We start from the raw sequence: 57,671 nt of genomic DNA, 5'->3' as shown, positions 1-57,671 counted from the left end.
CCTCTTTCTACAATGTCATTGATGTCAAATTCGATGGCGATGGCCCTGCTCTGCCAGATTGGCAACAAGGTGGCCAGATCATTCCAACCATGAACCTCAATGTCGGTGACACCGTCTTTACACGCGTATTTGATCTTGCGGGCGAGAATCCAGCCTACACGACAGAACTGGCGATCGACAGCGACGCGTTGACGGTAGCAAACAATTGGTCACACGCTCTCGCGGTGAAAATTAACCAAACCCAAAGCGAGATCGCAGCAGGCCAGCTCAACGAACAAAATCAGTTCGTTCCGGTTTATGGTACTAACCCAATTTTCCTTAAGTCTGGCAGCAACCTGCAGCGTGTCGAGATCGGCTATAAAATTGAAACGCCTGCACCTGAGTACGACGTCACCCTATCGGGTTTGGCCTCTGAGTATCAAATCAGCGATGTGCCTGTAACGCTCGATTTAGGCTTACAAGCAACTGGCGATATTACAACGGAACTGACCGTCTATAACCACCACAAAGAGCCACTTGCTTTTGAAAGCGTTGCAATGAAAGACGGTGAGAACAAAGCGGTCAGCATGACATTAAGCAAATCAGAAGCAGGCCACCATATGTTGGTAACCAAAGTCCTAGACAAAGACGGCACGCTGCAAAAGCAGCAAACATCTGACTTCATGCTGACGGAAACGCAAACACCACCGCCAAGTGATGATTACGACTTTGTCTTCCCAGATGGCTTGAGCTCGTACACGGCGGGCACCAAAGTGCTCGCCAGCGACGGTGCGATCTACCAATGCAAGCCATTCCCATACTCAGGTTACTGTGTTCAATGGGCACCAACCGCAACTCAATACCAGCCGGGTACTGGTTCACACTGGCAAATGGCGTGGGACAAACTGTAAACCTTTCCCCTATATGTGATTTATCACATGCATAACGACCAAAGCGATGCCAATTGGCATCGCTTTTTTTATCTCGCGTAAACCTGTTATTTCCCCGCCCTAAGTGGCATTCAAATTGGCCACAAACAGCTCAATGCTTCGCCGCTGTGTGTTGGGGTTAAGGAACACCGCTTTTTCGCCGGGTAGAAAAAGGCAATGCCCTGCTTCGTTGTAATCGGTTCTGGCAATCGAATCGACCCAATTGGTTTTCAAATAACGACCTTTTCTTGCTAAGAAGTTGTTGCGATGGTAGGTCGCGCTACTAACGAGACTTTCCATATACGCCTTTTGCCTGATAAGCCGCCGCTCTCGGTAAAACAGCGCTTGCGCACTCTCTTCCATCTCTGGCGGATAGAGACGAAAAGTGACACAAGGGCCTTGATTACTGCCGGAGACCACTTTGCAATTGCGTAATTTAGAGAGCAAACAACGCAGATAATTGGCGTTCTGCAAGCCGTGTGCGATCAGCATTTGATAGCCTTCAATTCCAATACTTTCTAACGCAGAATAAGCGGAAAATACCCCCACTGCACTGCGGGAACATTCGATGGTGGATTGAAGATGCGTTTGATTCCGTTGTTGCGCTTCGAAATAGGAGAAATAGTCTGCATCGTGTTGTAACGCCTGCATATCCTGACGATCTTTCACCAAAATCAAACTGGAGGTATAAGGTACATAGCCCCACTTCTGAAAATCAATGGTAATGGAATCGGCGTAGCGCAGGCCCTTGACTAAAGAGTTGGTGACCTCTAACCCTTCTAAGGTCGCGGTATTGATCGCCAATTCATTCCGCTCAAAAGCATATTCTTTAAAAAAGAGCAGCGTCCAACCGACGGCAGCATCGACATGAATGTGTGGCCGATAGTTCAAACCATACTGGCGACATAAGCGCTCTCGTAGCAGGTAAACGGCAGCCACGTCGTCTATGGCAAAAGTATCGGTGGTACCAAAGGTCAACAAAATCGTCGGGACGATGATGTCATGGCGGATGCAATACTCAAATTGCTTGGTCAGATCATTGAGGTCAATTTGGTTGTTTTCATTCACCTTGATGCGAAGCAGTTGTTTACCCATATCTACACCAAGTAGTGAAAGATTTGTGACGTTGGAGTAATGCCCCGCTTGGGAATTAATAAATGCCAGTTTCTTATCCCCAATACCCGTTGTGGCTGAATTAGGGAAACACTTGCGTAACCCAAGTAGATAACCGTAGAGATTGCAAAACGTCCCACCTTGCGTGAAAAGTCCTGTGGCTTTTTGGTCATCGTATCCCACTAGGTTTGCAATTTGCCGCACCACGACACTTTCTAATTCGGTGGCCCGCCCAGCGTACTCGCTGTAAACCAAATTGGGATTTGCGATGGTGGCCAACAGCGCACCATGAATGGCGGGATCGCTCGGTGTTGAAATGACGTTTTCCACTGCGCTTGGATCATCCCAGTTTTTACTGTGTCCAGCCGCAAAAAGTGCTAACGGCTCGAACGGCTTTATCACTTGGCTGGAAGCGTGTGGAATGTAACTGTCTGCCGCCAGCCGTTTGGACAAAATCGGATTGGTTGGCATGGTGAGATTACGTTTATGCCCAACCAGTTCAGCCACTTGCTTGATTTTGTAAATCGGCCACAAATTGGGATCGCGGGAAAAGAACTGCTTGACCAGTTTTTGGTGACAATAGGCAAAATGCTGCGATATCTGGTTATTTTGTTTCTCTAGCCAAGCATGAACCATTAATTTCGTCATAAACTCGCTCCTAACAAAGAAACGATAGCGGGCCTATACAGCCCGCTACAAAGTGACAACCGTTATTGCAGTTTGAAATTGGACACGAGTTTATCGAGTTCGTGGTTGGAATCGGCCAGAGACTCCGTCGCAGCAACCGTTTGACGGCCACTTGCCACCAGATTGGTAACAATGTCTCGAATGGCCAGCATGTTGCGGCTTAGCTCGGCTGCTACGGTACTTTGCTCTTCCGTCGCAGCAGCAATTTGCGTACTGACATCATCAATATCTCGTACAGAACCGCTCATTAAGTTGAGACTGTTGGAGACTTCCGACGTCTTGCTGGCGGTTGATTGGCATTGCTGTTTAGTGCGTTCCATTGATGCTACCACGCTAGAGGTACCATCGAGCAGTTTTGACAACATTTCTGAAATTTCTGTCGTACTATTCTGCGTTCTCGCAGCCAAAGCACGCACCTCATCGGCGACAACGGCAAATCCGCGGCCCTGTTCACCAGCGCGTGCCGCTTCAATCGCGGCGTTCAATGCCAGCAAATTGGTTTGCTCAGAAATCTCACCAATCACGTTCAACACTTCACTGATTTTGTTGGCGTCTTGGTTCATGCTGACAATGCGATTGGACATCTCCTCCACATCGTTCACCAAGGCACTGACGGTAGTCACCGCGTTATTGACAATCTCTAGAGATTGCTTGGCTTCTTTACTCGCACCTTCAGTAATTCTATTCGACTGAGTGACGTTTTCCGCCACCGAGCGCGCACTTTCACTCATCTCGGTAATTGCCGTTACCACCTGATCGGTTTCTGCTGAGTGGGTGATCAACACTTTTTCGTTTTCCACCGCCGTTTGATTGAGCTGCACAATGTTAGAGGAAATATTTTGGCTTGCTTCAGACACTTGCAACATCATGCCCTGTAAGCTCTGCACAAAGCGATTGAACCCTTCACTGATCTGCGCAAGGTCATCTCCCCCTTCAACCGTCAGTCTCGCGGTTAAATCGCCTGAACCTTTTGATAATCCTAGTACCGCTTTTTTCAGTTTGAGTAGCGGACGATAAGCGTGCTCAAGAGTCAGCACCATCACCACAGCACTGACCAGCAACAAAATCACCCCAGTGACGATCGCCTCATTTTGCGCCTCTCGAACCCCCGCCAACGCAGTATCCTGATCGACAAACACCATCAAGGTCCAGTATTGATCCGATGTTAAATTGACGCGTTGGAAGTAGCCATCAAACTCAATGCCCAGATAGGGAAATTGCAAATGCCCCTGCTGCTGATTAAAAAACGCGCGCTCCATATCGCTGAACACAGGGCTCACTTGCGACGGGGTTTTACCGATGTCATTGGGATCGTCACTGGCAAAAAAGACCGCATTTTTGTCGGTTAAGGTGGCGGCCCCACCAGCAAAGCGCATATTGCTGACCATTTTGATGATTGCCGCTAGCGGAATATCGCCCAGCAATACTCCTTGGAACTCACTGCCGTTATAAACAGGCATGATGGCGCTAACCACCTTTTCCCCAGTGATTTTGTCAATGTAAATATCGGTGAGCTTGACTCCTTGGCTGCCTTTCGCCATTCGATACCAATCACGCTGAGAGAAATTTTGCTCCTCAGTAGTGATACCACTGGCATGGAGAGACATATAAGAGCGTCCGTCCTCATACGCCATAATAATATTGGAGATGCCTGCACTTTCTGCCAATAAGCGCACCAAATTGACATTCTGCTCGTCGCTTAATGAGGCGTTAAAATGTTTGGACCCGACCTCTACCGCTTTGAGCTGAATAGCAATCGCATGTTGCAGTTCATCAACGTGATAATTGAGCTTGTTTTGTGTTTCAGAGACCAACGACGCCACCATCTTTTCTTTGAGCGAAATGATGTTTAGCGTGCCTAATATTCCTAATGACAGCGCCACCAATAAAGCAACGCTCGTGTAGATACGAGATTTGAAGCCTAAAGTCATAACTCCCCCTAACTATCCTATAGTCAGATATCGATTATTTAGGGAGTGCCTAGTTTTTAATTATGCTCAGCAAACACTGATATGGAACCAAAAGCACACCCAGCCAACTTTATAAACATAGCTAGGGAATGCAAAATAGAAAACAAATTTAATAAGAAACTAGTTTCTTATTTTTGTAATAAATGATAAGTCCTTAAAAAGCTTGCCAAACTGCCCCAATGCCACTAATGCAACACAAAGATAAGGCACCGATTCGGATCTTCTCCTTGGGTAAACTGCGCGTTGTTAATAGAGCCAGTTTGTAACCCAACCAAGCTGCAGGAATTAAAGGTAACGTGATTTTTAGGTGATACAGGGTGAAGAAACCAGCTGGGATCTGGATGAGAAGTGATATCAGCGAGCTAAAAACAAAAAACGCTGAAAGATTACCGCGTAGCTGATTCGCTTCTTGGTGCTGAAGCAACAATGCCATTGGCGGCCCACCGATACCTGAACTTGTACCAAATAGGCCAGAAAAGAAACCCGCTATCGTCATACGCATGGGAGTGGGTTCGATGCGAAATGGCAGCAAACTTACCGCCACAGCAAACAATACCAGTATGCCGATCCACAAGGCCAATACATTGGTGCTGACCAATACCAATAAAGCCCCGCCTGCAATCGAGCCCGGCACTCGACCAATCAGCGCCATTTTGAGGCCGCCAATTTCTACACTGCTTTTGTGCTTCAACGCATTGAGAATGGAAATAAACAGTGCCACTAGACAGATAGGCGCAGGCACGTATTCTGGAGCAACCATAATCAGCAAGGGTGCCGACACAATAGCCAAACCAAAGCCAATTGCTGTTTGCACAAACGAGCCAAGAAAAATCAAAAAAACCGCTAACAATACAGATGTTTCAGGCATCTTGGTCTCTTCCTCTACCACTCAATACAACGGAAAAATAGTTCGCTGGCACTAATGTACCTGCATCGTGTTCGGTTCTCAATCACTGATAACCGTTAAACGAGTGCGCTCTGTTTTACCCCAACAAAAACCTCTCCTGTACGCAGTTCATAAAGGCTGAATGCGCCCTGATAGTCGTCATTGGAGGCGGTATCAATAAAAAGACTATTGGCCACTCTTTTCACCCCTTCACTGCGAGTGTGGCCGTGTAGTGTTAAATCAACATTAGCAATCGCTTGTGGCTGATCTTCCGCAATGCGCGTTCTTCCCCAAATCCAGCGAGGGTTGTCCCACATATCCCCTTGCCAATCGATCATTTCGTTCCAATCTAGTGAGTGGGGCTGAGCATGTGAAATGCCAAAGCGGCGGCCATCTTCCAACTCCACCGTAATCACGCTTGGCAGTTGGGCAACCGCATCCCGCAACCTCTGTTTTTCAGCATCGGTTAGATTTTGTGACCATTCACAGCCATTTCGATGCCATATTTTAATGAAGTACGCTTCCTTCTCTGAACGCTCCAATTTGTTTTGTGCATCCAACGCGTTGACCATCATCCATTCATGGTTTCCCATCACCGCTTCAAACCAATGATGCGTTTGATAGTAATCCAAGACGCCAACCGAGTCGGGGCCGCGATCAATCAGATCACCGACAGAGATCAACAGATCACGTTCACCGTGAAAATCCACTCGTTTTAGTATGTCCTGCAACAAAGCCAATTTGCCGTGGATATCACCAATCACAAAAATCCGTTGATATCGGCTTCCATCGATAAACCGATGCTTAAATTCCATCTTCAAATCCTTTTGATGTATTCATTCGCGAGCGTAAAAATGGCAGTGTAACGGAATCTCCATCGTCACACCTTAAGCAAGAAGAGGCATAACAAACAGGCCACTTTCCATCAAAAATGATGTGTTTTTCACCACTTCGAACACAACACCTACATCCAGAAAATAACAAAAATTCAGAACAATAAACCACATATAAAAACCAAATTAGCTCATATAACCAATTTGATGAAAAAGTGACGGCGAGATAATTTACATAATGTGACAAATCACAGCACATATCGCTACAACATCGATGTGATATATATCTCTAAAGTCGATAACATTTGCAAAATTATAATTCTTATACATGCGAGTATTAAGTGAAAGAATCTCGAGAAACGTTAAATTTTAGTGACACGCTGCCCACTAAAACTTGGACAAAACACGACACTCATTGGGTATTGAGTTTATTCGGCACCGCCGTGGGGGCTGGCATTCTCTTTCTGCCTATCAACCTAGGAATCGGCGGCTTTTGGCCTTTGGTACTGTTAGCGCTTTTGGCGTTTCCCATGACATTTTGGGGCCATCGCGCACTTGCGCGGTTTGTGCTCTCGTCAAAACAAGCCGATGCAGACTTTACCGATGTTGTCGAGGAGCACTTTGGAGCGAAAGCAGGTCGTCTGATTTCACTGCTCTATTTCTTGTCGATATTCCCTATTCTGCTCATTTATGGTGTGGGCATCACCAACACGGTTGACAGCTTTATGGTCAATCAAGCGGGAATGGAATCATTACCTCGAGTGCTGCTGTCTGGTGTATTGGTTTTCAGCCTGATCGCCATCATGCTCGGCGGTGAAAAGCTGATGCTGCGTGCGTTTGCAACCATGGTTTACCCACTCGCCACCATACTGGCGTTCTTGTCGCTTTATCTCATCCCAAGTTGGCAACTGCCTTCCTTGGCTCTGCCTTCTGCCGGCGATTTTCTACAAACGGTTTGGTTAGCCGTGCCTGTGGTGATCTTCTCATTTAGCCATGCCGCTGCCATTTCCAGCTTCGTTGGCGTGCAAAAACGCCATTACGGCGAGCAGGCAAATGGTAAATCAGAACAGATTCTTCAGCGTACCAGCATCATGTTGATTGCTTTTGTACTGCTGTTTGTTTTTTCCTGCGTGCTCTCTTTAAGCCCAGAGCAATTGGCGCAAGCAAAAGCGCAAAATGTGTCGGTACTTTCTTATTTAGCCAACGCAACGGAGAACCCATTTATTGCGACTTTTGGTCCTCTGGTTGCCTTTATCGCCATTACGTCGTCATTCCTTGGCCATTTTTTAGGTGCACGAGAAAGCCTTAACGGATTGCTAACCAAGCACACATCAATGCCTATTCAACGCGCCGATAAAATGACCATCGTCAGCTTGTTTATCTCAATTTGGATTGCGGCGGTGATCAACCCGAGCATTCTCGGCATGATGGAAACCTTATCTGGCCCAGTCATCGCTATGATCCTGTTTATCATGCCGGTTTACGCCATTTACCGAGTTGATTCATTAAAAATCTATCATGGTAAAGCCACGACTGTGTTTGTTTTGCTGACAGGGCTACTGGCCGTTTCTGCGTTGCTGTTCGCGATTGTCTAACCGAAAACAACAAGGGCTCCCATGGTGGGGAGCCCTTGTTCATTTTGTTCGCGGCAACTTAGCGCATTCAAATCAGAAATAGGAAACTTGCAACAATACCGAGAGATAAAATGCAAGTTCGGCCAATTACGCCAAGATGGGTTGGTTGAATCATTTCTTGATGCTGCATATCCACTCTCCTCATATTATTGTTTTTTCAGTTTGTGTTGACAGTATTATTATTTCCCGTTCGGAACACAACGCATAACAAGATTAAATTTTTATGACAGTTGAGTGAAATTATCAAAACACCCCAACATCGCAACAGCCTTGAATCCAACAGAGATAGCGAAAGTCTGAATCGGCTCCCACTTTAGGGTTTGAATCTCCTCTAAGCTCTTGCAAACAAAGCATAGAGTGAGGAGACACGAGGTGAATAATCAACGTCACGGCATCACGTTTGGCATTGAGCGTATTGGCTCGCAAACCATATTGGTTTTTAAAGCAACAGGCACACTCACCCATCAAGATTATCAAGCGATCGTTCCAGTTCTGGAAGCAGCCCTTGCGGGCATCAATCGACAACAGATGAATATGCTCGCAGACATTAGCGAGTTTTCAGGCTGGGAGCCTAGAGCAGCATGGGATGACTTCCAACTGGGTCTCAAAATCGGCTTCAACGTCAATAAAGTTGCTGTTTATGGCGACAAAAATTGGCAAGAACTCGCAGCCAAAGTTGGCAGCTGGTTTATTTCTGGCGAGATGAAATCATTTAGCGATTATGACTCGGCAATCACATGGTTGGCGGATTAACGGATCAGACTCGATCCAAATTACTCTATCGGCATTATTGCCCTATCGGTACTGAAGTGAACGACAAAACAAAGCGAAGCGTGTTAATCCGCTTCGCGTTTGTTTTAATGACCTTGAGAAATGTCGTTGGGAAGTGTATTTGGGAAAATCCGATCACGCGACTTGATTGGCCGCGGCTCGGCGCAGCATATGTATATGAGTCGGAAAATGCTGCAAGAGATAACGTTGCTCTGCAGCCATATGCTTGAAACTCGGGCCTTTAGAGAGCTTTAACACCACTTCATCTTGATCGAAACGCAAAATACGCCCTTCGATAGCCAACACACAGTTGAGCAGCTGCAACGTTCCCCGAATCATCAGCCCCTGATGAAATTGGTGGATGCTAGAGAGTGTGACCCGTAAGCCCCCTTCGGAAACTTCATTCACGTGGTACACATTACCGTTGATACGGACACGTGGTAGTGCCTTCACAGGATATTTTAAGCGGTAATACTTTCGCTTTTGATCGTCATGATTTTGCATCGTCATTGCCTCCCTGTATCGCTTCTGCCTATCAAAGCGCCCTTTTCTTTCCTAAAACCATTCTCAATTTGAGAATTTATCAAGGCAAGGCACCGTTTTTAATCGCAGATAACGCTCACGAGTGTATTGAAGCAAGAGTCATACCACAGAGGAATAGGAAAGATAAAAAAGCCAACTCGAATAACAAGTTGGCTTTATCAGAGTCAGGAGAATTATTGACCAGTGACGTGACTAAGCATTTCCGTGCCTTTTGACCAGTTGACGATCATCGCCTCACTGACGTCGCTCTCAGTCATATGCGCGATATGGAACTCAAATAATCTCAACTCATCAGATGGCTGCACATAAACGCGATTATAGCGGATTGCTTGTGCAATACCATCGGCTTGTTGCGAAGGTGAAACCTTAAGATGGCGCTTAAACAAGTCGTGTCTCAATTGAACTTGTGTCGCAAACTCATCCGCCGTCACATTGCCATTTTTTGCCCCTTCCAGCACCTTGGCAACAATGGTTTTTGCACTATCTAACTCTTCTTCGTTACTCAGTGCCACTGTAATCGTGCTGACCAATTGCTGGCGAGACCAACTCTCTTCCATCTCAACCGCTACTAGACCGATGTTGGCTTCTAACAGTTGCTTTTCCAATCGTGCCATCAAAACATCATCGGCTAACTGACTTGCTGTCAGCTCTTTACGACGCATTTTGCTGTCTTCTTGGTCATCAGTCAGGCGTGTTTTCAAATAGATGTTGGCGGCCACACGCTGAGCTGACGTCTCAGCATCCACTGGTTGCTCAAGACTTGGACTTAGCTTTTCAGCAAACAAACGACCTGGAATCGAGTTGCCAATCTTGGCTCCACCAAAAACGATGTCGATTTGATCGATCGCATCACGAACCTGAATATCCCCCACCAAAATCACCGTCAGCTTACTTTGAGGAGCCGCTGGGACTTTGTCGTTCACCAAGACTTTGTCGCGCAGTTCAACAAGGGCCTCTTTGAGAGAGCGCGAGTTCAGGTCTGCTTCGTTGGCCACAAGCCAAGTCTGATTGGATGCCGTTTGCAATTCGAAGCGAAGTGACACCGTCTTTTGGCTATAGCGTGATGGCATGACAACATAACGAATGCCGTTTTCGAGCGCACCTATTTTCATTTGTCGTGGCAAGCTCAAATCCGTGGTTGGGATCCAATCTTGATCGGGTGTTAATACCGTTGTTTCAGGGGCGGCGGCCAATGGAAAGCTCATCGCAGCAAGGAGTAATCCCCCCAAAGCGTTTCGCTTCAAAGAGGAAATAAAAGAGTTTGATACAGAAAACAAAACGTGAAACCTCAATCAGTCCAAATACACAATACAAGCCAACTTGTTATTTCGGTTGATTAAGACGTCTAAAAATGACTTCCTTGTTTTAACTCTACATTAAGCAAGCAATTCTTCGCCAAGGCGATTTGTAGAGCAAACTGATTTATGGGACATCTTATTAAAATTTGCCATGATTATAGTGCTTTTATTAATCACATCAATCCTTGTCATCTATCCGTCTCATAAATAACACATTTAACAATATATCCATTTCATTATTCAGATAAATTATTATCAATTCCGTGATGTGGTTTGATGGCAGCCCTTTTCCTGCCTACACTTATCTTTAGTGACAAACTCATAAATAGCAAGTTCTCACACAGTCATGAAGTGCGCAGTTTTGCAATCCTATGGTGGGAACAAAATGGACTTCACTTTGGAGGCGTTCATGACTTTCAAAACCACCATCATTGCCACTTGCCTGCTCGCAGCCGCTCCTTTAAGTATGGCAGCAAATGGTCCCAACGCGCATCCAAGTCCTAGCTTGAAAGGTCTTCAAGCGAAAAACTTTGTCCTTCCAGACAACGCCACCTTGGTGAAACGCTTTGCGCTTGGTCATTCCGGAATGGAAACACAGCGCTTTCAGCAGCACTTTCAAAATGCCATTGTATTTGGCGGAGAAATCAGTCTCATCACGGCGGCCAGTGGCGATGTCGTCGCGGTGATTGGTCGTCGCTATGACCGTTTACTCTCAAGTAATTCCGTCAAACTGAAAGCCGAGGCGGCCAAAGGCATCGTGATGATGAAAATTGGTGGCCATGGACGGTGGACGACTAACCTGTTTATTAACCCATCCAATGGACTGTTCTTTTATATCGTAGAAAATCAACGTGCGGACAGCCGTTGGCACTATTGGATTGACGCCGAAGCCGGCGAAGTGCTCAATGCTTATGACGGATTAACCACTGGCAGCGGAACGGGTGTTCATGGGGATAGCAAAGACCTTTCCGGGCTGACCACATTTAATCGCGGCAATTTCGAAATGGTCTCTGCAAATGGTCGCCTTTCTACCTACGATGCGGGCGGCCGCAGTCGATTACCCGGAGATCTGGCCACGGATAGTGATGATCAGTGGGTGGAACCTGGCCGCACTTCCCCTGGCCAAGCGGCTATGGTCGATGCCCATTTCTTTGCCAATGTGACTGACAGTTACTTTTTGAGCGTGCTGCAATTCAACTGGCTAAATCACTATTCGCAGGGGATGGTGTCAACCGCTCATGTTAAACGCAACTATAACAACGCCTATTGGAATGGCTATCAAATGGCTTACGGAGATGGAGACGGCATCTCCTTCATTAATTTATCCGGTGATTTAGACGTGGTGGGACACGAACTTTCACACGGGTTGACCGACGCAACCAGCGATCTGATTTACCAAAATGAATCTGGTGCACTCAATGAAGCATTTTCCGACATCATGGGTACCAACATTGAGTTTTATTATGGCAGTGGCAACTGGACCATCGGTGAAGACATCACGCCAAACTCAAACGGCATCCGCAATATGGCTGATCCAGGAGAAGATGGCGATCCCTCTCATTACAATGAACGATACACAGGCACTGGTGACAATGGTGGTGTGCACATCAACAGTGGCATCATCAACCACTGGTATTACTTATTAGTCAATGGCGGGCAAAATTCTGATGGACAATTTGCCTCAGGTACCGATGTGGCGGGTATCGGTTTGGATGCCGCAACGCAAATCGTATATAACGGTTTTACCTCCCTGCCGCCCAATGCGGATTTCTGTTTAGCGCGCGCCGCCACTGACGCCGTTGCTGGTACCCACTCGGCCAACGTCCTTGACGCTTGGGATGAAGTGGGCGTCAGTAGTGATCTCTGCGCCGGAGGAGGTGATGGAGGGGGCTCTGGCACGGGGGGCGATATCACCATTTCCAATGTCAGCAGCCGTGTCATCAAAGGGGTGAAATTCCAAATCAGCTGGGATACGGATGTCGCCTCATCGACGGAAGTGACCTTTTCTTGCTGCGGCACGTATGTAAAAAATGAGCAAGTGACGTCACATTCGTATAATTTCAACGGTTCCAAAGGGGTGGCTTACGAGTATTACGTCACCTCGAAAGTCTATGATTCTGCTGGCAATGTGGCATCTAGCGCCACTGCGGGGCCTTTTGTTCACCAAAACTAGCAGAGTCATATTGTCGACCTTCCATAATGTCCTAGGCCCAGTGAATGCTGGGCCTCTGTTTGACTAGAGGGCCCAAAATGTCACGCCGCCAATCGCTACGCTGGCGAGCATCACCGGCGCCACGCGTTTCCACAACTTGCGATCACCAATCGCCACCACCATGCCCATTTTGACTAACGTATTGACGGAAGCGGCGATAAACACCCCAAGCGCAGCGGTGGTTACGCTCAACCCTTGAGTACTTTGACGACCAAGCGCAAGAGAAATGGCATCCACATCGGTAATACCCGACAACGCAGCAAGGATGAGTGTACCCGCGCTGCCAAACCACTCAGATAACGCGTGAGAAAGCAGCATAATCACCGCCAAAATGACCCCAAAAAACAGCGCCGATTGCAGAGCGAGAGGGTTGGTTTGTTTGCCCGCTTGCTCGTTAAACTCTACATCGCTATAGCGCCAGATCCACCAAGCTGGAAGATACAAGGCTGCCATCATCAATAGCACGATCGGCCACAACTGTGTCACCAAGGCCGGGTTTAGCACCGAAAGCACCACCAGCAAACGTGGGAACATGGTGCCACAGCTGAGCAGTATGCCACTGGCAAGCAAGGGGCTAATCGTTGGTTGTTCTCGAGAAAGATTGGAAAATTGCAGTGTCAGTGCCGTTGACGAACTCAATCCGGCAAATACGGAGGTAAATAGCACTCCACGTTTGGCACCGCCGATTTTGATCGCAAAGTACCCCACAAAGGAAATGCTGGCGATCAGCACCACCATCCACCAAATCTCATACGGGTTCAAGGCATTCCACGGGCCATAGGTTTGATTTGGCAGCAGAGGCAGCAACACCACAGAGATCATCATCAAGCGTAAGGCGGCATCCAGTTCATATTCTTGCAGACGCTGCAATCCTTGATGAAGCTCTTTTTTGTTATCTAATACGACGGCAGTAATTACTGCTGCCGATGCCGCCAATACGGCCTCTCCCACCACGGCTAAGCTGCCAATCACAAACGTCACCAGCAAACTGACAACGCCAGTAATGCTGATATCTTGGCTGTTTTTCTGCTGAATAATGAAGGCAATAGAAGCCAGCGCCACCAAGGCGAGTAAAGCAAAACCAAGCACGAAAGGCGATGTGTGACTGGCGAGCAATGCCGTTAACCCACCCAGTAAGCCAACTAAAGAGAAGGTGCGAATCCCCGCCACACGACTGCCTTCAGCACTGTTTCGCATCACCCAGCCACGCTGTGTGCCAATGATAGCCCCGAGCAGCAACGCGATAATGACATTCCACACGGGATGTTGACCACTAACCAGTTGATTGAAATCCATAAAAAGACTCCTGTGGCGAAGGGTTAATGTTAGTTTAGCGCGTTATGTGAAAGGTTCTGTGAAGTGGCGTCAGTTGCATAAAGAATTGTGCAAAAATCGCAGAAAACGCCTCACCAAAAAAAACGCTACTCAACTGAGTAGCGTTCGTTCGTCACGTTACATTTGCTCCACTTTTATGCGAAACAACATGGCATAGAAAAGCGGGATCACCACCAGTGTCAACAAGGTCGCAAACAGCAGACCGAACATGATGGTGACCGCCATACTTTTAAAGAAGGGATCAACCAACAGTGGTGCGACACCTAATATCGTGGTCAATGCGCCAAGAAGCACAGGACGAGCGCGACTCATCGCCGCATCGATGATGGCTTGGAATGGCCACTTGCCTTGTCGAATTTCCACGTCAGCTTGATCCACCAAGACGATGGCGTTTTTCACCATCATGCCGATCAAGCTAAGAAAGCCGAGAATCGCCATGAATTCGAAGGGCGTTTGGAAGACAATCAGGCCGACCGTGACACCAATCACCGCTAAAGGCGCCGTTAGCCAGATCACCAACGGCTGTCTTAACGCGTTAAACATGAAAATGACCGACAAAATCATTGCGGAAAACCCGTAAGGTGCCGAAATGACCAGACCTTCATTGGCATCCTTAGATGCTTTGTACTCACCATACCAAGTCAACTCGTAACCCGCAGGCAAAGGAATAGCTTCGATTTTACTGCGTATTTGATTGAACGCGTCCGCCGTGAGCACACCTGGTGCAGGATCTGCTTGAACTAAAATCGTCGGGACACGATCAATGCGGCGTAATATGGCGTCTTGCCAAACCACATCCACCGATTCAATCAGTTGACTTACTGGCACTGACTGCCCAACCGCGTGACTATAAACCAAGGTGTTTTCGATCGCCCTAGCATGCTGACGCTCTTCTTTGGGCGCTCGCAGCACAATCGGGATTAAGTCATCACCTTCACGATAAACACCAACATTTTTGCCTGACAGCGTCTGACTGATCGCTTGGTTGATCTCTTGATTGGTAAGGCCATAACGCTGCGCTTTTTCTGAAGAGTAGACAGGTTTCACCACTGGCATTTGCTGGCGCCAGTCATCTTGCACCGCAATCAAATTGTCATCCGCCAGCATCAGCGCTTTGGCCTGTTCAGCTAAGCCACGTAACACAGCACTGTCTGGGCCTTGGAAGCCCGCTTCGATCTTCTTACCACCACCGCGGCCCAGCATAAATTTCCAGACTTTAATCGATGCATCTGGGTATTTGGCATCCAGTTCATTTTGCAGTTCAGGCAACAACGCAGCGATTTTCTGATAGTCATCAATATCAATCAGCAATTGGCCGTAACTGGTGTTTCGTGCTTCTGGTGAGTAAGTCAACATAAAGCGCAAGCCACCGCCACCAATAAAACTGGTGATATTGGTCACTCCTTGTTTACTTTTCACCTCATTTTCAATCTGCGCGACCACTTGTTCGGTGCGACGAATATCCGACCCTTGCGGTAGGTAGACGTCGACCACAAACTGCGCACGCTGAGAGTCAGGCATGAAACCCGGTGGAATAAACTTCGCTCCCCACACGGCGGTCAACAGCATCGCCAAAATGGCCACCACGCTGATTAGGCGATGACGCAATACCCAGCTAAGCAAGCCGCGATAGCTTCGCATCATAACGCCAACTGAGTTATCTCCTTGATTCGGTTTTACTTTTAGAAAATCGTGACACAACATTGGTGTGATGGTCACAGCAAACACCCAGCTTAACAGCATGGAATAGAGGATCACCCAGAACAGCGAGCCAGCGTACTCGCCCATGTCCGATGGCGACAAACCAATAGCACTGAAGGCACAAATACCCACCACCGTGCCACCGAGCAGCGGCCATTTGGTCGCCTCGACGACCTCATTGACGATGGTCAGCTTGTCACTGTCCGGCTCTTGTTGCATGCGCACCAAAATGCCATCGGTCACCACAATGGCGTTGTCCACCAGCATGCCTAGCGCAATGATCAACGCGCCCAAGGAAATGCGTTGCATCGCGATATCATCAATTAGCATGATGCACAGTGTTCCCGCCACCGTCAGCAACAGCACAAAGCCGATGATGATGCCCGATCTCACCCCCATAAACAGCAGCAACACAACAAACACAATCGCTACCGCTGCGATCAAGTTGTCGATAAAGTTCGCAACCGATGCTCTCACGGAATCCGACTGCATCGAAATAACATGCAGCTCCATACCAAGCGGACGTTGGTTTTCCAACTCAGCCAATCGCGCTTTAACGGCATCCCCCATCTCGACCACGTTGCCGCCCATCACGTTGGAAATACCAAAGCCAACGGCGCGTTGTCCGTTGTAACGCATCAGCATTGATGCCGGTTCTTGGTACCCACGAACAACGTTGGCGATATCGCCTAAGCGGATCACTTTGTTGTCGGCCCCAAGGCCAACTTGCAGATTGCGGACGTCTTGCAGTGAACGAATAGAACTATCGGGGATCACCGGTAGCCGCATCGCCTCGGTTTCAATGCTGCCAGCAACAGTAATCAGGTTTTGCTTCTGCAACACTTGCGTCACTTTCTCCATCGACATGCCAAGCTGTTTCAATCGCTCTGAAGAGATCTCCACAAATATGGTCTCTTGCTGTTCCGCTAACGTCGCCGTTTTGGCCACACCAGGCACCAACACCAAATCTCGGCGAAGTGTATCCACGTAGTCTTGCAGTTGCTTGTCGCTAAAGCCTTCTCCGGTCACCGCAAAGAACAGTGCATACACATCAGAGAAATCATCGTTAACAATGGAAGGGCCTGCGCCCGGCGGTAACTGCCTTTGTACATCGCTGATCTTGCGTCTTAACTTGTCCCAAACTTGCTGCAACTCGGCAGAGCTTTTAGCGAACTCGAGTTTGATCTCCACCGTCACTTCCGACATGCCCTGTTTGGAAACTGACTTGACCTCTTTCAACTCTTGCAGAGATTGAACCGCCCCTTCGATGAGATCCGTCACTTCGTCTGACACTTCTTGTGCGGTCGCGCCATAATAGGGGGTGTTGATCACCGCTTGGCGGATGACAAATTCAGGGTCTTCAAATCGGCCAAGTTTTAGATAGCTGATGTACCCACCTAGTAAGGTCAGCGCAATCAATACCCAAACACTGGTACGCTTTGCAATGGTATAGCCAGCAAGGTTCATTACTGAGCTCCTTGGGTCGATTCTGTGTAAGGGCGAACCGTCATGCCCTCAACAAGCGAGCCTGTTCCTGCAATCACCACGTTTTCGCCCAAGGCAAGATTGTCATCAATCGCGATGCGATTTTGGCGAAGCTCACCGACTTTGACCTCGCGTTTTGCGACGCGATTATCTCCGTTGACCACCCACACATATTGGCCACCTTGGTTATCTGAGATCACCGCCGTTAAAGGCAGCGTGATGCGTTGAGTTTCCGTTTGTTGGCGCTCCGTTGTGTCCGGTACTACTTTCACCGTCATTCCCGGAAGCACGCGATAACCATTCACATCGGTAAACGCCAGCGTCACGGCGTAAGTTTGCGTTGCCGCGTCCGCTTGGGTGGAGTAATGCTTCAAGGTCAAAGGGAAACGATGCTCTGGGATCACCGCGATTGCAGCAAACGCGCGCGTGTTGTGCTGGCTGGTCAACATCACGGTATCGGGAATGTTAACCAACACTTCCAACTGCTGCAGGTTGTGCAAAGTTACAATCGGCTGGTTAGCCTGAACCTGGGTATGGTTGTCGACTTGCGTCAGCCCAACAACCCCAGCAAAAGGAGAATAGAGACTGGTGTATTCAAGTTGGCGTTGCGCTTCTTCCACTCGATTTTTCGACAAATTCAACCGTGTTGCGAGCGCATCCAAATCGCTTTTAGTGATCGCTCGGCTTTTCTCAAAAATGGCTTTTGCGCGCGCGTATTCCGCCTGCACGTTATCGAGCTCTGATTGAGCAGAGGCTAACGCTGTCTTGGCATCACGCGCATCTAATTGGGCGAGTAGCTGGCCTTTTTTCACCGTATCGCCATCGTTCACGAGCAGTTGTGTCAATCGCCCAGAAACACGAAACGACAACTCCGCTCTTTCTGCCGCTTGCACGACCCCGTTAAAACTCAGCGCTTTATCCTGCTCGGTAGAGACACGCTCCACCAATGCTGGGCGAACCACTGGCGCTGCCACATGCTGAGCAACAGGCTCACTGCATCCCACCACCAGCAAACTGGCCACCGCAGCGCTTAGGCATCGCCTTCTAAACTGACGACCAAATCGACTTCCCATTAGAGGATCAACCAACGACATTTTCCACCTTCAAAAAGAAAAAAGTAAACTGTGGAGTTTATTTTATTGCAAATCACAAAAAGGTAAACTCAAAAGTTTACTGAAAGGTGATATTTGTCCGTTATTTGAGATCCTGAATGCGCTATTTCTGTTTCTCCAGATACAAAAAAAGCCGCAAAAGCGGCTTTAAATGAACATTTCGCTGGGTGGTTACCTGTTTTTTTCATCCACGGATGCGATCGCCTCTTCTTCCTTGGCGAGCAATATTTGACACAACCAAACACCACAAGCAGAAAGAAAATACCCAGTATTGGAATAGCAGAGAGTACGTGAAGAGAGTGACGCTTGACTTAACAAAGCATCAAACTGATGCACACTAAAGGCGATAATCTCTTGCTCGTGCTGATCTCGTCCTTTAGGAACTGGCTGCGTTTTTACCTCGTCAAATAGCGATTTCACCAATTCGAGCTTCTTCGGCATTGGCGTTTTTCTCAGGCTTATTTGCTCAAATAAATCGGCATACCTCATTTCGATAACCCCCTGCGGTTTCACTTGATCGAGCGAAGTCATTAAAGAGCGAACACTCTGCTTTAACTCAATGGGCAAGCGTAAATCGTAAGCAAACGGGCGTAACCAAAGCCACACTTGCGTTGCTACCAGCAGCACAAACAGAACCAGCAGGATGATCAACATGGTTTCGATAGCAAAGTTATTCATGACTCACTCCGTTTGACTAACATCACTTCCGTTAGCAACTCTTTTGGCTCCACGCCCATTTTTCCATTGAGGTATTTCTCTATGCCTAACGGCTTATGGCGTGTTTTGATTTTTTTCGCTCTAGTTAATGACGAAGCAAACGACCAAGCATTACCGAGAAACTGGTATTCGCCTTGGTGTTCAACCGCGTAAACGGGCATGGAGGGCAACGTCCCTGCCACGAATTTGCCTTTGGCTTCAATCGGGTAGGAAACAGGTATGCAGGTGGTAAACTCAAACAAACCCGTTTTCAGTGACATGGAATGATAGAGATTAAAAATATCACCACACACTGGAACTCGGTATTCCTCTACATAGTCTTCTAAGTTATCGAAATGACGCTGCATTAAGTGACCTACGTCGTCGGTAGTGGCACTGCCTTTTACGCCAATGTAATGCACTTGCGGCACCACCTTTTCACCGAGATCTTTCAGCTTCGAGTACACGTGCCCAGTTTCGATGGCGCTTTTTAACATTCTCAAACCGCGTGCGTAATCCATACCGAGCACCGCCCCAAACATTTGACGGAAGAAAAACATGTACCAAGGTAACTTACCCTGAAATTGCCACTCAACGCGGCAGCCTTGCTGCTCAGGAGAAACATTGAAATAGACTTCTGCCTCACCTTTGAACGGTTTGAGATAGCTCAAGCGGAAAACGAGTTGATGATCATACAGGTGCGCTAACTCCATTTTTCCTGCACCAATACGCTCACCTTTCCATGCGTATTGAGCCCCCGGCTGCTGCTGGAAAGTACTAAAGGTAACCTCGCTTTTCGGCTCCAAAATCAACCATGGCGACCACTTAGCCCAAGTCCCAAAATCGCTGATATAGTCGATGACCTTTTCAGGTTTTCTATCAATATAGATACTTCGACTAACACAAGTCCCTGTCATATCAATACGCATTGCACTACCTCTCGGCTAGAGGATCATTGGCTGGTGGCTTCGTCGAGGTTTTCACCAATGTCTTTCGCGGTATCACGGAAAAAATGGCCGGTTTTCTTTGCCGCATCTTTGGTGGCATGGCCCACTTCCGTAAAGCCTTCTTTAATCTCTTTCTTCTGATGAGCACTACAACCCGCCAGTAAAGTAACTAAGCATAATGCCGCAAGAGTGGGTAATTTCATTTGCATCGACGACTCCTAATATCCATTTAAGCAAATCTTTGAACTTCCGGATATTAACCAACTCCCAGGAATAAAGAAAGGGAGCAAAATGCTCCCTGAAAACCTGTCGCTACGCGGCTGCGGTGTCGCCCAACCAGTGATAATGATTATTGGCTTTCTTACCAACCACACCCGCGTTGATCAATTCGTTAAACAGCCGATCCACTTCCTCTGTACCGAGTTTAAAGTGCTTGGCAACCGCCTTCTTACTGCAAGAGAGCTCGTTGCTTGCCAATGCTTGAGCCACATCGAGATAAAGCGGAGATGGCGTGGGCTGAGCTTCCTTAGTCTCGGCAATCGGATAATCTTGTTGAGCATTCAAATGTGGCAAATACCCAACCGGAGCGACGGATTCAACTGGCTCTGCTGCACTGTCACCAAAACGGCGATACCAATGACGAAAACGTTGCTCTTCACCAATCACTCCAACAAAAAATGCGGCGAAGAAATCCAACAATACTGAGAGAAACACCACCAAACCCAGTTGCGCCTGACCCGATGGAATTGAAAATGCCGCCGCTAGGCTATCGATGAGTCCCACCACTGAGCCTTGCGCGACAGGCGGCAAGCTGTCTCGTTGCATGGCCAATTTTTGCTGCTCTTTACGCAACGTATCGTTTTGCTGTTGGATTCGATTCACCCCTGTGGCGATCCGTTCCATCTCTATGTATTTTTGCGCAGCAAGATTATTGAGTTCGATCTGCTTCTCTATCGCATCAATTTGACGGTTGAAGGCGGTGACTTTAGCCTGCTCCAGTGCAATGTGATTCTGCGCGGTATTGGTCGCGCTGTTAATGCCGCCGATACTGCCGCCGATAGAAATGGCAGCTAGCACCAAATAAAAAACAAACGCCGTGATGGCCCCAGAATAATTGCGGTGTGCACGTCGCTCACCAAACTCGTACCAAGCGTAAAACTTTCCCGCCTCGAAAATGATGGCCAAACCACCAAATAAGGCCTGCATCAAGGGGTTGTCATCTATCGACAAAAACAGCAGCAATGAAAAAATGGTGGACGCCAAAATGGCAGCGCCAGTAAAAGAATACACACTAATAAGTGCAAATCGCCCTTTGGGATAGCGATACCCTAGTTGTTGCTCGTAATGCATAGTGATTTATTTTTTATTTGTGAGTCAGTGACTAAGGCGGCGAGAATACATGATTCACTTCACAATTTCCGTTCAAAAACGAGACTTCTCCTGTCGTTCGAAGAATGATTAGACACATTGTTTGCATCCTCTCCAATTTGTTGAGAATACAGACAGGTTCGCGGTGTCATTAGGAGTCTTCATGCGACAAAAAAACCAACAACAAACTCAGTGGTATACACATTGGCGCGCATTTTTAAGCCTGCTGTTGCTAAGTTGTGTTTCCTCCTTCGCTCATGCGTCAAATCGTGCAATAGAAGCGTGGGAATGGATCGAACAAGGTGCGCTCGTTGTGGATGTGCGTACACCGGCGGAGTTTCAGCAAAAACACATTGAAGGGGCAGAAAACATCCCTTTAAATGAACTGGCGAAAGGCTTTAGTAAGATTGACAAGGGCCAACCGATCGTTCTGTACTGCCGCAGTGGTAATCGTTCCGGCCAAGCGTACGATTTCCTCACGCAATCTGGATACTCGCTGCTGTTAAATGGCGGGGGCATTGAAGAAATGCTGGCCGTCAAACCAGAAGAATAATCCATCAAGCAGAAATGAAGAAGGCGCTCAAACCAGAGCGCCTTTTGTGCTTTTTAGCCAGCGAAAAAAGCTAATGCAAACACCACGACCATCATCACCGTAATGTTAATGAACAGTGTGGATGGTTTTCCACTACCGCCTTTCGGCGCTTGATTACAACATCCCATAAGTCACCTTACTTTTGGATTAACAACCACAATAGGTATAAACCTTTGCCTTGGGGTAAGGTCAAACGGTAATGCATTAACGTAATCAGCGGAAACAAACCTCAGCCCAACGCGCGAGACCTGCGGTGACTGAGCCGAAGTAGTTGCCGCTGACAACGGGGACATTCGGTAACTCGCTCTCTACAGCTTGGCGTAAAATCGGTGAGCGAGCGGAACCACCCGTCATAAAGATCACATCCGGCTTCACGCCACCTTGTTCCACCGCTTCTTTCACTAGCTCCACCATTTTGCTCTTTGGTGACTCAATTGCTTCAATCATTTCGCTCTGGCTCACATCCACATGTAAGTGTTCCGAAAACAGATTGAGGGCAACTTGGTATTGTTCGCTATCCGACAAGGCAATTTTTGCCTCTTCAGCCCGTCTGACGATCTGATAACCGAGCGTTTCATGGTAAACCTTGAGCAAGCGCGCCAGTTTCTCTGGCTCTTGGGCTTCTTTGTGCAGCAGCTTCAGCGCCGCTAGATTGGATCTTCCATAGAAGTCGTTTTGCGCTTGAACGTTGTTAATAGCTATCGGGTTCCAAAACTGTGTTCTGGGCATATCAATACCACTTAGTGCTTTGCTGCCAAACCCAAATGGCGTCATCAGTTGACGAAACGCGAGATAAATATCGAGGTCGTTACCGCCAATTCGCTGGCCGGAATGGGCAAGCAAGCTGCCTGTACGCTCGGTTTTTCCACGCCAGCTTGGCCCCATTTCAATCAGAGAGCAGTCAGTCGTGCCCCCGCCAATATCGACCACCAGCACGGTTTTGTCTTGCTGAAGGCTTGCTTCGTACTCTAGACCTGCCGCTACCGGCTCAAATTGAAACTCGATGTTTTTAAAACCAGCACGTGTCGCAGCGCGACGCAAAATGCCTTCGGCCTGGCGGTTTGCCTCTTCACCGCCTCGCCCATGGAAGTTGACCGGACGGCCAATCACCGCATCACGAATCACTGCTTGTGCCGAATGTTCTGCGTTGGTTTTGATGTTAGCCATCATGGCGCAAACCAGATCTTCGAAGAAGCTCAGCTGCACATCATGCAGGCCGGAGGCGCCAAGAAACGATTTAGGTGACTTAACGTAATAGAGATCCGTTGGGTCTGCCAAATAGCGATCAAGCGCCGCTTGACCAAACACCACATCTTCAGGGTGCAGCTCAATGCTCTCTTCTCGATTGACGTTGATGGCTCGGCGCAATACCTGTTCACCCACTTTATCTAGTGGCTTGATATCTCGATGACGAAATAAATGCTCAGAAACCGATTCACGCGTCGGGGCGGAAAGTGTTGAAGGAATATAGTGACTTGACCCTTCAATAGCGAGCAGCTCTGGCTCGCCATCTTGCATTTTCGCCACTGAACAATTCGCTGTTCCATAATCGAAACCAATGTACATAACACCTCCTGCCGAAAAAAGGTCGGCAATGCTAACGCAGCGGCCATCAAATAGCCAGTAAAAGCCCCCTCTGCCATTTGCCGTGGCAATCAATAAACACCGTTTTTCGGCTAACAACCGAAAATGAGTGGAAAATCGATTGCGTTATCACTCTGTATTTTAAAGAAATTTATCAATAAGATAACGAAATTTATGTGCAACAAGATCCTGTTCACACTTCCTATCTTTAGAGAGGGATTTCCCTCTTTCGAATTGTCTGAGATCAAATTTTCAGAGCACATTCATATGACAAAGTAATAACCAGAAGAGGAATTATTAATAACTAACAACGATGGAGCAATCCAAATGGCAAGTGCATTTTTTATCCCAACTGTGAACCTAATGGGCGCAGGCTGTCTTAAAGACGCAGCAGACAGCATTAAAGCTCAAGGCTTTACCAAAGGGCTTATTGTTACCGACAAAATTCTTAATCAAATCGGCGTTGTAAAACAAGTTCAAGACCTACTAAGCGAGCGTCATATAGAAGCGGTTGTCTTCGATGGTACTCAGCCCAACCCAACCATCGGCAACGTCAATGCAGGTTTGGCACTACTGAAGCAAAATGAGTGTGATTTTGTGATTTCACTAGGTGGTGGTTCTCCGCACGACTGTGCAAAAGGCATTGCGCTTGTCGCAGCAAACGGCGGCGAGATTGCGGATTACGAAGGCGTGGACAAATCAGCGAAACCAATGCTACCGCTGATCGCAATTAACACCACCGCAGGCACCGCATCTGAAATGACCCGTTTCTGCATCATTACCGATGAAGAACGTCATATTAAAATGGCGATCGTCGATAAACACACCACGCCACTAATCTCTGTGAACGATCCGGAACTGATGCTGGCAAAACCTGCATCACTCACCGCGGCAACAGGAATGGACGCCTTGACTCACGCGGTAGAAGCGTACGTTTCTATTGCAGCGACACCGATTACCGATGCAGTTGCAATCAAAGCGATTGAGCTTATCCAAGCCCACCTTCGTACTGCGGTTGCGCACGGTGACGATATTGAAGCGCGTGAGCAAATGGCGTACGCACAGTTCATGGCAGGCATGGCGTTTAACAACGCATCACTAGGTTACGTACACGCAATGGCGCACCAATTGGGTGGCTTCTACGATCTACCACACGGTGTTTGTAACGCGATCTTGTTGCCACACGTACAACGCTACAATGCGCAGGTTTGTCCAGAGCGTCTACGTGATGTGGCAAAAGCAATGGGGGTCAATGTCGAAGGCATGAGTGCAGAGCAAGGCGCAGAAGCCGCCATTGATGCGATTGTGGCACTGGCGAAAGACGTGGGTATTCCAGCAGGTATTCGCGAGCTTGGTGCAAAATCTGAAGATATCCCAACCTTGGCTGACAATGCACTCAAAGACGCTTGTGGTTTCACTAACCCGAAACAAGCCACGCACGAAGAAATCTCTGCGATTTTTGAAGCGGCAATGTAAGCCCTTTCTCTAACATCAGAATCGACAAAGCGCTCATTTGAGCGCTTTGTTTTGATCATTAGAAAACCATCAAATTAAGCAAAACCCGGAATCAAGTGCAGCGGTAACCGATCTAGGATTAGGTAAAGATAGCTTTTGCCATAATCGGTTAGCGTCCAGGCAAAGCCTGCCATATTGACCAAAGCCATCAACCAACTCATCACCATAAACGGCGTGTTGCCGACTTTATGACTCAAAACAACATGGGCAAAAAATGCTCCCGGCCAACCACCAATTAATGCCAAGATATAGAGCACCATTTCTGGCACTCTCGGGTTGCCCTCTTTGGCGGCAGAAACGTCAAATGCACAAATCACAAACGTCACTGCACTGATAAAAAAGTAATGTAAAACCGCTAATGCGGGGTAACGGAATAACCAAATACCAGCAAAAACTGCGGTGAGAAAGATAATGGCCACGGCAATTGCAAATGAGAAAACAAAGGCTTTTTGTACGGCCACCGCGACGACCTGTCCGTGTTTGTTTCGCTCCACTTCGAACGTCACCACATCGTCTAAGGTTGCACTGCCAATCACTTCTGCTTTATTGAAATAAACCATCTCCCCAGAACCATCAATTTTGATAAAACCATTACCTTTGTCATGGCTCCATTGAGCGATTCTTCCTTTATACGCCATAGTTATGCCCCAAAGTTATTGATTTAACAGAACACAGCTCTCCTAGTGGATAAGTATAGGTCAGAATTCGACGGGCATTAGGTATATACTCAAACTAATCAAGTCAAAGGGATTCAGCCAAAAGGATCGTTGCAATGAAATGGACAGGTCAGTGTTTAGGAACCGTACTGCTGGGGTTGGTGTCGTTTTCCACTCTAAGTGAGGAATTAAAACTAAAGCAAATCGCTTCGGGTTATCAAATTCCTTGGGGAATGGAATTTATCGACAGCGCTAACGCCGTCATTACCGAGAAAAATGGCCGTATCTCGTTGCTCGATGTCACTCAAGGTCAGAAAACCCCACTCTATCAAGTCACCAATGTCGACGACTCAGGACAAGGCGGTTTACTTGATGTTGCCCTTTCCCCCATCACACGTCAGCAGCTTTATTTTACCTTTTCAAAAGAAGTCGACACTGGCACAACCGTGGTACTGGCCACTGCCCGTTTGCAAAACAAAGAGCTCTCCGACTGGCAAGAGCTGTTTGTCGCGGATGCGGTGTCAACAACCGGTCGCCACTTCGGCAGTCGTATCGCCTTTGACGACAGCAATCACCTTTATGTCTCCATCGGTGACCGTGGCGTTCGAGACAACGGCCAAGATCCGAGCAACCATGCTGCCACCATTTTGCGCCTAACACTGGACGGAAAAATACCCAACGACAATCCATTCATCGACAATAGTGAGGTGAAAAAGGAGATATGGAGCTTTGGCCATCGCAACCCACAAGGACTGTTTTTCGACGGCAAAACGCAGCGACTCTGGTCAGTCGAACATGGCCCAAGAGGGGGCGATGAGATCAATCTCATCCAAGCAGGCAAAAATTATGGCTGGGCGAAAACTTCCCATGGCAAAGAATATTGGGGACCGATTCGCGTCGGAGAAGCCGATACGCTGCCCGGCATCGAAGCGCCCAAATGGGTCTATATACCTTCTATTGCGCCAAGTAGCCTCACGCTCTATCGCGGTGAGCGTTACCCGAGCCTCAACGGCAAGCTGCTGATCGGCGCGTTAAAGCTCACGCACATCAATGTGGTCAGCATCGAAAACGGCCAGCTCAAAGAGACTGACCGTTTATTTGAAAAACTCAACGAGCGAGTTCGAGACATCACCTTAAGCCCAGATGATTATCTCTATTTCACCACCGACAATGGCAACATTTACCAAGTGCTCCCGTAAACCTCACTCAAGGGAGACTCTGACCGTTTGTTGATCAAAATCGATGGTCATGGTGGCACCAAGAGGCACAGTGAGCATAGGATGGGTATGGCAACTGTCGAAGTCCCATAAAATTGGCACCGATTGACCATTGAGCACTTCGTTCAAGACGTCGATCGGTTGCCTTCCTGTACCTTTGTGGTTAAACAGCTCATGCTTACCCAACACAATAGCCCCGACCTTGTCGAACACGCCATTGAGTTTCAACATCGCAAAAGCGCGTTCCACCACTTCAATGCCTTGCAAGCAATCTTCCAACAGCAAGATATCGCCTTGCTGGATTTTCGGCATGTACGACGAGGCCCAAATCCCAGACATGGTATTGAGGTTGCCACCAATGATTCTGCCTGTCACCACGCCCTGTCCTGCAAAAAACCATTGGTTAGGGTTAGTGTGTTTACTGGTCGATTGCAAATGCCAAGGCACATACTCATCACTCCAGCCTTGCGGCATTACATAGGTGTGATGCAAATTTTCCAGTGATTGGACAATGTTGGTAAAAGATTGGAACGTTTCATCCACTAATGGAGGAAACTCCCCCAGTGACGCGACCAAAGCTGGGCCATAGAAGGTCACGATGCCCGTTTGCGCATAAATGCCCATCAGGAGTGCGGTCACATCCGAATAACCGACGATGATTTTCGGATCGTCACGAAGCGCTTGATAATCCAGATAAGGGAGCAATGAGTTGCTGTTGTAGCCGCCAATGGTCGACATAATGCATCGCACTTCTGGGTCACGAATCAGTGCATTAAGTTCTTCAACACGCTCGGCGATCGAGCCCGAGCGATAAGTATCACTCTTTCCCGTTAAGCTCCCCGCTTTCAGTTGGTAGCCCCGTTTCTCAACGTATTGTTTCGCTCGTGCAAAACGCTCTGGTGCAAAGTGCGTCGCCGGAGAAGATGGTGAGAAAAAGCCTATCGTATCGCCAGGCCTAAGCGATTTAGGGATGATCATGACGTCACGACTCCTTTTACTGACGTTGTCTAGCTGATGTTTCTTATTATCAACACTCTGCGTTTGCTAAGTAAGCCAACACTTCACGCAACTGATCATCAGCGATGTTGAGCAACCTATCGCCCACATACCACTCGAAGATCGATTGTTCAGGGTGTTGCGTGGTTTGTGGATGCCCTAACCAAATACCTTTTTGCTCAGCCACTCGGTCACGCAACTCGATGGCGTTTTCAACGCTCAGCGGCACAATCAAATGCAGCATGTTGGCGTGCGGCTCATACGGGCTCACTGCCAACTGTGGGAACTCACGGAGGATTTGGTAGATCTGCTGAGTGCGCGCAAACAGCGCTGGCATTTTCGCCAATTGCTGATCAAACTGCATTGCAGCCGACACCACGTAAGGCGTGCGATGATACACATTGCCACCTTGGCGCTTCATCCAAATCGATGCCTGCTCGATGAATTGCTTGTCCCCGAGTAGCAATGATCCCCCTAAGCCATTGATGCCCTTATAGAGAGAGACATAAGCCGACTGAAAACCCGTGGCAATCTCTTTGTACGACTTTTGATAATAGGCGGCGCACTCCCATAAACGTGCACCATCCATATGGAGGTGAATGTCGCGGTGTTCACACTCAGCTTTGATGTCATTGAGTTCGTCCCAACTTGGCAATTGCCCACCTAACTCACGCATTGGCAGCTCATACAGGACCGCTGAAATTTCATCCGGCCAGGCGTTGAGATCTTTTGCTGTCCAAGGTCGGAACATATCGCCCAAAGGCAAGATGGAAAAACGATTCTGCAGTTGATAACCCTGACGTTCAAAACGATAAATATGACTGGATTCATGCATAGCGACCACAGGATTGCGTTTTTTACGGCACACCAACTCAAGGGCCGTGGCCTGCGTCATGGTGCCCGTGATAACAAACAAACCCGCTTCAAAGCCTAAAAGGTCGGCCACTTTTTGTTGAAATGAGTTGATGAATTCCCCATCACCATACACATCGTGCTTCACTTGGTGTTCTTCACACCATTTCGCCATCGCGTAGAAATGTTCTGCCGGGCTTTGCTCGTGATTGCCCACAATAATGGTGTGGCAATGCGCACGTAAATCCTTTTTCATCAAAGATTTCCTTCTGATTTTCGAGACATGTTCAACTTATCGTCGTATAAAACTCAAGTAAAGGGATAAACTCTTTTTAATGCCACAAACATAAGGGCGCTCATGAAACCAATCACATTAGAAATCAATGAAATACGAGCCATTATTTTTGATTTGGACAACACCCTTGTCAGCTGCGAACTCAATTTTTCACAGCTTCGTCAACAGCTCGGTTGCCCGCAGGAGATCGACCTACTTTGCTTTGTGGAGGCAATGACCGATAAGCAAGCACAACGGCATGCAGAGCAAACTATTTTGGATCACGAACTGTCCGATGCCAAACACGCGCAGCCTTTGCCTGGCTGCCACGCCTTGCTTCACTATCTGAAACAGCAGCAGATCAAATCAGCAATCGTGACTCGTAATTGCTTGCAAGCCAGTCAGCTCAAGCTCGAACAGACACAAATAGACATCGAGCATTTGATCACACGAGAACACTGCGCGCCAAAACCCGACCCAGAAGCCTTAATTCAATTGGCTACACAATGGCAACTAGAACCCCATCAAATACTGTACGTGGGAGATTATCTCTACGATCTTGAAGCGGCCTACAACGCAGACATGCCCTCTTGCCTTGTGACCAATGGGGAAGATAAAGGGTTTGCCAGTCTAGCGTCCATCACGGTCACTAAGCTGGATGAGTTACAAGAAAAACTGCAACAAAGAGATGTTTAACTAAAGAGATTTTTCGCCAAAAGAAACATTTAATTAAGCATTACAGCCCCTAACCGCTGGCGTTGCTGCGCCAACGGTTAGGGGGTATTCCGATGAGCGATTGCTGTTTATTCCAGCGCCATCGCTAATAAGCTGATGGGATGAATGGTCTCCAATTGGGTATTTTCTTCGATTTGCCATTTGCAGGTTTCGCAATCAGTAATGGCGAAATCCGCTTGGGATGTTTTTATCGTCTCAAATAAGTGGGAACCAATTTTCATCGACGTTTGGTAGTTTTCCTCTTTAAAGCCATAAGTGCCCGCTAAGCCACAACACTCACTGTCTAACACCACCAGCTCAAGTCCGGGGATCATGCGTAGCAACTCTAAAGTGAACATCACATTGCCGCTGCGCTCAAGGTGACAAGGCGTGTGATACACCACTTTTTTGTTAATGGGTTTCATGGATGGCGCATAGCCATTCATAAAGGCTTTCAGTAAAAAGCGAGTCACGTACTCGATCCGATTCACCACATGCTGATTTTCAACGCCCAACACGTGTGGGTATTCTTGTTGCAACGTAAAAGAACAGGTCGAAGAAGTGGAGATCACCGTTCTGTCTTGCTCCACCGATTGCTCAATCATGCTGATGTTGAGATTGGCATTCTTACGTGCTTTCTCATGAAAACCGTTGGCAATTAAAGGCACGCCACAGCATTTCTCTTTTTTCAGCAACTGCACTCCATACCCCATCGCATTGAGCACTTTTACCAAATCTTTGCCAAGCTGTGGATGGTTATAGTTCACATAGCAGCCGTGGAAGTAACTCACTTGACGAGCAAACTGTGCTTGGGTTTGCGCTTGTTTCTTGTACCAACGGCGAAACGTTCCGTGCGAATACTTCGGCAGATCTTTGTGCTTATCGACGCCAATGGTTTTGTGCATCAAACTTTTCACCGGTTTCAAACTGGTGATTTTATTGACGATAGGCGCAACTGGCGTGGCCAACGAGCCAAACAAATCCGTATGGCTTAAGACAAAATCGCGCATTAACTTAGGATTGAGCGTTTTCTTGCCGTATTTTCCTCGCGCAACCGCAATGATGTCCCCGATTTTTACCCCTGAAGGACAAGCGGTTTCACAGCGTTTACAGTTGGTGCATAACTTGAGTAAGTCGTCGTAGTATTCCGGATTTTTTAAACGCAGACGCTCGCCATCTGGCCCAGACTGTTTTGGCCCTGGGTATTGTGGGTTGGCTTTTGCTACTGGGCAATAAACCGTACAAACAGTGCACTTAATGCATTGATCAAACGTGGTATTGGTTGGCGCATGTTTGGCAAAGGCATTCATCATAGTACGCACTCCTCTTCAACGCTCATTGCTTGCTTAAGTCCCATTGCCCTTTGAACGGCGGCCAGCGCAGTGGATACTGCTACGCCTCCACCCGAGCCTTCAAACACCGGGTCATAACCCGACAACACGGAGCCGCAGCAGTAAAGGTTTTGGCATACTTGCCCATTTAATGAAGGACGAAACATCGCATCCGTTTCCACGCCAAACGCCATGAATGGATGCGCTGATGCGCTAAAGAATTGATCGTTTCGCCACTGACGGCGATGGGGCTTGGCCACCATATCCAAACCAAAAATAGGTTCCACAATCTTGTCCAAACTGGCTTTGAGCCCTTGGCTGAAGTAACTGCCTGACGCCAAAATGTAGGCGTTGGCGTGCAGTGGAATGTCCCCGAGATTACGCGTGGAAATCGACACCAAGTGACCTTGTGCATCCCACTCACCCGAGAGCACTTGGTCTCCTTTTAACAACACGCCCCCCTGTTTTAAGAAGCGCTTTTGCAATGCCTCTTCAATGCGAATACCCAGTAAAGACGGCGGCATGGTAGGCACTTCATGCAAAGTGAGATTGGTCTGACGACGCAACTGCTGCAACAGAACCAGTCCGTCACCGTTGCCCATGATCGCAGGCATGATGACCAGATCCTCTTGAGTGGCGTGTTTCATCAGTTGGTGACATAAACTGTTGAATGCTTGAGGCTGCTTGAGCAAACGCGCAATATCAATCGAGCGCAGCTCATTGGGGTTGCGACGCAAGGCTTCACAACCTGGAATCGTTACCTGAATTTCACCAATTTCGCAGTGCTGAAAATCAGGGTGTTTTTTGAGATTGTCTTTGGCCAACAGTGGCTGGAAATCTCGATAGCCATCCACCGCAACAAACAACAGCCGTTTAAAAGCTACGTTTTGACGGTGTTGATAAACAAACGGTTGAGAAAGCCATGTCGCTTTGAGTGTACCGAGTGGCGTAATTCGATAATGGTTTGATTCATCCTGCTGGCAATGCAGTGGTAAGCCTTGCTCTTTGAGTTGATCCACTAACCAGTAAAGCGATTGACGAACAAAGTTTGGCGACATTTTACTGTAGGGATGTTCGGGATGCTGCTGTGGCAGCGAAGCCATGGCAGAAAATGGTGCCTCGACCCGCTCACCCGACGGCGTTTTTGCCATCACATCAATCGAGCCTGATGAAAAATGCAACGCGCTTTGGCCTTGGCTAATGAGTACGGTTTTCTTGCCCGCCTCTATTGCATTTAGCGCCGCACAGTAACCCGCGATGCCACCGCCAATGACAGCAATATCGTAATTTAACATGATGCGTTCTCCTCATCTGCTACGGTCGGTAGTTCACTGGCACCAAATAGCCCTTCGTAAATCCAATAGCTAAATTCAGATTCTCGTAATGCATCCCCCCAGAAGATGGGCTTCACCCCTTTCCAACGTTCTTCCAAAAACTCCGTCAGCAAATGGGCGCTAACCGTGCCGTCAAGATGCCCATACTGACTAAACAAACTCGCAGCGCGGTAACTACACAGTTCCCCCTGACAAGGTCCCATTCCCAACCGAGTGCGACGTCTCAAATCAACCAAATTGCTGACGTCCAGTTGCTTGATTGCGTATTCAATTTCGCCTTTGGTGACCATCTCACATTCGCAAATCACGGTTTGGCTTTCGTCATCGTCTTTCAAAAACTGCTCGGCGCGTTCGCCATGGCGGTAAACCGCCGACTCATACACAGGCTTAACGATACTGGCGGTTTTTTTGTGCGCTTTAGGCATTTCGTTCGAGCCCGGAAGTGGCTTGATATGCGTTTCACATGCCTTGTTGTTACCGATCTTTTTCGCCACCACATCGGTCGCCCATTCCGCCATCAGACGATAGGTCATCAACTTACCACCTGTGATGGTCGTCAGGCCTTTCAAACCGTCTCGTTCAGCGTGATCCAGCAGCACAATGCCACGACTAATGTTTCGACCGGAACCATCGTCATCCACCGCGACTAATGGACGCACACCCGCGTAAGCGCGCAATACTCGCGTATTGGCCATAATGGGCGCCAGCTTTGCCCCTTCCCTTAACAGCACATCCACTTCGTTTTCAGTCACATGAAGGTCGTCAATTTGATCGTACTCGATGTGTTCTGAGGTTGTACCAATTAAAGAGATGGTGTCGCCGGGCACTAAGATGTCGGCATCGGATGGTTTGCGGCAACGGTTAATGACCAAATTGTTGATGCGATAATCCAAGATCAACAGTGATCCCTTAGCAGGGAACATCTTGATGTTGAGATCGGCGTACTCACAAATATTCTGCCCCCAAATACCGGCGGCGTTGATCACTTCACGCGCATAGATATCAAAGGCTTGGCCAGTAAGCGTGTGAAGACATTTCACTCCGCGAACCTGATCACCCTGACGAATCAAACCGACCACTTGCGTGTGGTTAAAGATACGCCCGCCATGCTCTTTCGCATCAAGCACATTGGACGCACAAAGACGAAATGGATCGAGTGTGCCGTCTGGCACTTGCACTGCGCCCACCAAAGCCGGATTCACATTAGGCTCTAGCGCCAAGGCTTGAGTCGGCGTCAGCCTTTTTGTTTCAATCCCTGCGAGCGTACATTGTTGAATAAAAGTGTCTTGGAACGCTAAATCGTCTTCCGGCAGAGTAATAAATAAGCCACTGGTTTGCTCGACACAATGACGAGCAATGTTTTTGAGAATCTTGTTTTCCTGGATGCACTCCTTCGCCGACTCTGAGTCGGTGACAGCGTAACGAGCGCCTGAATGCAATAAACCATGATTACGCCCTGAGGTACCAGAAGCGATATCGTCCTTTTCCAGTAAAATGCAGCTAATGCCACGCAACGAACAGTCGCGCATAATGCCAGTTCCCGTCGCACCACCGCCAATGATCACCACTTCCGTTTCAAAATGACTGGAACTCACCATAGGTATCTTCCTATTCACTAATAAGCATACTGATAGTGTGTCATTTTTTTTCCTTCGTGTTCGATAACTCACTCACAAAATGAGCGTTCGAACATTTTACCTCATTGAATTGAGCAAAATTTGGCGCTTTACGCTCAAAAAGCACATTCACGGCATCAGTGCATTACTGACAAAAGACACGCTTGAGTAAAAACTCTACTGAGAACAACTCTCACACCTTTTATGTCAGAGAAAAAACAATTATTCGACATTTAAATTTAAAGTTAGGCACATATTCACATGACAATAATAAACTGAATTTCTGCAGAAAAGTTTTTGAACCAAGATCACGCTCATTTTATTTATTTTTTATAAAACAAATTATATTGACCCAATAACTAGTTAACTCAGGAATATATAAGTGAATTTTAAATTAGCATTATTATCTGTTATGACCGTTGCTGTTTTTTCAGCCGTATTATTTTTTAACAGTGACATTGAATTAAATAAAAACGTTATTACTGAAGAAAAATCAAACAACCAAAATGAAGTGATAAGAGAGAATAAAATCTCTTCTTCAGATAATTTAGCTGTTGATATTCAGCCTATCGAAACGACTATTGAGACGTCCCAAAAACCAGAAGAAAGCATCAAAGAAGAAGTCGTCATCACAGAAGAGAAGATAAAACAACCGCAAAAATTCGATTCAGTCTGGTCAGACACTAACCCTCAACAAGAGATCGAGCGTTTTAAACCGACCAGCCCATACATAGAGAATATTAAAGCCGTTGAAATTACAGATATTAATCAGTTTAAAGCACTCAATGAGGGCGATGTCATCACGATGAGTTTACCAAGTAATGACAACATTGATATCCAAATTGATAACAACGAATTTCAGAATGAAGGTATTCGTATGTGGTCGGGAAATTTTGAACTAGAGGGTCAAAGTTATCCCGTTACGTTTACTTTTGGAAAAACTTCAATTTTAGGTTTTATTGGCCATCCTGAAGGACAAATTAAAATTGAAGGAAAAGGGAGCAGTGCATGGGTTTACGAATTACCTGCCAATCATGGATTTGATCACTAACACCTCTATCAATTAGTTTTACAAACACAACCAAGTAGGAAATAAATATGAAAAGAACGTTATTGGCGTTTGCCATAGCGTCAGGCATTGCTGTGCCTGCAGTGGCTGAAACAACGCAAATTGATGTGCTAGGCGTGTATACAAAAGCGACATCTGAATGGTTTGAACAAGATCAACTTGCTGCGATTCAACATCGTTTCAACGTGGGAAACCTTATATTAAAAAACAGTGGCCTTGATATTAAGGTGAATCTTGTAGCAACAAAAGAATACAACTTTGACTCGCAAGCGGGTATGAAGAAATCGCAAGAACAAGCGCTCGATGCCATGACGCCAAGCCGTGCTCAAGATCCTATTTTTAGCGATATCGAAAGTGAGCGAAAGAAAGCGGGTGCAGATATGGTCGCGATGTTCCGTAACCTCGATCTCAAGAACACACCAGATTACGATGCCAAAGAAGGCCTCATCAGCTGTGGTCTAGCATGGGTGATCCCAGCGTCTAATTGGCGCTCTAACCCCCGCTATGCCAAAAGTCGCATGTACAGCCATTCCTACATGAACCAGTGTGGCGATGACACCTTTATCCACGAACTCGGCCACAACTGGGGCTTAAACCACGCGCACGAGCAATATTCCAATACGCCGCATTTCAGAAACGGCACGGAAAAAGATGCGTATGGTTATGGTGTAAAAAACAAGTTTGCCACCACCATGGCTTACGGCTTCTTGTTTGGCGTTCGTGGTCGCTCGTACACTTTCTCTACACCAGACAAGCAGTGTGAAGGCACACCTTGCGGCAAGAAAGATTACGCGAACGCCGTACGTGCTATTGGCTTGAGTGCACCGCACGTCGCGAATATTTACGCTTCAAAAACAGCGACTCCAGATGACGGCACAACAGACACCGTAACACCGCCAACCGCTACAACAGGTAAAAATCAATACTTGCTTGAATCGCCACGCGCCTTGCCCGATGCAACGCAACTCGAACTACCTTTTGATGTGAATTATCAAGGTGAGTTAACGAAAGCCACCATTCGCGTCAACATCGAGCATCAGTTTATTGGCGATGTTTCGGTGTCTTTGGTTGCTCCTTCTGGCAAACAATGGTCACTAAAAGAGAGCAATGGTCGTGATCGTGGTAATCGCTACCATGTTCTTTTCACGCTCAATGATGTTGAAAAGAGTGATGTGCTGGGCCAATGGAAAGTACTTGTCTCAGACGACTACGAAAAAGACACTGGCATCATCAAAGAAGTAGAGCTGCTGTTTAAGTAGACCCCGACTTCGTTATATCTCCACCCGCCACACCACTGTGGCGGGTTTTACTGCCTCTTAAGCCTCTCACCAGCAGGCAAAGTGATCTTCGGTTAAACCCAGTACGTTTTCCAATCGGTGCTCGGCACCATCATCGCCTTTGAGCACACCGTCGAAATGGCCAACAAATTGGCGAAAGTTACTTTTGAGCACCAGCAAGTTGAGCTTTTCTTTTCGGCAGTTCATGGGGGTAAACGTCAGATCAATGCGTTTGTCTGCACTGTATATACGCCAAGCGTCGTTTGGCTTCAAACGATCAAAATCGAAATAGACCGCAGGAAGAAAATGCCGCTCTCCCTCAACCCAAAGTACGTTTTCACAACCTCCGGTCTCGTTCACCCCTGCCGCGAGATTCAAGCCTAGGCGAATGCCTTGCTGCTGAGTGTTAATGCTCGCCCAACGCCAACTGGTTTCTCTGCGCATATACCCCGCAGAAAAGTCATACCCTGCCAAGGCGGTTTTAAGCTCAACGGCTTTGCCGAACACGCTTAACTCACCACCCACCTTGAGCGCGTTGTGCTTTTGTGTGTAAGTCCAACCTTGATAGCCGGTAGGCGTACACATAGCTAATGGCTGTTCGCTGTTTTCTGCCAGCAATACCATATTGGCCTTCACCCATTTTGTATTGAGCACGACTCGCCACTGGCCTTGTTTGATGTCAAACATCAGCGCTTGATTGGCAATATGCGCTTTCCCCTCATAGGGCGAAGCCTGCATGCTACTATCGAAAAACAGCGGCCGTAGCCAGTTTTGCTCAACCAACTGACCCGTTTCAAGGTCAACCACATAGCAAAATGCCGAACAGAGATAGCGAATGTCTGCGATCGCAATACCAATGAGATAACGTTCGCTCACAACACTGACAAACTGAAATTGTTTGTAGTGGAAATAACGCGCCAATTTACTGGCCGATTTATCCATCACATTGCGGTAATCAAACCGCTCCGGCGCTAATTCACGGACCATCTGTTCAAAATGACCATAGCGTGGCTGGCCTTGGCTATCTATTAGCGTCTCTGGGGCGGTTATCGCTTGGTTCATCCTGTTTTTTGTTCCTTTTGGGTTGTACGTTCCTAGGTCTGCTTAGAACAAGCGGCGCTTTAAGCCTGTTTTTTCGAGAACTCTGGTCGAAATCTCTTCAACAGACAGCGATGTCGTATTGATATACGGAATGGCTTCACGCCTGAACAAGGCTTCAACATTGGCCAGTTCATGCTGACACTGCTCAGTGCTTGCGTAATCGCTGCCGGCCAAACGGTTTTCGCGAATCTCGGTCAACCGCTCGGGATCAATCGTCAAACCAAACAATTTATGACGATGAATTTCAAACTCCGGTAACAGTTTCAGCCCCTTGATGTCGTCATCAATGTAAGGGTAATTCACCACCCGCAAACCAAACTGCATCGCCATGTATAAACTGGTGGGTGTTTTGCCACTGCGTGAAACGCCCAGCAAAATAATGTCCGCCAGCTCTAAACCTTTTAGCGAAATGCCGTCATCATGCGCCAAGGTGTACTCAATCGCCGCAATACGATCAAAATAGGTATCGGTGTCTTTTCCGACACTGCGCGAGCGTTGTAGCTTTGGCGTTGGTTCCATTTGGATATCATCTTTCACCCGCTGCACAATGCTTTCCAAGACATCGTAGCAATACGCTGGAGACTCCATTAGACGCGCTTTGAGATCAGGCAATACCAGAGAAAAAAACACAAGAGGTTTTATCCCATTGGTTTGGAATGAAATTTCAATGTGTTTGATTAATTCAGTGAGTTTCTCTTCACTTTCGACGAATGGAAAGGTTTTCTCATTGGCCACAAAGGGGAACTGCCCCAAAACGACGTGCCCTAACGTTTCACAGGTAATTGCCGTTCCGTCAGAAACGTAGAACACATCACGACTTTGCTTTTCTGTTTGCATTTTTGTTTAAAACTTAAAAATATTTTGAGTAGGATGTTAACCATAATACAAATAATAAACCCAGGCATGCCATTACGTGCCCCACAGCTTTGAAAATTGATTTCTCTTTTTTTGAGCCTTCGCGTAATCGTTTGCCTGTCCCTACGAAAGCTGCAATGTTTCTGGAGAAAGACATGCAAAAGAACACCCTCTGGTTCAATAGCCTATCCATGGAAGATGTCGATAAGGTCGGCGGTAAGAACGCATCTCTTGGCGAAATGGTGTCTAACCTCGCCAATGCTGGTGTGTCGGTACCTAACGGTTTTGCGACAACCTCATACGCTTTTAACCAGTTCCTTGACTACGAAGGACTGGATGAGCGTATCCACCAACTGCTGGATGAACTGGATGTCGATGATGTGGACGCTCTGCGTAAGACAGGCGCAACGATTCGTCAATGGGTTTTAGAAGCCCCATTCCCTGCTGACCTCGAGCAGGACATCCGTGAAAATTACTCAACACTGACCGATGGAAACGATGAAATTTCTGTCGCGGTCCGCTCTTCTGCGACCGCGGAAGATCTCCCCGACGCGTCGTTTGCTGGTCAACAAGAAACCTTCCTTAACGTACGTGGTATCGATGCGGTATTAGAAGCAACGAAACACGTTTATGCATCCTTATTTAACGATCGCGCGATTTCGTATCGCGTCCATCAAGGATTTGACCACCGAGGCATTGCGCTTTCGGCGGGCATTCAGCGCATGGTACGTTCAGACAAAGCGGCTTCGGGCGTGATGTTTACGCTGGATACCGAATCTGGCTTCGACAAAGTGGTGTTTATCACTTCTGCTTGGGGCTTAGGTGAAATGGTCGTGCAAGGTGCGGTGAACCCTGATGAGTTCTACGTGCACAAACCGCTGCTTGAAGCGGGCCAAGCCCCCATTGTGAAGAAAACCTTTGGTTCTAAACTGAGTAAGATGATCTACGCCAACAGCCAAGTGATTGGTAAGCAAGTTGAGATTGTCGATACCTCAGAGGCTGAGCGTAACCAGTTTTCCCTCACCGACGCTGAAATCATTGAACTGGCCAAGCAAGCGATGATCATTGAGAAGCACTACCAACGCCCAATGGACATTGAGTGGGCCAAAGATGGCATTGATGGTCAGCTTTACATTGTGCAGGCTCGTCCTGAGACGGTCTGCTCTCAGTCTGACGCTAACGTCATCGAGCGCTATGAATTGAGCCACAAAGCGGAAGTACTGATTGAAGGCCGAGCCATTGGTCAACGCATTGGTTCTGGTGTGGTGCGTTTGGTGGATTCATTGGATCAAATGTCTTTGGTTCAAACTGGCGATGTTCTTGTCACGGACATGACAGACCCAGATTGGGAGCCTGTGATGAAGAAAGCCTCAGCGATTGTCACTAACCGTGGTGGCCGTACTTGCCACGCAGCTATCATTGCGCGTGAGCTCGGTATTCCGGCCATCGTGGGTTGTGGCAATGCAACCAGCCAACTGACGGATGGTGATTTGGTCACCGTCTCCTGCGCAGAAGGCGAAACCGGTTATGTCTACCAAGGTCAACTCGATTTTGAAGTACGCCGCTCATCGGTTGATGAACTGCCAATGCTGCCAACCAAAGTGATGATGAACGTGGGCAACCCAGATCGCGCATTCGATTTCGCGCAAATCCCGAACGAAGGTGTCGGCCTTGCTCGCCTTGAATTCATCATCAACAAGATGATTGGTATTCACCCGAAAGCGCTGCTCAACTTCGACCAACAATCGGAAAGCTTGAAGGCCGAAATCACCCAACGCATTCGTGGTTACCAAGACCCTATCGACTTCTACGTCAGCAAGTTGACGGAAGGGATTGCCACCATCGCCTCAGCTTTCTGGCCAAAACGTGTGATCGTGCGTATGTCCGACTTTAAGTCTAACGAGTACAGTAACTTGGTCGGCGGTAAAGCCTACGAGCCGCATGAAGAGAACCCGATGCTCGGTTTCCGTGGTGCTTCACGCTATATCTCTCCAGTGTTTGAAGATTGCTTCGAGCTTGAAACTCAAGCGATCAAGCGCGTTCGCAATGAGATGGGCTTGAAGAACGTCGAAATCATGATTCCATTTGTTCGCACGCCAAGTGAAGCGGCTCAGGTGGTTGACCTACTTGCGAAGTTCGATCTTCGCCGTGGCGAGCAAGGGTTAAAAGTGATCATGATGTGCGAACTGCCTTCCAATGCCGTGTTGGCCGATGAGTTCCTCAAATACTTTGATGGTTTCTCGATCGGTTCAAACGACATGACCCAACTGACCTTGGGCCTCGATCGTGACTCTGGTGACGTCGCGCATCTGTTTGATGAGCGTAACCCAGCCGTGAAAGCGATGCTGAAAATGGCGATTGATGCCGCAACCAAAGCGGGCAAATACGTCGGTATTTGTGGACAAGGCCCATCAGACCATGAAGATTTCGCTGAGTGGTTGATGGAACAAGGCATCAGCTCCGTCTCGCTCAATCCAGATACGGTGATCGATACTTGGATTCAATTGGGCAAAGCGAACCAAAAGTAAACGCTCCCTCTACCTAATGAAAAAGCGCCATTGTGGCGCTTTTTTGTTCGCTTTGTTTCACAAATAGATCGAAGAGCTCTGATAGAGCATTATTGAGCGACGGCCTTATCAACATTGTCTGTCGGTCTTGCAAGTATCTCAGTGGCGCTTTGATCATTGCGCTCTGCCAACGGCACATTGATTTTAATGCCCATAAACCAAGCTTTGTCCGTAATACTGCTAAACTCTTCGTTGGCAGAAAATCCCCAAGCATGCCCAACTTCAAACGCAAGTGAAGTCTTACTTTCCGTCTTATATTCCAACATCATCCCCGTTGAAACTAGCCCCATCGCCCCGGCACCGTCTCCGGTATCCGAACTACTACTGGAAATACCAGCAGAGATCATCGGCCCCCAGCTATAGCGGTCATAGAAATGGCCAGCGCCAAAACGCCAAGGGAAATACATTGAGATAAAATCAAGACTGACATCTAAGCCACCATCTTTGAACAGATCGGCTTTACCTGCTTTGTCTTTTTCACGCTCAAAATAGACACGCGTGCTTGGGTCAAAAAATCGCAGTTCAAAACAGCCGTGGATAATACGAAAGTCCACAAGCGAACACTTCCACTCTGAGGCCACAGCTTGTGACAATCGATATCCATCAGAAACGCTCACTTCACCATTAATAATCAGATCATTGAGTTTGGCGAAGTCAAATTCGCCTTCTGGGTTATTCACTTTGTATAGACGGTCTATTTTGTCAACGCTATAGGGGATCGGCTTGTTGCTTCGCTTATAAAACTCCAACTCCTCGCTGACTTGATGATATCGCTTCATTGCTTGCTGCTTTTGCTTCGTTTGTTCTTCGGTGAGATTGGTTGCAAACCTTACACTCTCTATCGATTGCTTTAGCCTGCTCTGCTCTAGTTTTAAGTCATCCACCCAATAGGGGGCACTTTCTGGTTTTGTATAGGTTTTCGAACTGCTGCAACCAGCAACCATGATCAATAGTGCGATAGATAAAACAAATCGGATACTAGCCATAATATGTCCTTATTTTTATTAATGACTTTACAAGCCTAGACATAGGTAGCCGTTCACTTTTGAGAATTTATAAAACTTAGCCTTAAGTCCAAGTTCGTCACGGGCGTAGCATCGCCGATTTCATATCAGTAATGTCGATATAACCGCATGAAGAAAATCAGAATCATTTCCTTTGGCGTGAGAAATTTTTTTCCTCCACCCTCGGTCATCTTGATGCTATTTATTGTGGAGAAAAAGCAAAATGAAAAAACAAAACACTGACTTAGGCACACAAGGCCTAGGCTATCTTCTTGGTGTATTTGGGGTGGTATTGGTTTTATTATGGATTGGTGTTTATAAGTTTACCCCAACAGAAGCCAAGCTTATTGAACCCTTGGTCGTGAACCATCCATTAATGAGTTGGTTGTATAACCTCTTCTCTGTACAAATGGTCTCTAACTTTATCGGCGCAACGGAAATTATTGTTGCGATTGGTTTGGTTATCGGTCTGAAGAAACCGCAGATTGGTTACTGGTCTGGCATTGCAGCTAGCGTTATTTTCGTTGCAACACTGAGCTTTTTGCTCACCACACCCAATGCGTGGAAAGTCTCAGATGGGATTTTGGTCACGAACTTCTTCCTAGTGAAAGATATTCTGTTTCTTGCGGTAGCAATCAGTGTAATTGAGCGCAGTAAGGCATTGATGTTGAAGGAACAACAATCTTAGTCCCCTTCAAAACAACCAAGATGGTTTGCATGACAAACCATCTTGGTTTCTTACTCCGCTATTGATTGAGTATCATTAAAAACTACGCCAAGCCATTCGCCGATGCGCTGCTTTGGTAATTGCCAAGCAATGCCTGATAGATATGTTCCGTATCGAGCACGCCAACAAATTGATCATCTTCTGCCAACAAAATCGGCTGCCTGTTTTTCTTTTTCAACGCGATCATCTCGCGCATATCCAGATCGGGTGAAGCGACAAGAAGCACATTGTCATCAACCACTGGATCTTGCTGCTCACAAGGCCAAGCCAGCAGACGCTTGTCTGAATTGCGTAAGGTCATCTGCTTGTCCGACTGCTCCAACCACAAATCCTGCCTACCACACACTTGCCATGCGCCATCAGTCTGCGTCAATGATTCTTTGCTGAGCATCAAAGTACGACCTTTCAGAACATTGAGAGGATTGGTGTGGGCCACGAAATCCTTCACATAATCGGTTTCTGGAGACAACACAATCTCTTCTGGCGCGCCATGCTGTATCAAGCAACCGGATTCCATGATCGCAATATTGTTGCCAATTTTTAGCGCTTCGTCTAAATCATGGCTGACAAAGAGAATGGTTTTGTTCATTTTTTTCTGCAGTTGAATCAGCTCATCTTGTAACTGAGCGCGAATCAACGGATCTAGGGCGGAAAAAGGTTCGTCCATCAAGAGAATATCGGTGTCCATCGCGAACGCTCTCGCTAGGCCAACGCGTTGCTGCATGCCTCCCGACAGTTCATGTGGATACTTATCCTGCCATTCCGAAAGCCCCACCATTTCAAGCTGTTCTTTGGCTTTTTTACGGCGTTGCTTTTTCGCCATACCTTGCATTTCTAGGCCAAACGCAACATTGTCGAGAACCGTGAGCCAAGGCATCAGCGCAAACTTTTGGAAAACCATGGAAACACGATGCGTTCGTAAATGCCTTAACGTTGCGTCGTCACATTGCGCTAGGTCGACCTGTTGGTCCCCATCTTTTATACGCAACGACCCACGAGAAATGCTGTTCAAGCCGTTCACCGCTCGCAATAAGCTCGACTTACCTGAACCGGACAAACCCATCAATACACAGATTTCGCCTTCTTTGATGGATAGAGAAACCTTGTTCACCCCCACCACTTGGCCTGCTTCATCAATGATTTCTTGGCGCGTTTTACCTTGATCGAGCAGCGCCAAAGCGTGCTCTGGCTTATCGCCAAAAACCACATCAACATTCTCAATTGTAATGGCATCCATGATTAGGCCTCCTTCTGCTGAGGTGTTTTACAAAGGCGATCCAAAATTATCGCCACCAGAACGATCGCCAAACCGGCTTCAAAACCTTGAGCGATGTTCACTGTGTTGAGCGCGCGAACCACAGGTTTGCCTAATCCATCCGCACCAACGAGCGCAGCAATCACCACCATAGAAAGCGACAACATAATGCACTGAGTAATACCGGCCATTATGCTAGGCAAAGCGGCAGGCAGTTCTACTTTAAGCAGTAACTTCAGCCGGTTAGCGCCAAAAGCTTTGCCCGCTTCAACCAACTCTTCCGGCACTTTGGTAATGCCGAGGTAGGTCAAACGTATCGGCGCGGCGATAGCAAAAATAATGGTTGAGATAAGCCCTGGTACAATACCTAAGCCAAATAACACCAAGGTAGGAATCAAGTAAACAAAAGTCGGCACGGTTTGCATCAGGTCAAGTATTGGCCTTAGCAAGGTGTATATCCAACGACGATGCGCAGCCATGATCCCAATCGGCACACCAATTAATACGGAAATCGTTGTCGCGGCGAAGACCAAAACAAAGGTTTCCAGCATTTCTTGCCAGTAGCCAAGATTTAAAATGGTCAGCAGAGCCAAGACCACAAAGAGGACTAACCCAATACTGCGATGCAGAAACCAAGCGATCAGTGCTGTAGCGATAATTGGCATCGCTGGCGGCATCCATTTAAACAGGTCCACGACGAATAAAATGATGCTTTCCAAAAAGAAAGCGACAGCATCAAAGAAACCGGCTGCGTTGAGTGTTAACCAATCGACGCCCATTTCCATCCACTCACCGAACGGGAGTTTGTTTTCAGTTATAAAGTTCACTGTATTGCCTTTGTTTTGTTGGGCGGGCTGTCGATTGCCCGCCTGTCTTTATCTCTTAAGCTTGTGTGTTTACGTAGTCAATCACGGCTTGAGCTGCCGGTTTGCCCTCGAGCGTTTTTACGCCTTCAAGCCACGTTTTTATCTGCTCAGGATGTTGTTTTAGCCAGTTCAACGCTGCTTTGGCAGGTTTCTCTTTTTGGTTGAGAATCGCTTCCATGAGCTGGTTTTCCATCTCTAAGCTGAACGTTAGGTTTTGCAGTAACTGACCCACATTCGGACACGCAGAGAGATAACCCTCTCGCACATTGGTGTAGACATTGGCGCCGCCGTAGTTTGGCCCAAAGAAGTCATCCCCTCCCGACAGGTACACCATCTCTACATTGCTATTCATTGGATGCGGAGCCCAACCCAGATAGACGATCCATTGGTTTCGGCGCACTGCTCTCGCCACTTGCGACACCATGCCTGCTTCACTGGATTCCACCAAGCTGAATCCTTTTAAATCAAAGGCGTTTTGGTCAATCATGCTTTGAATTAGGCGGTTGCCATCGTTACCGGGTTCAATACCGTAGATACGATTTTTGAACTTATCTGCATACTTGCTGATATCGGCAAAGCTCTGCACGCCTTGCTCATAGACATATTTAGGTACCGCTAAGGTGTACTTAGCGCCTTCAAGATTGGCTTTGACAGTCTCCACTTCCCCTGAATCTCGGTATTTCGCGATATCCCCTTCCATGGTTGGCATCCAGTTTCCGAGAAAGACATCCACATCACCGTTGGCCATTGACGAGTAGGTCACAGGAACAGAAAGCAGATCCGTTTTGGTTTGATACCCCATTCCTTTGAGCAGCTGACTAGTCACTGCGGTTGTTGCGGTGATATCGGTCCAGCCGACATCCGCAAAACGGACTGTTTGGCATTGATTGGCAGCGGCGGTAAACGAAAAGGCACTCAGGGCCATGATTGAAAGTGTTTTTGTCGTCATAGACATTGTTTTTTCCTTGTAATGATTACTGACTTTTATGAGGGCACGCTGTTTGGCGTGGCTTATCTCATCGGCTCTCCAGTCCGCTGCTGAGTTTCCCAACTCGGGGCTAGCCAAACCTTCGAGCGCTGCGGAGGCAACGGCTGTTTATGCAAAATTAAATCAGCGGCTCTTTCCGCCACCATGATGGTAGGCGCATTAAGATTGCCGTTAGGAATAGTGGGAAAAACGGATGAATCCACTACGCGCAGGTTGGTGATTCCTCGTACACGACACTCTTCATCGAGCACCGCCATTGGGTCATCATCTGCGCCCATTTTGCATGAGCACGAAGGGTGATACGCGCTCTCAACGTTCTCTTTCACCCACTGATCGATTTCCGCATCGGTCGCGACATTGATGCCGGGCTGTATCTCTTCACCACGGAACTCATCCATTGCTGGCTGCGCCAAAATTTCGCGAGTAAGGCGGATACAATCTCGCCAATCTTGACGATCGCGCTCGGTCGATAAGTAGTTAAACTGAATTTTGGGTTTGTCCAATGGATTGGCTGAGACGATCTCAACACGGCCTCGGCTCTCAGGCTTGTTTGGCCCAACATGAACTTGGAAGCCATGACCATCAAAGGCGGCTTGTCCATCGTAACGCATTGCCGCGGGCAAAAAGTGGTACTGAATATTCGGCCATTTCAAACCTGCACGTGAGCGAATAAAGGCGCAAGACTCGAAGTGATTGGTCGCCCCAAGCCCTTTACGCGTTAAAATCCACTCGGCTCCAATCAACCCTTTGCTGAACCAGTCCAATTTTCCATTCAAGGTGATGGGTTTTTGACAATGGTATTGGAAATAGACTTCGAGATGGTCTTGTAAGTTTTGTCCAACGCCTGGCAGATGGTGAACGGGCGTCACCCCCGCCTTCTCAAGTACCGTTTTAGGGCCAATGCCAGAGAGCTGTAACAGTTGCACCGAACCAATCGAACCCGCACTGGAAATCACTTCATTTTTGGCAAAACAAGTACGCAGTTCGCCTGCCAGTTCAAACTCGACCCCTACGGCACGCTTTTCTTCCAGTAAGATACGTTGAACCACAACGCCTTTGATCAGTTTGAAATTGCTTCTTTTTTTGGCACGGCTTAAGTATGCGTTTGAGGTTGAAGCTCGCACACCATTTTTAACCGTCATATGCATCGGACCAAAGCCTTCTTGTTGGTAGCCATTGTAGTCCGATGTTTCTGGATATCCGGCCTCCTTACCTGCGTCAATGAACGCGCGATAGAGTGGATTCAGCGTCATCTTATTGCCAGCACAGGTACTTAATGGCCCATCGCCACCGCGATACTCATCTTCCCCGTCAATCCAGTTTTCTGCTCGGCGAAAATACGGTAGACACGCTTGGTAATTCCAACCTTTTGCACCCTGCTCTTCCCATTCATCAAAATCACAGGCGTGACCACGAACATAAACCATGCCGTTGATGGAGGAACTGCCCCCGAGCACTTTCCCTCTTGGGCAATGTAAACGGCGGCCATCTAAGTCCGCTTCTGCATCGGTTTCAAATTGCCAAGCGTACTTCTCTGAGTTCATAGGGTAAGAGAGCGCCGTTGGCATTTGAATGAAAATACTCTTGTCGGAACCGCCCGCTTCGAGTAATAAAACACTGTGATCACCACTCTCTGATAGTCGATCCGCTAGCACACAGCCAGCGGAACCCGCACCGACGATAATGTAATCGTAGTGTTGCTGCATCTTTTTCTCCTAACTATTGATTGATTAAGCGTAAGGGGAGTCGAACGCACCCAGTTCGACAAACACGCTTTTGGTCTGCGTATAGTGCAGTAACGTCTCTTGACCATTTTCGCGGCCAATGCCCGACAACTTGTAGCCCCCCACCGGCATCTCTGCGGGTGAATTTCCCCAAGTGTTTATCCAGCAAATGCCCGCTTGCAGTTGGTGAATGACTCTATGGGCTTTGGATAGATTCTGCGTAAATACCCCAGCGGCCAAGCCGTATTGGGTGTTGTTCGCGCGAGCAATGACTTCATCTTCGTCATCAAACACCAGCACCGACATGACAGGTCCAAAGATTTCATTTTGCACATGAGGCATCTCATCGCGGCAATCGACAAAGACGGTAGGCGCAACAAAACACCCTTTCTCTAGCCCTCTTTCCGTCACTTGGAAACCACCAGTGAGCAACGTTGCACCGCTCTCTTTCGCACTCGAAATAGCACTGAGTACTTTTTCTAGATGCGATTTAGAAATCAGTGAGCCAATTTGCGTTTCCATGTTCATTGGATCGCCGACAATGAGCTTTTCCGTGCGCTCTTTTAGCTGTTCAACAAACGCGTCGTACATCGCTCGTTGAACATAAACTCGCGTGCCATGGGTACACACCTCACCTTGAGTGTAAAAATTTGCCACCATTGCTGCCGAGACAGCATCATCAAGATCGGCATCATCGAAAATAATCAAGGGCGATTTCCCCCCCAATTCCATGGTGACGGGTTTGAGTGTCGCTGCACTATCGGCCATCACTTTCTTGCCCGTGCCTGACTCACCGGTAAATGAGACTTTGTCGATTTCAGGATGCGCGGTGAGCATTTGCCCAACACGATAGTCCCCTTGAACAACGTTAAACACGCCATCAGGCACGCCCGCTTGCGTAAAGAGTTCAGCCAGTTTGAGTGCCGAAAGTGGCGTTTCTTCTGAGGGTTTAAAGATCATCGCGTTACCAGCTGCTAATGCAGGCGCGGCTTTCCACATTGCAATTTGAATCGGGTAATTCCAAGCGCCGATGCCGGCACAAATGCCCAGAGGTTCTCTTCTGGTGTAAAAAAACTGATTGGAACCAAGGGATTGTTGCTCGCCACCTAAGCCATTCACTAATCCAGCAAAATACTCGATAACATCTGCGCCTGTGGCAATGTCAACCACACTCGCTTCTTGAATTGGTTTGCCCGTATCGCGCACTTCCAACTCTGCTAGTTCATCATTGTGATCGCGAATCAGCTGCGCCGCTTTGAGTAAGCATCGGCTGCGCTCGGCAGCGCTCATAGATGACCACACAGAAAAGCCAAGCTTCGCGCTCTCGATGGCGTGAGCTAACACCCTTTCGTCGGCTTGCTCAATGTGCGCTAACACTTCTCCGCTTGCTGGATTTAAGGTCGCAAAAGATTCGCCAGTGTCACCAACGAAAGGCTTCCCTCCAATGTAATGTGCTGTAACTTCCATCTGAAATTTGACTCTAGGTTATTGTTGTGAATAAAACGTGAGCTGTTTTTCTAAATAATCGTTAATAATGATGCGCGCTTTGTTCGCATTAATACCTTCAGGATTAAGCGCTCCACGCAGCCAGATCCCGTCGATAAGCGCGGCAATGCCTTGGGCGACAATGTCGGCTTGCTCTTTGCTCATCAACGCTTTGAGTTCTCGCTTTAAATGTGAAAGCAAGCGCTTTTCATTAACGCGCTGTAAACGCTTTAACGCTTCGTCATGCATGGAATAAGACCAAAACGCCAACCATGTTTTGATCACCTTGCTTTCAGATTGAAAGCCAACGAAATTAGCATCCAATATCGCGTTGATTCTCTGCATATGCGCCTGCTTCGGTAGTGAATTCAAGCGTTTTGTTGCATCACAAGATAACTGCCTCAAAATATCGCGCATCGTTTCTTCAAGCAGTCCATGCTTACCACCAAAGTAGTGGTTGATGATGCCACTAGAGACACCCGCCTCTTGGCTAATCAAAGAAACACTGGCTCCCTGCAAGCCCACACGGTCAATGACCGTCATGGTCGCACTCACTAATTGTGGCCTGCGAATCTTTGGCATTCCCACCTTGGGCATCCGTGTTCCTTTTTTTATTTGAACGATTAGTTAAATTAAAATGGCACAAAAATAATTAGATCTCAAACCATAAAGCCACTTTTACCGTCGATCATAAAGCTCAATCACCCAACAAAACTCATACACAACTCAACACATCCAACGCCACTCGCGCACAAAAACCAAACAAAAACGAAATTTTTAACGTGTTGTTTTTAAAGAAAAGTAGCCAAGCCTAGTAACAAAACACGACAATTAACACCCAATTCACCAATTAACCTTCATTTGTTAACAAATAAAAAATTAAAAGAAATTTACTTAGACATCGAATCATTTAACGTTTTAGAATTGCCCTCTCTTAACTGAGTGAGAGATGGAGTATTGGATGGTGGGCGAAAGCAGTTCTGTGCATTCTGCTTTTCGTTATTCACACTCCGAACCGCTATTCGCACAACATACCTAAAGGTGGAGCCGTCCTTCTATGCGAGTTTTATTCATGTTTATGATGCTAATCAGCATCAACTTGCCCGCACAGGCCGAGCAGCAAACGTATTCCGACAGCGAGTTGCTCGATAGGCCATTAATGGAGAGATACATCCTTGATGAGCTCAAATCGCTAAGACAAGATCAACAAGACTTAGAAAAGCGATTAACCGTTCAGTTTACCGAGCGCGAACTCTCAGTAGCCGATAAGTCACTGAACTATGCCAATGTGACAGTGACTTACTTCTTCTACATCATTGCCGGTGTTGCTTCTCTTGTCGCCTTTGTTGGCTGGCAATCATTAAGGGAGTTAAAAAACAACACCAAAGCAATGGCCGATAAAAGGCTGGAAACCATTGCAGAAAAGTATGAGAAGAAGTTCATTGCGTTAGAAAGAGATTTGAAACGCAAAACACGCATCATCAGTGAAAACAACCGAGAGATCGAAATCATCAATGAGATTCATAACCTCTGGTTGAGAGCGCAAAGTATGCCAACCGCTGAGCAGCGTATTGATGTGTACGATGAGATTCTGGCGATAAGGCCGGGCGACTTAGAGGCCGTCACCTACAAAGCCGATGCTGCAATGGAAATCAAAGAGTACAACTGGGCACTCAGTCTTTGTAACCGCGTACTGGATATGGACAGTTCTAATGCCCCCGCGCTCTATCAAAGAGCCTGTGCATATTCTCGTCTGGGTTTGGAAGAGCAGTCGATCGAAGATCTCGAAAGAGCAATCGAAGCAAGCCCATCGATACGTGACCTCATCGCCAATGAGCCCGATTTAGAACCATTACACGGTAACCCAAGCTTTGATCGCATGCTGACAAAAGGGCAAGAGAGTTAATTTAGAAGGCTAGAAAGGTCGAATCTAGTCGTAACTCATGGAGATACAACTCGAGGCAAGGAATGCCTCGAGTTGCTGTTCACTACAAGCCAAAAAAGCGTGTGAACCATGTGATTTCACCAAACGCAATTAAGTCGTAAATAGTGAAGAAGATTGCGCAGATTACCGCAAGTTTAATGAGCTTAATGGCAATTAACATCCTACTTTCTTCCATCATTTTCGTTGCGCACAGTGTAGCGGAAAGGTGAATAGAAACAATCAAAACAACCTGTGGTTAGCTTTGATTCCATCTTACCGTTTGAAGAATAAACCGCTCGGGATCGATAAAACCGCTGAAAATGGGATGTCGCTCCGTGTACCCAGCCATCCAACGCTCATCACCACGGCTTGAATAATCCGCTTTTTCTCCCAAACGTAACGCAAAATGCAAATGAGAGACCGTACCTATCCCATAGCTCTCTGAAGGCTCGGCAATATAGCCGACAATATCCCCTCGTTTGACTGGCCCTAGATCCACCATGTCACTTTTGAGAGATAAATGGCCATAAAGCGAATATAACGACTCCTTGCTATGGTCAATAACCACGAGGCCTGCGTAGCCATCCATTTCACCTGAAAAGCTCACAACACCATCCGCCACTGCGTACACTGGCGAACCTGGTTCTACCCGATAATCTATTGCTGCATGATAGAGGTTTGGAAATCGAGGGGAGGTATTAAAAGACGCATAGTTTTGCAATAAAGAACGATTATCGAGTGGGAACAAATACGGTTGATTCATCACATCGACCACAACCTGCAACTCGCCATGTACATCGTCTAACTCTTTCTCCGCTTTAACACGGTAGTTCTCTGAGTATGTTTTTGCGCCCCAAAACAAAAAAAACATAACTAAAAGCGTGACAAACGTCCATGTCAGCTTCTTACTTCGTTGATTCATCTAGCCATCCATTTCTTATAGATTTAATAATGTAACCTGAACTCAGGTTAATGAGCCTAAATCGTCTAAAGATGACATTGCCAGAGCGAGCGTGGATTTGTTGCGTGTAATAACCGGCGACAACAGCAATTTTCTATTCGACCCTCTGGAATGGAAATCATAGACCCCTAATAAAACACGCTGCACCGCTTTGCCAACACATCAAGAAGTGATTTAGGAATAAACACACCTTTCACCGTCCGATCATTGTCAAAAAACAACCTAACACAACCATAGTGACTGCAATTTTCGAGCTGATTCACTCATCCAGCGCACCGTTAACCGATTGCTGCGACTGATGTTCATCCTCATCAAACATCAAACGGCGAATAAATCACCAACACTTTTACGACTCACTTCACAATTAAAGCCAAATGCAATCGATTACACATTCACGATAACAATGCTCAGATGGTTTTATATGCAACAGAATAATTTATAAAATAACCAGAGAGAAAGTGATGATTAGAACCTTTGTAATATCCGGAATTTTGTTGCTCATAACCGCATGCGGCGGTGGGTCTTCTGGCGATAACACCTCAACAGCGCCCCCTTCCAGCCGAGATTTATCCGTCGAACTGGGTCAAGACCTTTTCCACAATGCCAATGACACCATAGAACTCGTTCCTCAATACCAGCATGACAGCGCATTTCCCCCCACGTTTCAGTGGCGACAAACCGAAGGTCCTAGCTTAGATGCCTCCCCTTTTGACCAGAAAAGCCTTAAGTTCACCCTTCCATCTGTCGCGGTAGAAACCACCATCGCGTTTGAACTGACGTTAACCGACGCTCAAGGCAACCAAGCGCAAGATACGATTCGCATTACCATCAAACCCACTCCTCAGCCACACAACCTCCCTCCTACCGTGCAAGCAGGTTCGCCCTTTAGTGTAGAAGAAGGCGCCTTTGCCGACGGACTGAGTGTCACCGCCCGAGATGAAGACGGACAGATAGAAAAAATCGAATGGCGACAAACGGGTGGCCCGACGGTGTCCCTCTCGAATGTCAATTCAGCTTATCCAAAGTTCAAAGCACCTTTGGTAAATAACGATACGGATCTGGTGTTCAGCGTCACCGTGACTGACAACTTAGGGGCAACCGCGCAAGACCAACAGATCGTCACCGTACAGGACAGCGCGCTCAATCAGCGTCCGCAAGTTTCAGTTGGAGAAGATAAAGCCGTCGTAGAAGGCACCGACGTGACGCTCACGGCACACGCCACTGATGCAGATGGCAACATTGTCGCTTATCGCTGGAGACAGTTATCGGGACCAAGCGTCACGCTCAATGACGCCACTCAAGCCAATGTGACCTTTTCTGTACCGACGCAATGGACGCAAGGCGATAGCATCGGCTTAATGGTTACAGTGACAGACAATCAAGGCGGCATTGGCAACGCCAGAATAACGCTTGCCATCACTGCCGCAGAGCACAGCTTTAACGCCATTGAATACCTCGATCCAGAGCTCAAACGTTGTGTGGATCAGCACCGTACACTGAAAGGGTGGCAGAATACACTCGAGGTGACGGAACTTGACTGCGCTTCTTCTTTCCAAATCAATACCAGTCGCGATTTGGTCCACTTTACCAACCTTGCAAAATTGACCATCAAGTCACGTCTGTTTACCGATTTTTCTTCGGACCATGTACCCAACATTGAAAGTTTGTCGTTCCAAGGTTCTGCACTGAAAACACTCGACTTCTCGGGCAATAAGTCGCTTCGTTCACTGACGTTAGTCAGTATTAACACGCTGCAAAGCCTCGCCCTATCGCAAAACTTTGCTCTGACACAACTGACGGTCAATGGCAGTCAGATAGCAGATTTAGATTTGAGTCAGCAAGCCGCTTTGCAATCCTTGTCCCTTCATATGGCAAGGCTGAATCAACTGCAATTGGCAAACATGCCGGATTTAACCACGCTCAAAATCACCGGAACACAGCTCACCCAGTTTACTGCGCCCCCTCTACCGCAACTACGCACCTTGAACGTGAGCGACAACAAACTGCAAACCTTGGGGGTGACAGAGTTACCCGCTCTGACTGCTCTCTATGCGGGCAACAATGCACTGACGGAACTGAGCTTAGCCAACAACCTCGCGCTCACCGACGTTCGCGTGTCGAAAAACCCGCTTTCGACACTCAATATTCGGCCACTTCTTGAGTTAGAAAGATTAGAGATTAGCGAAACCGACCTCACCACCATCGACTTTTCGCAAAGCCAGAAAATAGCGGCGCTTCTGGCAAGCAATAGCACTCAATTGCACACCCTATATGGCCCGCTCCTCCCCATCAAAGAAATCGATCTGAGTCATACTCGCGTCACCGATATCGACTTCAATCAGCTTCAAGAGGGTATGGTGTTGATTGGGGCGTCTGGGAAGGGGCTCACGCAGTTTAATGCGGCGCGATATCCGAACCTGCGAACGCTCTATATCGCAGATAACGCACTCACCTCCTTGGCGTTATCGCACAATCCGCAGTTGCTTCTGCTTGATGCAAAAAACAACCAGCTCGCTCAACTCGACTTGAGTGCGAACCCAGAGCTGGCGGATCTGGATGCGGCTCACAATCGACTCACTTCCGTTCAATTGGCCGAAGGAAGCCGATTGAGTTTCATCGTGCTTTCTCACAATCAGTTGAAAGACGTGGACTTGTCTCCAGCAGTCAATGTTTTTGATGTGGAAGTTCAAAATAACCCATTGGTGAACATCAAGTTATCGGGGCTGCGTCAATTACGAACTTTGGATGTGTCAAACTCTGATCTTGTGGATCTCGACACACCGACAGCGGCAAGTTTTTGGTGCCTGAGAGCGGAAAATAACCGCTTCAGTACCCAACTGCTTGAACAACTGGCGCTGTTTGACCAAATGCTTGGCAAGGTATTTTTGACAACGCCCATGAGCAAAAGCACCTTAAATGACGAGTGCCACGCGCACCTTTAATAAAACAAAAGCCGTGAAAGGCGACCTTTCACGGCTTTTGTCGTTTGCGACAAGATTAAAACAGATTGCTCAACCAACGCTTAAACCAATCGGTAATGCGTTTAAACAGCCCACCTTGTTCGACGGATTCTAACGCCACAAGGTCGACCTCTTTCACCACCTTATCTTCAACTTTATAAATCACCTGACCAACCACCTGATCACGCAAGATTGGCGCTGATAAGTCCGGCAGATAAATCAGCTCAGCTTGAAGCTTTTTGGTATCCCCTTTGGGTAAGGTAAGGAAAATGTCCTCTTTAAGACCAACGCTTAACTGATTCTTCTCTCCCATCCAAATTCGAGTGTCTGCCAACGGCTGATTCGCTTTCGTTGGGGAAACCGTATCAAAGAAGCGGAAACCGTAGCTCAGCAGTTGTTTGCTCTCTGCTTCACGGCTTGAAGTGCTGTTGGACCCCATCACCACCGAAATTAAGCGCATGTTGCCACTGGTGGCAGACGTCGCCAAACTGTAACCAGCGCCACTGGTGAAGCCTGTTTTCATGCCATCCACGGCAATACTTCGGTCTCGCAGCAATCCATTGCGGTTGTATTGCGTAATGCCATTGTAAGTAAATGAGGTTTCACTGTACATCGGGTAAACGCTAGGCAAATCACGAATGATCGCCTGCCCCAACTTGGCAATCTCACGTGGTGTTGAATAGAGACCGGTGCTATCCAAGCCATGAGGGTTGGTGAAGGCGGAGTTTTGTAAACCAAGCTTGTCGGCCCACGAGTTCATCAAACTGACAAACGCATCTTGGCTACCGGCCACATGCTCGGCGATGGCGACACTCGCGTCATTACCCGACTGGATGATCAGACCTCGGTAGAGATCTTCCAAGCTCACAGAAGTACCGACTTCGATAAACATTTTCGAAGAATCTGGGAAGTTTTTTGCCCATGCGTTACGGCTGATCACCACTTGATCTGAAAAGCGAATGTTGCCGCGATTCATTTCTTGCCCCGCCACATACGCCGTCATCAATTTGGTTAAACTGGCAGGATTTAACTGAGTATCGGCATTTTTGGCGACCAATACTTCCCCTGAATGGTAATCCATCAGCACATAGCCTTTGGCACCCAAAGCGGGAGGATCGGGAATGACGGTCGGCGCGGCGTGAGCGGAAAATGCCATAACGCTGGCACACAAAGCGGAAGTAAGAGAAACAATAGATTTCATGAAAGCAGCCATCCGTTAAATTAGACTTTCTCGAGTATATTCAAGGGAGTTTTGCTTACAGCCTCTCTGTTACTAATGGTTACGTTTCTTCGAAAAATGTCTCAATTTGTCTGAAAAACCCATTAACTGGCGAAAAGAAGTGAACAAATGCATAGTTCAAATCTATTGTTCTCCATATTTTATCGTCGTTACAGCAATTCTTTGGCGATGAGACGCAACAGGAAAGTTTCGCGTTCTATGCTCATGCCTTTTTTGGGGCTTTCCGCCATGGTCTGCTCATTATGCGCAATGGCTTGATGGATATTGACCCAAAGTGGCTTCATGCCATTTTTCACTTCGTATTCCTCAAAGCGCGTTTCGCCTAACTCTCGGTCAATCTTGCAGGTGTAGCAGTAAGAATGCATGTGCATCACGTTTGCTTCTCCTTTGTACCAAGGACGAAACTCTTCATAGATGCCAAATGGTTTGATGTTGTGGATGTTCTTTGCGCCAGTTTCTTCTTCAAGTTCGCGAACCAACCCGGCGATCACATCCTCTCCTTCATCGATGCCCCCACCCGGAATGGTGTAATCGTGGTAGCGCTCGGTGTAGAGCAATAAAATATCTTCACCATCGACACAAATGGCGCGTGCGGCGCTGCGTTGGAAAATGATTTTTTCGTCTAGATGTTCGATATCGGGGTGAATCGTTGTTTTCAGATGTCTCATGAGAAAAACGCGCTGTGCTGAAGTCCAAAATTAATTTGGCGGCATACTAACAAAAAAAGCCTCGCGAATGCGAGGCTATTGGTCTTTAACCGTCCCGATTTATCTGCTCAATCAGTTCAGCTTGAACGCGCTCTGCGTCTTCAATGTTGATCTGACAGGTCCCCGCGGCTTGGTGCCCCCCACCGCCATATTTCAACATCAATTCGCCCACGTTGGTTTTAGAGCCTCGATCGAAAATTGATTTACCCGTTGCGAAAACCACGTTTTGCTTTTGAAAACCCCACATTTTATGGATCGAAATATTGCAGTCAGGAAACAGGGCATAAATGATGAAGCGGTTGCCTGCGTAAATGGTCTCTTCGTTGGTGAGATCCAACAGCACCAAATTTTTATACACCGTGGCACAACGTTGAATCTGCTCTTTGAACTTAATTTCGTGTTCGCGATATAAATCAATGCGTTCTTTGACATCTGGCAAGTCTAGAATTTGCTCGATGGTGTGATTCTTACAGTAATCAATCAAGTCCATCATCAAGTTATAGTTGGAAATGCGAAACTCTCTGAAACGCCCTAAGCCAGTACGCGCATCCATCAGAAAATTGAGTAAGTTCCACCCTTTTGAGTCCAAAACGTCATCACGGCTAAACTGCGCAGAGTCACCTTTGTCTACCGCTTCCATCATTTCAATCCATTCAACGGGGAACACCGAAGTGCCACCATAGTAATCCCACACCACTCGTGCGGCAGATGGGGCATTGGGGTTGATAATATGATTTGCATGGCGACCACGATTACGAATGGTTTCTGAGAGATGGTGGTC

General features: G+C 47.5%; 47 protein-coding genes (2 of these 47 cut by a window edge). 14 read left to right on the top strand and 33 right to left on the bottom strand.

The window, feature by feature from the left end; translation table 11 throughout:
* Positions 1-890, top strand: partial view of an N-acetylglucosamine-binding protein GbpA gene (gene gbpA, locus PQQ36_RS00785; RefSeq protein WP_273660188.1) — the 3' portion only. It extends 568 nt beyond the left edge of the window; the window shows 890 of its 1,458 coding nt (coding positions 569-1,458); its start codon lies beyond the left edge, outside the window; the stop codon is at positions 888-890.
* Positions 891-989: 99 nt separating this feature from the next.
* On the opposite strand, the gene PQQ36_RS00780 is transcribed toward gbpA, so the two are convergent.
* The 4 genes from PQQ36_RS00780 to PQQ36_RS00765 form a co-directional block, all read right to left on the bottom strand.
* Positions 990-2,669: a pyridoxal phosphate-dependent decarboxylase family protein gene (locus PQQ36_RS00780; RefSeq protein WP_263140342.1), complete on the bottom strand. Its 1,680-nt coding sequence runs from the start codon at positions 2,667-2,669 to the stop codon at positions 990-992.
* Between the two features lie 62 nt (positions 2,670-2,731).
* Positions 2,732-4,639 (bottom strand): methyl-accepting chemotaxis protein, encoded by a 1,908-nt coding sequence (locus tag PQQ36_RS00775; protein ID WP_273660185.1) that lies wholly within the window; start codon positions 4,637-4,639, stop codon positions 2,732-2,734.
* Between the two features lie 193 nt (positions 4,640-4,832).
* Entirely contained in the window at positions 4,833-5,546 is a 714-nt protein-coding gene (locus PQQ36_RS00770) for a sulfite exporter TauE/SafE family protein (RefSeq protein WP_045619692.1), read from the bottom strand.
* Between the two features lie 95 nt (positions 5,547-5,641).
* On the bottom strand, positions 5,642-6,379 hold the full coding sequence (locus PQQ36_RS00765) for a metallophosphoesterase (RefSeq protein ID WP_273660183.1): 738 nt from the start codon (positions 6,377-6,379) through the stop codon (positions 5,642-5,644).
* Positions 6,380-6,738: 359 nt separating this feature from the next.
* Here PQQ36_RS00765 and PQQ36_RS00760 point away from each other — a divergent pair, with 359 nt between their 5' ends.
* Together PQQ36_RS00760 and PQQ36_RS00755 are read left to right on the top strand one after the other, a co-directional pair.
* On the top strand, positions 6,739-7,992 hold the full coding sequence (locus PQQ36_RS00760; protein ID WP_273660181.1) for an aromatic amino acid transport family protein: 1,254 nt from the start codon (positions 6,739-6,741) through the stop codon (positions 7,990-7,992).
* 411 nt (positions 7,993-8,403) lie between these two features.
* Positions 8,404-8,784: an STAS/SEC14 domain-containing protein gene (locus tag PQQ36_RS00755; protein WP_011081026.1), complete on the top strand. Its 381-nt coding sequence runs from the start codon at positions 8,404-8,406 to the stop codon at positions 8,782-8,784.
* Positions 8,785-8,937: 153 nt separating this feature from the next.
* On the opposite strand, the gene PQQ36_RS00750 is transcribed toward PQQ36_RS00755, so the two are convergent.
* Positions 8,938-9,306, bottom strand: a complete 369-nt coding sequence (locus PQQ36_RS00750) for a PilZ domain-containing protein (protein ID WP_026130820.1) — start codon at positions 9,304-9,306, stop codon at positions 8,938-8,940.
* A 212-nt stretch (positions 9,307-9,518) separates the two neighbouring features.
* The gene (locus PQQ36_RS00745; RefSeq protein WP_273660180.1) at positions 9,519-10,550 is read right to left on the bottom strand and encodes a signal recognition particle; all 1,032 of its coding nucleotides are present in this window, start codon (positions 10,548-10,550) and stop codon (positions 9,519-9,521) included.
* A 478-nt stretch (positions 10,551-11,028) separates the two neighbouring features.
* On the opposite strand from PQQ36_RS00745, the gene PQQ36_RS00740 reads away from it, so the two are divergent.
* Complete coding sequence (locus PQQ36_RS00740; protein WP_273660179.1) at positions 11,029-12,816, top strand: M4 family metallopeptidase; 1,788 nt, start codon at positions 11,029-11,031, stop codon at positions 12,814-12,816.
* Positions 12,817-12,879: 63 nt separating this feature from the next.
* On the opposite strand, the gene PQQ36_RS00735 is transcribed toward PQQ36_RS00740, so the two are convergent.
* The 7 genes from PQQ36_RS00735 to PQQ36_RS00705 all read right to left on the bottom strand — a co-directional run bounded on the left by PQQ36_RS00735 (position 12,880) and on the right by PQQ36_RS00705 (position 21,481).
* Positions 12,880-14,151: an MgtC/SapB family protein gene (locus tag PQQ36_RS00735; RefSeq protein WP_011151901.1), complete on the bottom strand. Its 1,272-nt coding sequence runs from the start codon at positions 14,149-14,151 to the stop codon at positions 12,880-12,882.
* A 156-nt stretch (positions 14,152-14,307) separates the two neighbouring features.
* Positions 14,308-17,358 (bottom strand): efflux RND transporter permease subunit, encoded by a 3,051-nt coding sequence (locus PQQ36_RS00730; protein ID WP_085761642.1) that lies wholly within the window; start codon positions 17,356-17,358, stop codon positions 14,308-14,310.
* Positions 17,358-18,470, bottom strand: a complete 1,113-nt coding sequence (locus PQQ36_RS00725; RefSeq protein ID WP_273660178.1) for an efflux RND transporter periplasmic adaptor subunit — start codon at positions 18,468-18,470, stop codon at positions 17,358-17,360. The genes PQQ36_RS00730 and PQQ36_RS00725 overlap by 1 nt, the downstream gene beginning before the upstream one ends.
* A gap of 189 nt (positions 18,471-18,659) precedes the next feature.
* Complete coding sequence (locus PQQ36_RS00720; RefSeq protein ID WP_040110634.1) at positions 18,660-19,166, bottom strand: hypothetical protein; 507 nt, start codon at positions 19,164-19,166, stop codon at positions 18,660-18,662.
* Entirely contained in the window at positions 19,163-20,113 is a 951-nt protein-coding gene (locus tag PQQ36_RS00715) for an SRPBCC family protein (RefSeq protein WP_273660176.1), read from the bottom strand. Before PQQ36_RS00715 ends, PQQ36_RS00720 begins: the two co-directional genes overlap by 4 nt.
* Before the next feature lie 23 nt (positions 20,114-20,136).
* Positions 20,137-20,340: a hypothetical protein gene (locus PQQ36_RS00710; RefSeq protein WP_011081017.1), complete on the bottom strand. Its 204-nt coding sequence runs from the start codon at positions 20,338-20,340 to the stop codon at positions 20,137-20,139.
* 103 nt (positions 20,341-20,443) lie between these two features.
* Complete coding sequence (locus PQQ36_RS00705; protein WP_011081016.1) at positions 20,444-21,481, bottom strand: hypothetical protein; 1,038 nt, start codon at positions 21,479-21,481, stop codon at positions 20,444-20,446.
* Positions 21,482-21,662: 181 nt separating this feature from the next.
* On the opposite strand from PQQ36_RS00705, the gene PQQ36_RS00700 reads away from it, so the two are divergent.
* Entirely contained in the window at positions 21,663-22,052 is a 390-nt protein-coding gene (locus PQQ36_RS00700; protein ID WP_273660173.1) for a rhodanese-like domain-containing protein, read from the top strand.
* Positions 22,053-22,304: 252 nt separating this feature from the next.
* Here PQQ36_RS00700 and yegD read toward each other — a convergent pair whose 3' ends face one another.
* Entirely contained in the window at positions 22,305-23,657 is a 1,353-nt protein-coding gene (gene yegD / locus PQQ36_RS00695) for a molecular chaperone (protein ID WP_273660171.1), read from the bottom strand.
* Between the two features lie 345 nt (positions 23,658-24,002).
* Here yegD and yiaY point away from each other — a divergent pair, with 345 nt between their 5' ends.
* The gene (yiaY, locus tag PQQ36_RS00690; RefSeq protein ID WP_040110630.1) at positions 24,003-25,151 is read left to right on the top strand and encodes an L-threonine dehydrogenase; all 1,149 of its coding nucleotides are present in this window, start codon (positions 24,003-24,005) and stop codon (positions 25,149-25,151) included.
* Between the two features lie 74 nt (positions 25,152-25,225).
* Here the strand turns inward: yiaY and PQQ36_RS00685 are convergent, their stop codons facing one another.
* Positions 25,226-25,828, bottom strand: a complete 603-nt coding sequence (locus PQQ36_RS00685; RefSeq protein ID WP_011081012.1) for a DUF1294 domain-containing protein — start codon at positions 25,826-25,828, stop codon at positions 25,226-25,228.
* Positions 25,829-25,962: 134 nt separating this feature from the next.
* On the opposite strand from PQQ36_RS00685, the gene PQQ36_RS00680 reads away from it, so the two are divergent.
* Complete coding sequence (locus tag PQQ36_RS00680; protein WP_118894240.1) at positions 25,963-27,045, top strand: PQQ-dependent sugar dehydrogenase; 1,083 nt, start codon at positions 25,963-25,965, stop codon at positions 27,043-27,045.
* A 3-nt stretch (positions 27,046-27,048) separates the two neighbouring features.
* On the opposite strand, the gene PQQ36_RS00675 is transcribed toward PQQ36_RS00680, so the two are convergent.
* Both PQQ36_RS00675 and PQQ36_RS00670 read right to left on the bottom strand, forming a co-directional pair.
* A complete protein-coding gene (locus PQQ36_RS00675) occupies positions 27,049-28,041 on the bottom strand; it encodes a S66 family peptidase (protein ID WP_072611060.1) in 993 nt (330 codons plus the stop codon).
* Between the two features lie 49 nt (positions 28,042-28,090).
* Positions 28,091-29,167 carry a threonine aldolase family protein gene (locus PQQ36_RS00670; RefSeq protein ID WP_130250388.1) on the bottom strand — a complete coding sequence of 359 codons (1,077 nt, stop codon included), beginning with the start codon at positions 29,165-29,167 and terminating at the stop codon, positions 28,091-28,093.
* A gap of 102 nt (positions 29,168-29,269) precedes the next feature.
* Here PQQ36_RS00670 and PQQ36_RS00665 point away from each other — a divergent pair, with 102 nt between their 5' ends.
* On the top strand, positions 29,270-29,881 hold the full coding sequence (locus PQQ36_RS00665; RefSeq protein ID WP_011081008.1) for an HAD family hydrolase: 612 nt from the start codon (positions 29,270-29,272) through the stop codon (positions 29,879-29,881).
* Positions 29,882-29,988: 107 nt separating this feature from the next.
* On the opposite strand, the gene glpC is transcribed toward PQQ36_RS00665, so the two are convergent.
* Genes glpC through glpA form a run of 3 tightly spaced genes read right to left on the bottom strand, consistent with a single transcriptional unit; the run spans position 29,989 to position 34,162 of the window.
* Positions 29,989-31,212, bottom strand: a complete 1,224-nt coding sequence (glpC, locus tag PQQ36_RS00660) for an anaerobic glycerol-3-phosphate dehydrogenase subunit GlpC (RefSeq protein WP_039560699.1) — start codon at positions 31,210-31,212, stop codon at positions 29,989-29,991.
* Positions 31,209-32,525, bottom strand: coding sequence for a glycerol-3-phosphate dehydrogenase subunit GlpB (gene glpB / locus PQQ36_RS00655; RefSeq protein WP_039562793.1), 1,317 nt, complete (start codon positions 32,523-32,525; stop codon positions 31,209-31,211). The genes glpC and glpB overlap by 4 nt, the downstream gene beginning before the upstream one ends.
* A complete protein-coding gene (glpA, locus tag PQQ36_RS00650) occupies positions 32,519-34,162 on the bottom strand; it encodes an anaerobic glycerol-3-phosphate dehydrogenase subunit A (RefSeq protein WP_011081005.1) in 1,644 nt (547 codons plus the stop codon). The genes glpB and glpA overlap by 7 nt, the downstream gene beginning before the upstream one ends.
* Before the next feature lie 400 nt (positions 34,163-34,562).
* Here glpA and PQQ36_RS00645 point away from each other — a divergent pair, with 400 nt between their 5' ends.
* Both PQQ36_RS00645 and PQQ36_RS00640 read left to right on the top strand, forming a co-directional pair.
* A complete protein-coding gene (locus PQQ36_RS00645; protein ID WP_011151887.1) occupies positions 34,563-35,231 on the top strand; it encodes a hypothetical protein in 669 nt (222 codons plus the stop codon).
* Positions 35,232-35,278: 47 nt separating this feature from the next.
* Complete coding sequence (locus tag PQQ36_RS00640) at positions 35,279-36,508, top strand: zinc-dependent metalloprotease family protein (RefSeq protein ID WP_017790729.1); 1,230 nt, start codon at positions 35,279-35,281, stop codon at positions 36,506-36,508.
* A 66-nt stretch (positions 36,509-36,574) separates the two neighbouring features.
* Here the strand turns inward: PQQ36_RS00640 and PQQ36_RS00635 are convergent, their stop codons facing one another.
* Both PQQ36_RS00635 and ppsR read right to left on the bottom strand, forming a co-directional pair.
* Positions 36,575-37,588 carry a DUF2804 domain-containing protein gene (locus tag PQQ36_RS00635; protein WP_039560701.1) on the bottom strand — a complete coding sequence of 338 codons (1,014 nt, stop codon included), beginning with the start codon at positions 37,586-37,588 and terminating at the stop codon, positions 36,575-36,577.
* A gap of 42 nt (positions 37,589-37,630) precedes the next feature.
* On the bottom strand, positions 37,631-38,464 hold the full coding sequence (gene ppsR, locus PQQ36_RS00630) for a posphoenolpyruvate synthetase regulatory kinase/phosphorylase PpsR (protein ID WP_011081001.1): 834 nt from the start codon (positions 38,462-38,464) through the stop codon (positions 37,631-37,633).
* Positions 38,465-38,619: 155 nt separating this feature from the next.
* Between ppsR and ppsA the strand changes: the two genes are divergently transcribed.
* Entirely contained in the window at positions 38,620-41,010 is a 2,391-nt protein-coding gene (gene ppsA, locus PQQ36_RS00625; RefSeq protein WP_273660167.1) for a phosphoenolpyruvate synthase, read from the top strand.
* Positions 41,011-41,099: 89 nt separating this feature from the next.
* Here ppsA and PQQ36_RS00620 read toward each other — a convergent pair whose 3' ends face one another.
* Positions 41,100-42,035 carry a hypothetical protein gene (locus PQQ36_RS00620; protein ID WP_040110620.1) on the bottom strand — a complete coding sequence of 312 codons (936 nt, stop codon included), beginning with the start codon at positions 42,033-42,035 and terminating at the stop codon, positions 41,100-41,102.
* A 241-nt stretch (positions 42,036-42,276) separates the two neighbouring features.
* Here PQQ36_RS00620 and PQQ36_RS00615 point away from each other — a divergent pair, with 241 nt between their 5' ends.
* The gene (locus PQQ36_RS00615; protein ID WP_017422492.1) at positions 42,277-42,741 is read left to right on the top strand and encodes a DUF417 family protein; all 465 of its coding nucleotides are present in this window, start codon (positions 42,277-42,279) and stop codon (positions 42,739-42,741) included.
* An 82-nt stretch (positions 42,742-42,823) separates the two neighbouring features.
* Here PQQ36_RS00615 and choV read toward each other — a convergent pair whose 3' ends face one another.
* The 6 genes from choV to betI are packed head-to-tail and all read right to left on the bottom strand — an operon-like array spanning position 42,824 to position 49,695.
* Positions 42,824-44,017, bottom strand: a complete 1,194-nt coding sequence (gene choV / locus PQQ36_RS00610; RefSeq protein ID WP_040110618.1) for a choline ABC transporter ATP-binding protein — start codon at positions 44,015-44,017, stop codon at positions 42,824-42,826.
* 2 nt (positions 44,018-44,019) lie between these two features.
* On the bottom strand, positions 44,020-44,862 hold the full coding sequence (choW, locus tag PQQ36_RS00605; RefSeq protein WP_011151881.1) for a choline ABC transporter permease subunit: 843 nt from the start codon (positions 44,860-44,862) through the stop codon (positions 44,020-44,022).
* A gap of 55 nt (positions 44,863-44,917) precedes the next feature.
* Entirely contained in the window at positions 44,918-45,856 is a 939-nt protein-coding gene (locus PQQ36_RS00600; protein ID WP_015727669.1) for a choline ABC transporter substrate-binding protein, read from the bottom strand.
* A 56-nt stretch (positions 45,857-45,912) separates the two neighbouring features.
* Complete coding sequence (gene betA, locus PQQ36_RS00595; RefSeq protein ID WP_045597121.1) at positions 45,913-47,595, bottom strand: choline dehydrogenase; 1,683 nt, start codon at positions 47,593-47,595, stop codon at positions 45,913-45,915.
* 24 nt (positions 47,596-47,619) lie between these two features.
* Positions 47,620-49,080 carry a betaine-aldehyde dehydrogenase gene (betB, locus tag PQQ36_RS00590; protein WP_047111894.1) on the bottom strand — a complete coding sequence of 487 codons (1,461 nt, stop codon included), beginning with the start codon at positions 49,078-49,080 and terminating at the stop codon, positions 47,620-47,622.
* A gap of 18 nt (positions 49,081-49,098) precedes the next feature.
* On the bottom strand, positions 49,099-49,695 hold the full coding sequence (gene betI, locus PQQ36_RS00585) for a transcriptional regulator BetI (protein WP_047111893.1): 597 nt from the start codon (positions 49,693-49,695) through the stop codon (positions 49,099-49,101).
* A 475-nt stretch (positions 49,696-50,170) separates the two neighbouring features.
* Here betI and PQQ36_RS00580 point away from each other — a divergent pair, with 475 nt between their 5' ends.
* Positions 50,171-51,004 (top strand): tetratricopeptide repeat protein, encoded by an 834-nt coding sequence (locus PQQ36_RS00580; RefSeq protein WP_370293232.1) that lies wholly within the window; start codon positions 50,171-50,173, stop codon positions 51,002-51,004.
* Positions 51,005-51,278: 274 nt separating this feature from the next.
* Here the strand turns inward: PQQ36_RS00580 and PQQ36_RS00575 are convergent, their stop codons facing one another.
* A complete protein-coding gene (locus tag PQQ36_RS00575) occupies positions 51,279-51,944 on the bottom strand; it encodes a M23 family metallopeptidase (protein ID WP_047111892.1) in 666 nt (221 codons plus the stop codon).
* A gap of 500 nt (positions 51,945-52,444) precedes the next feature.
* Between PQQ36_RS00575 and PQQ36_RS00570 the strand changes: the two genes are divergently transcribed.
* The gene (locus PQQ36_RS00570; protein WP_225464691.1) at positions 52,445-54,925 is read left to right on the top strand and encodes a leucine-rich repeat domain-containing protein; all 2,481 of its coding nucleotides are present in this window, start codon (positions 52,445-52,447) and stop codon (positions 54,923-54,925) included.
* Between the two features lie 55 nt (positions 54,926-54,980).
* On the opposite strand, the gene PQQ36_RS00565 is transcribed toward PQQ36_RS00570, so the two are convergent.
* The 3 genes from PQQ36_RS00565 to PQQ36_RS00555 form a co-directional block, all read right to left on the bottom strand.
* The gene (locus PQQ36_RS00565) at positions 54,981-56,144 is read right to left on the bottom strand and encodes a D-alanyl-D-alanine carboxypeptidase family protein (protein ID WP_273660163.1); all 1,164 of its coding nucleotides are present in this window, start codon (positions 56,142-56,144) and stop codon (positions 54,981-54,983) included.
* Positions 56,145-56,332: 188 nt separating this feature from the next.
* Entirely contained in the window at positions 56,333-56,851 is a 519-nt protein-coding gene (locus tag PQQ36_RS00560) for an NUDIX hydrolase (RefSeq protein ID WP_011151870.1), read from the bottom strand.
* Between the two features lie 85 nt (positions 56,852-56,936).
* Positions 56,937-57,671 carry the 3' portion of an exopolyphosphatase gene (locus tag PQQ36_RS00555; protein WP_011082519.1) on the bottom strand. Its footprint extends 198 nt past the window's final position, so only the last 735 of its 933 coding nucleotides appear in the window; its start codon lies beyond the right edge, outside the window — the gene reads right to left on this strand; it ends in the stop codon at positions 56,937-56,939.

The organism is Vibrio sp. CCUG 15886 (assembly GCF_028570825.1).
In the GTDB taxonomy this organism is placed as follows: domain Bacteria; phylum Pseudomonadota; class Gammaproteobacteria; order Enterobacterales; family Vibrionaceae; genus Vibrio; species Vibrio vulnificus_B.
Note: the sequence above shows the minus strand (reverse complement) of the source record. Positions and strands in the feature narration are given on the sequence as shown.

Bases quoted from the DNA above. Each gene is read 5' to 3' on its own strand.
- PQQ36_RS00715 (WP_273660176.1), bottom strand. From the start codon at position 20,113: ATGCGTATTGATATGACAGGGACTTGTGTTAGTCGAAGTATCTATATT.
- glpC (WP_039560699.1), bottom strand. From the start codon at position 31,212: ATGATGAATGCCTTTGCCAAACATGCGCCAACCAATACCACGTTTGAT.
- PQQ36_RS00615 (WP_017422492.1), top strand. From the start codon at position 42,277: ATGAAAAAACAAAACACTGACTTAGGCACACAAGGCCTAGGCTATCTT.
- PQQ36_RS00600 (WP_015727669.1), bottom strand. From the start codon at position 45,856: ATGTCTATGACGACAAAAACACTTTCAATCATGGCCCTGAGTGCCTTT.
- PQQ36_RS00765 (WP_273660183.1), bottom strand. From the start codon at position 6,379: ATGGAATTTAAGCATCGGTTTATCGATGGAAGCCGATATCAACGGATT.
- ppsA (WP_273660167.1), top strand. From the start codon at position 38,620: ATGTTTCTGGAGAAAGACATGCAAAAGAACACCCTCTGGTTCAATAGC.
- glpB (WP_039562793.1), bottom strand. From the start codon at position 32,525: ATGTTAAATTACGATATTGCTGTCATTGGCGGTGGCATCGCGGGTTAC.
- PQQ36_RS00720 (WP_040110634.1), bottom strand. From the start codon at position 19,166: ATGAATAACTTTGCTATCGAAACCATGTTGATCATCCTGCTGGTTCTG.
- yegD (WP_273660171.1), bottom strand. From the start codon at position 23,657: ATGTACATTGGTTTCGATTATGGAACAGCGAATTGTTCAGTGGCGAAA.
- PQQ36_RS00745 (WP_273660180.1), bottom strand. From the start codon at position 10,550: ATGAGCTTTCCATTGGCCGCCGCCCCTGAAACAACGGTATTAACACCC.
- PQQ36_RS00675 (WP_072611060.1), bottom strand. From the start codon at position 28,041: ATGATCATCCCTAAATCGCTTAGGCCTGGCGATACGATAGGCTTTTTC.
- ppsR (WP_011081001.1), bottom strand. From the start codon at position 38,464: ATGCAAACAGAAAAGCAAAGTCGTGATGTGTTCTACGTTTCTGACGGA.
- PQQ36_RS00670 (WP_130250388.1), bottom strand. From the start codon at position 29,167: ATGAAAAAGGATTTACGTGCGCATTGCCACACCATTATTGTGGGCAAT.
- PQQ36_RS00680 (WP_118894240.1), top strand. From the start codon at position 25,963: ATGAAATGGACAGGTCAGTGTTTAGGAACCGTACTGCTGGGGTTGGTG.
- PQQ36_RS00735 (WP_011151901.1), bottom strand. From the start codon at position 14,151: ATGGATTTCAATCAACTGGTTAGTGGTCAACATCCCGTGTGGAATGTC.
- betA (WP_045597121.1), bottom strand. From the start codon at position 47,595: ATGCAGCAACACTACGATTACATTATCGTCGGTGCGGGTTCCGCTGGC.
- PQQ36_RS00700 (WP_273660173.1), top strand. From the start codon at position 21,663: ATGCGACAAAAAAACCAACAACAAACTCAGTGGTATACACATTGGCGC.
- PQQ36_RS00580 (WP_370293232.1), top strand. From the start codon at position 50,171: ATGTTTATGATGCTAATCAGCATCAACTTGCCCGCACAGGCCGAGCAG.
- glpA (WP_011081005.1), bottom strand. From the start codon at position 34,162: ATGGTGAGTTCCAGTCATTTTGAAACGGAAGTGGTGATCATTGGCGGT.
- PQQ36_RS00685 (WP_011081012.1), bottom strand. From the start codon at position 25,828: ATGGCGTATAAAGGAAGAATCGCTCAATGGAGCCATGACAAAGGTAAT.
- PQQ36_RS00740 (WP_273660179.1), top strand. From the start codon at position 11,029: ATGGACTTCACTTTGGAGGCGTTCATGACTTTCAAAACCACCATCATT.
- PQQ36_RS00730 (WP_085761642.1), bottom strand. From the start codon at position 17,358: ATGAACCTTGCTGGCTATACCATTGCAAAGCGTACCAGTGTTTGGGTA.
- PQQ36_RS00620 (WP_040110620.1), bottom strand. From the start codon at position 42,035: ATGGCTAGTATCCGATTTGTTTTATCTATCGCACTATTGATCATGGTT.
- PQQ36_RS00575 (WP_047111892.1), bottom strand. From the start codon at position 51,944: ATGAATCAACGAAGTAAGAAGCTGACATGGACGTTTGTCACGCTTTTA.
- PQQ36_RS00750 (WP_026130820.1), bottom strand. From the start codon at position 9,306: ATGCAAAATCATGACGATCAAAAGCGAAAGTATTACCGCTTAAAATAT.
- PQQ36_RS00570 (WP_225464691.1), top strand. From the start codon at position 52,445: ATGATTAGAACCTTTGTAATATCCGGAATTTTGTTGCTCATAACCGCA.
- PQQ36_RS00565 (WP_273660163.1), bottom strand. From the start codon at position 56,144: ATGAAATCTATTGTTTCTCTTACTTCCGCTTTGTGTGCCAGCGTTATG.
- PQQ36_RS00725 (WP_273660178.1), bottom strand. From the start codon at position 18,470: ATGTCGTTGGTTGATCCTCTAATGGGAAGTCGATTTGGTCGTCAGTTT.
- PQQ36_RS00775 (WP_273660185.1), bottom strand. From the start codon at position 4,639: ATGACTTTAGGCTTCAAATCTCGTATCTACACGAGCGTTGCTTTATTG.
- PQQ36_RS00705 (WP_011081016.1), bottom strand. From the start codon at position 21,481: ATGCATTACGAGCAACAACTAGGGTATCGCTATCCCAAAGGGCGATTT.
- PQQ36_RS00770 (WP_045619692.1), bottom strand. From the start codon at position 5,546: ATGCCTGAAACATCTGTATTGTTAGCGGTTTTTTTGATTTTTCTTGGC.
- PQQ36_RS00710 (WP_011081017.1), bottom strand. From the start codon at position 20,340: ATGCAAATGAAATTACCCACTCTTGCGGCATTATGCTTAGTTACTTTA.
- PQQ36_RS00640 (WP_017790729.1), top strand. From the start codon at position 35,279: ATGAAAAGAACGTTATTGGCGTTTGCCATAGCGTCAGGCATTGCTGTG.
- choV (WP_040110618.1), bottom strand. From the start codon at position 44,017: ATGGATGCCATTACAATTGAGAATGTTGATGTGGTTTTTGGCGATAAG.
- PQQ36_RS00780 (WP_263140342.1), bottom strand. From the start codon at position 2,669: ATGACGAAATTAATGGTTCATGCTTGGCTAGAGAAACAAAATAACCAG.
- PQQ36_RS00635 (WP_039560701.1), bottom strand. From the start codon at position 37,588: ATGAACCAAGCGATAACCGCCCCAGAGACGCTAATAGATAGCCAAGGC.
- PQQ36_RS00560 (WP_011151870.1), bottom strand. From the start codon at position 56,851: ATGAGACATCTGAAAACAACGATTCACCCCGATATCGAACATCTAGAC.
- yiaY (WP_040110630.1), top strand. From the start codon at position 24,003: ATGGCAAGTGCATTTTTTATCCCAACTGTGAACCTAATGGGCGCAGGC.
- betB (WP_047111894.1), bottom strand. From the start codon at position 49,080: ATGGAAGTTACAGCACATTACATTGGAGGGAAGCCTTTCGTTGGTGAC.
- PQQ36_RS00665 (WP_011081008.1), top strand. From the start codon at position 29,270: ATGAAACCAATCACATTAGAAATCAATGAAATACGAGCCATTATTTTT.
- betI (WP_047111893.1), bottom strand. From the start codon at position 49,695: ATGCCCAAGGTGGGAATGCCAAAGATTCGCAGGCCACAATTAGTGAGT.